This window comes from Roseovarius litoreus (genome assembly GCF_900142765.1).
Taxonomy (GTDB): domain Bacteria; phylum Pseudomonadota; class Alphaproteobacteria; order Rhodobacterales; family Rhodobacteraceae; genus Roseovarius; species Roseovarius litoreus.
The window spans coordinates 400,779-458,449 of the sequence record NZ_FRCB01000003.1 but is presented as its reverse complement, the minus strand read 5'-3'; the positions used below and the strand labels follow the sequence as shown (position 1 = coordinate 458,449).

General features: G+C 64.1%; 42 protein-coding genes and 1 pseudogene (2 of these 43 cut by a window edge). 17 read left to right on the top strand and 26 right to left on the bottom strand.

Going from position 1 to position 57,671, the window contains the following annotated elements; all coding sequences use genetic code 11:
- Window positions 1-94 carry the final stretch of a GntR family transcriptional regulator gene (locus F3H35_RS08505; RefSeq protein WP_149779176.1) on the top strand. The gene continues 620 nt to the left of window position 1, outside the view, so the window shows 94 of its 714 coding nt (coding positions 621-714); its start codon lies off the left edge, out of view; it ends in the stop codon at window positions 92-94.
- Between the two features lie 395 nt (window positions 95-489).
- The gene (locus F3H35_RS19120) at window positions 490-3,909 is read left to right on the top strand and encodes a Hint domain-containing protein (protein WP_149779175.1); all 3,420 of its coding nucleotides are present in this window, start codon (window positions 490-492) and stop codon (window positions 3,907-3,909) included.
- A gap of 130 nt (window positions 3,910-4,039) precedes the next feature.
- Here the strand turns inward: F3H35_RS19120 and F3H35_RS08495 are convergent, their stop codons facing one another.
- Both F3H35_RS08495 and F3H35_RS08490 read right to left on the bottom strand, forming a co-directional pair.
- On the bottom strand, window positions 4,040-4,339 hold the full coding sequence (locus F3H35_RS08495) for a hypothetical protein (RefSeq protein WP_223228359.1): 300 nt from the start codon (window positions 4,337-4,339) through the stop codon (window positions 4,040-4,042).
- Between the two features lie 81 nt (window positions 4,340-4,420).
- On the bottom strand, window positions 4,421-5,041 hold the full coding sequence (locus tag F3H35_RS08490; RefSeq protein WP_149779173.1) for an exopolysaccharide biosynthesis protein: 621 nt from the start codon (window positions 5,039-5,041) through the stop codon (window positions 4,421-4,423).
- 180 nt (window positions 5,042-5,221) lie between these two features.
- Here F3H35_RS08490 and F3H35_RS19020 point away from each other — a divergent pair.
- Window positions 5,222-5,617, top strand: a pseudogene (locus F3H35_RS19020) (sodium:calcium antiporter); the annotation flags it as partial.
- Window positions 5,618-5,694: 77 nt separating this feature from the next.
- Window positions 5,695-6,201: a sodium:calcium antiporter gene (locus F3H35_RS19015; RefSeq protein WP_223228358.1), complete on the top strand. Its 507-nt coding sequence runs from the start codon at window positions 5,695-5,697 to the stop codon at window positions 6,199-6,201.
- A gap of 45 nt (window positions 6,202-6,246) precedes the next feature.
- Here the strand turns inward: F3H35_RS19015 and F3H35_RS08480 are convergent, their stop codons facing one another.
- Both F3H35_RS08480 and F3H35_RS08475 read right to left on the bottom strand, forming a co-directional pair.
- A complete protein-coding gene (locus tag F3H35_RS08480; protein ID WP_188129923.1) occupies window positions 6,247-8,058 on the bottom strand; it encodes a sensor histidine kinase in 1,812 nt (603 codons plus the stop codon).
- On the bottom strand, window positions 8,055-8,699 hold the full coding sequence (locus F3H35_RS08475; RefSeq protein WP_149779170.1) for a LuxR C-terminal-related transcriptional regulator: 645 nt from the start codon (window positions 8,697-8,699) through the stop codon (window positions 8,055-8,057). Before F3H35_RS08475 ends, F3H35_RS08480 begins: the two co-directional genes overlap by 4 nt.
- A gap of 1,143 nt (window positions 8,700-9,842) precedes the next feature.
- Here F3H35_RS08475 and F3H35_RS08470 point away from each other — a divergent pair.
- Window positions 9,843-13,070, top strand: coding sequence for a Hint domain-containing protein (locus F3H35_RS08470; RefSeq protein WP_149779169.1), 3,228 nt, complete (start codon window positions 9,843-9,845; stop codon window positions 13,068-13,070).
- A gap of 29 nt (window positions 13,071-13,099) precedes the next feature.
- Here the strand turns inward: F3H35_RS08470 and F3H35_RS08465 are convergent, their stop codons facing one another.
- The 10 genes from F3H35_RS08465 to F3H35_RS08420 all read right to left on the bottom strand — a co-directional run bounded on the left by F3H35_RS08465 (window position 13,100) and on the right by F3H35_RS08420 (window position 26,010).
- On the bottom strand, window positions 13,100-15,133 hold the full coding sequence (locus tag F3H35_RS08465) for a TRAP transporter permease (RefSeq protein WP_149779167.1): 2,034 nt from the start codon (window positions 15,131-15,133) through the stop codon (window positions 13,100-13,102).
- Window positions 15,134-15,227: 94 nt separating this feature from the next.
- A complete protein-coding gene (locus F3H35_RS08460; RefSeq protein ID WP_149779165.1) occupies window positions 15,228-16,232 on the bottom strand; it encodes a TAXI family TRAP transporter solute-binding subunit in 1,005 nt (334 codons plus the stop codon).
- Window positions 16,233-16,363: 131 nt separating this feature from the next.
- Entirely contained in the window at window positions 16,364-17,449 is a 1,086-nt protein-coding gene (locus F3H35_RS08455; RefSeq protein WP_149779164.1) for an AbrB family transcriptional regulator, read from the bottom strand.
- Between the two features lie 128 nt (window positions 17,450-17,577).
- The gene (locus F3H35_RS08450) at window positions 17,578-18,963 is read right to left on the bottom strand and encodes a M20 family metallopeptidase (protein WP_149779163.1); all 1,386 of its coding nucleotides are present in this window, start codon (window positions 18,961-18,963) and stop codon (window positions 17,578-17,580) included.
- Window positions 18,960-20,546: a gamma-glutamyltransferase family protein gene (locus tag F3H35_RS08445; RefSeq protein ID WP_149779162.1), complete on the bottom strand. Its 1,587-nt coding sequence runs from the start codon at window positions 20,544-20,546 to the stop codon at window positions 18,960-18,962. The genes F3H35_RS08450 and F3H35_RS08445 overlap by 4 nt, the downstream gene beginning before the upstream one ends.
- Window position 20,547: 1 nt before the next feature.
- On the bottom strand, window positions 20,548-21,546 hold the full coding sequence (locus F3H35_RS08440; protein ID WP_149779161.1) for an ABC transporter ATP-binding protein: 999 nt from the start codon (window positions 21,544-21,546) through the stop codon (window positions 20,548-20,550).
- Window positions 21,543-22,541, bottom strand: coding sequence for an ABC transporter ATP-binding protein (locus F3H35_RS08435; RefSeq protein WP_149779160.1), 999 nt, complete (start codon window positions 22,539-22,541; stop codon window positions 21,543-21,545). The genes F3H35_RS08440 and F3H35_RS08435 overlap by 4 nt, the downstream gene beginning before the upstream one ends.
- Window positions 22,542-22,545: 4 nt before the next feature.
- Complete coding sequence (locus tag F3H35_RS08430) at window positions 22,546-23,442, bottom strand: ABC transporter permease (protein WP_149779213.1); 897 nt, start codon at window positions 23,440-23,442, stop codon at window positions 22,546-22,548.
- Window positions 23,443-23,449: 7 nt separating this feature from the next.
- On the bottom strand, window positions 23,450-24,367 hold the full coding sequence (locus F3H35_RS08425; RefSeq protein ID WP_149779159.1) for an ABC transporter permease: 918 nt from the start codon (window positions 24,365-24,367) through the stop codon (window positions 23,450-23,452).
- 125 nt (window positions 24,368-24,492) lie between these two features.
- Window positions 24,493-26,010, bottom strand: a complete 1,518-nt coding sequence (locus F3H35_RS08420; RefSeq protein ID WP_188129922.1) for an ABC transporter substrate-binding protein — start codon at window positions 26,008-26,010, stop codon at window positions 24,493-24,495.
- Between the two features lie 171 nt (window positions 26,011-26,181).
- Here F3H35_RS08420 and F3H35_RS08415 point away from each other — a divergent pair, with 171 nt between their 5' ends.
- Window positions 26,182-26,991 carry an IclR family transcriptional regulator gene (locus tag F3H35_RS08415; RefSeq protein WP_149779157.1) on the top strand — a complete coding sequence of 270 codons (810 nt, stop codon included), beginning with the start codon at window positions 26,182-26,184 and terminating at the stop codon, window positions 26,989-26,991.
- A gap of 51 nt (window positions 26,992-27,042) precedes the next feature.
- Here F3H35_RS08415 and F3H35_RS08410 read toward each other — a convergent pair whose 3' ends face one another.
- A complete protein-coding gene (locus F3H35_RS08410) occupies window positions 27,043-29,208 on the bottom strand; it encodes a hypothetical protein (protein WP_149779156.1) in 2,166 nt (721 codons plus the stop codon).
- Window positions 29,209-29,683: 475 nt separating this feature from the next.
- Here F3H35_RS08410 and F3H35_RS08405 point away from each other — a divergent pair, with 475 nt between their 5' ends.
- On the top strand, window positions 29,684-31,024 hold the full coding sequence (locus tag F3H35_RS08405; RefSeq protein WP_149779155.1) for a serine hydrolase domain-containing protein: 1,341 nt from the start codon (window positions 29,684-29,686) through the stop codon (window positions 31,022-31,024).
- A 104-nt stretch (window positions 31,025-31,128) separates the two neighbouring features.
- Here the strand turns inward: F3H35_RS08405 and F3H35_RS08400 are convergent, their stop codons facing one another.
- The gene (locus tag F3H35_RS08400; RefSeq protein ID WP_149779154.1) at window positions 31,129-33,408 is read right to left on the bottom strand and encodes an adenosylcobalamin-dependent ribonucleoside-diphosphate reductase; all 2,280 of its coding nucleotides are present in this window, start codon (window positions 33,406-33,408) and stop codon (window positions 31,129-31,131) included.
- Between the two features lie 97 nt (window positions 33,409-33,505).
- Here F3H35_RS08400 and F3H35_RS08395 point away from each other — a divergent pair, with 97 nt between their 5' ends.
- Window positions 33,506-33,934: a DUF1489 family protein gene (locus tag F3H35_RS08395; protein ID WP_149779153.1), complete on the top strand. Its 429-nt coding sequence runs from the start codon at window positions 33,506-33,508 to the stop codon at window positions 33,932-33,934.
- Window positions 33,935-34,211: 277 nt separating this feature from the next.
- Window positions 34,212-34,805, top strand: coding sequence for an outer membrane protein (locus tag F3H35_RS08390; protein ID WP_149779152.1), 594 nt, complete (start codon window positions 34,212-34,214; stop codon window positions 34,803-34,805).
- 190 nt (window positions 34,806-34,995) lie between these two features.
- Here the strand turns inward: F3H35_RS08390 and hisG are convergent, their stop codons facing one another.
- Genes hisG through hisS form a run of 3 tightly spaced genes read right to left on the bottom strand, consistent with a single transcriptional unit; the run spans window position 34,996 to window position 38,245 of the window.
- Window positions 34,996-35,691 (bottom strand): ATP phosphoribosyltransferase, encoded by a 696-nt coding sequence (gene hisG, locus F3H35_RS08385; protein WP_149779151.1) that lies wholly within the window; start codon window positions 35,689-35,691, stop codon window positions 34,996-34,998.
- On the bottom strand, window positions 35,688-36,773 hold the full coding sequence (locus tag F3H35_RS08380) for an ATP phosphoribosyltransferase regulatory subunit (RefSeq protein WP_149779150.1): 1,086 nt from the start codon (window positions 36,771-36,773) through the stop codon (window positions 35,688-35,690). The genes hisG and F3H35_RS08380 overlap by 4 nt, the downstream gene beginning before the upstream one ends.
- Window positions 36,770-38,245 (bottom strand): histidine--tRNA ligase, encoded by a 1,476-nt coding sequence (hisS, locus tag F3H35_RS08375; RefSeq protein ID WP_149779149.1) that lies wholly within the window; start codon window positions 38,243-38,245, stop codon window positions 36,770-36,772. Before hisS ends, F3H35_RS08380 begins: the two co-directional genes overlap by 4 nt.
- A gap of 117 nt (window positions 38,246-38,362) precedes the next feature.
- On the opposite strand from hisS, the gene F3H35_RS08370 reads away from it, so the two are divergent.
- Window positions 38,363-38,557, top strand: coding sequence for a SlyX family protein (locus F3H35_RS08370; RefSeq protein ID WP_149779148.1), 195 nt, complete (start codon window positions 38,363-38,365; stop codon window positions 38,555-38,557).
- 26 nt (window positions 38,558-38,583) lie between these two features.
- Here the strand turns inward: F3H35_RS08370 and dnaE are convergent, their stop codons facing one another.
- On the bottom strand, window positions 38,584-42,087 hold the full coding sequence (dnaE, locus tag F3H35_RS08365; protein WP_149779147.1) for a DNA polymerase III subunit alpha: 3,504 nt from the start codon (window positions 42,085-42,087) through the stop codon (window positions 38,584-38,586).
- Window positions 42,088-42,273: 186 nt separating this feature from the next.
- On the opposite strand from dnaE, the gene F3H35_RS08360 reads away from it, so the two are divergent.
- The 4 genes from F3H35_RS08360 to F3H35_RS08345 all read left to right on the top strand — a co-directional run bounded on the left by F3H35_RS08360 (window position 42,274) and on the right by F3H35_RS08345 (window position 47,050).
- On the top strand, window positions 42,274-43,791 hold the full coding sequence (locus F3H35_RS08360) for an ABC transporter ATP-binding protein (RefSeq protein WP_149779146.1): 1,518 nt from the start codon (window positions 42,274-42,276) through the stop codon (window positions 43,789-43,791).
- 117 nt (window positions 43,792-43,908) lie between these two features.
- Complete coding sequence (locus F3H35_RS08355) at window positions 43,909-45,009, top strand: ABC transporter permease (protein WP_149779145.1); 1,101 nt, start codon at window positions 43,909-43,911, stop codon at window positions 45,007-45,009.
- Entirely contained in the window at window positions 45,009-45,929 is a 921-nt protein-coding gene (locus F3H35_RS08350; protein WP_007813874.1) for an ABC transporter permease, read from the top strand. The genes F3H35_RS08355 and F3H35_RS08350 overlap by 1 nt, the downstream gene beginning before the upstream one ends.
- Before the next feature lie 41 nt (window positions 45,930-45,970).
- Window positions 45,971-47,050: a BMP family ABC transporter substrate-binding protein gene (locus tag F3H35_RS08345; protein WP_149779144.1), complete on the top strand. Its 1,080-nt coding sequence runs from the start codon at window positions 45,971-45,973 to the stop codon at window positions 47,048-47,050.
- Window positions 47,051-47,137: 87 nt separating this feature from the next.
- Here F3H35_RS08345 and rsgA read toward each other — a convergent pair whose 3' ends face one another.
- Complete coding sequence (gene rsgA / locus F3H35_RS08340; RefSeq protein WP_223228357.1) at window positions 47,138-48,214, bottom strand: ribosome small subunit-dependent GTPase A; 1,077 nt, start codon at window positions 48,212-48,214, stop codon at window positions 47,138-47,140.
- A gap of 8 nt (window positions 48,215-48,222) precedes the next feature.
- Entirely contained in the window at window positions 48,223-48,762 is a 540-nt protein-coding gene (locus tag F3H35_RS08335; RefSeq protein ID WP_149779143.1) for a GNAT family N-acetyltransferase, read from the bottom strand.
- Between the two features lie 218 nt (window positions 48,763-48,980).
- Between F3H35_RS08335 and F3H35_RS08330 the strand changes: the two genes are divergently transcribed.
- A complete protein-coding gene (locus F3H35_RS08330) occupies window positions 48,981-49,913 on the top strand; it encodes an aldo/keto reductase (protein ID WP_149779142.1) in 933 nt (310 codons plus the stop codon).
- A gap of 1 nt (window position 49,914) precedes the next feature.
- Window positions 49,915-50,574 carry a DUF938 domain-containing protein gene (locus F3H35_RS08325; protein WP_149779141.1) on the top strand — a complete coding sequence of 220 codons (660 nt, stop codon included), beginning with the start codon at window positions 49,915-49,917 and terminating at the stop codon, window positions 50,572-50,574.
- A gap of 146 nt (window positions 50,575-50,720) precedes the next feature.
- Here the strand turns inward: F3H35_RS08325 and F3H35_RS08320 are convergent, their stop codons facing one another.
- Complete coding sequence (locus F3H35_RS08320) at window positions 50,721-51,743, bottom strand: D-cysteate sulfo-lyase (protein ID WP_149779140.1); 1,023 nt, start codon at window positions 51,741-51,743, stop codon at window positions 50,721-50,723.
- 126 nt (window positions 51,744-51,869) lie between these two features.
- On the opposite strand from F3H35_RS08320, the gene F3H35_RS08315 reads away from it, so the two are divergent.
- Window positions 51,870-52,754: a LysR family transcriptional regulator gene (locus F3H35_RS08315; RefSeq protein WP_149779139.1), complete on the top strand. Its 885-nt coding sequence runs from the start codon at window positions 51,870-51,872 to the stop codon at window positions 52,752-52,754.
- Window positions 52,755-52,784: 30 nt separating this feature from the next.
- Here F3H35_RS08315 and F3H35_RS08310 read toward each other — a convergent pair whose 3' ends face one another.
- The 3 genes from F3H35_RS08310 to F3H35_RS08300 form a co-directional block, all read right to left on the bottom strand.
- Window positions 52,785-55,283, bottom strand: coding sequence for a GcvT family protein (locus tag F3H35_RS08310; RefSeq protein WP_149779138.1), 2,499 nt, complete (start codon window positions 55,281-55,283; stop codon window positions 52,785-52,787).
- A gap of 217 nt (window positions 55,284-55,500) precedes the next feature.
- A complete protein-coding gene (gene ggt, locus F3H35_RS08305; protein ID WP_149779137.1) occupies window positions 55,501-57,282 on the bottom strand; it encodes a gamma-glutamyltransferase in 1,782 nt (593 codons plus the stop codon).
- A gap of 61 nt (window positions 57,283-57,343) precedes the next feature.
- Window positions 57,344-57,671, bottom strand: partial view of a 2-hydroxyacid dehydrogenase gene (locus F3H35_RS08300; RefSeq protein ID WP_149779136.1) — the end only. 659 nt of this gene lie beyond the right edge of the window; 328 of the gene's 987 nt are visible here — the last part of the coding sequence; the start codon falls outside the window, past its right edge; it ends in the stop codon at window positions 57,344-57,346.

Here is a 57,671-nt window from a genome sequence, read left to right as displayed (position 1 = left end):
GATGCGCAGCCATCTTGTCGAACTGCACTCCGCCCTGCGTTTCGACGTGACCGACACCTCAAATCTCACGCTCAAGGACATGCTGAGCCAATAAGGCGTTTCGCGAAAAACCGAGGCACGGATTTTCGCGACACGCAGTGCTCCGTTCCATCGTTGCGCGCGGCCTTCACCGATCGCGCGGACCCCAGGCTTTGAGTATGCCCAGCCCGAAGTCTCCCTGTTTTGCACTCAAGGCGCCACCCCACACGCTCTGGTTGCCCCTCCCCTCTTCGACTTTACTATTTTCAGACCTCGCCACAATGTCACCACATTTTCCTGCGACATTGTTTTCAATTCGAGAAGAAAACCCCATGATACGGGGTGACTATCCGGAAACCGGGAACGTGACGCGGCAGAGGCCAGACCGGGCTCATCCCGCAGCGACATGAAAGAGCGGCGCATTAAGATCGCTTGACCCGTCCGGCATTGAGTATGAGTGGGCAGTAGGCAATGGCGACGAGTTTTGAAGTCATCTCTCTGGGAATCAGCCCGACCGAGATCGACACGACAGAATCGGACAACATCTCGGACGCGGCAGCCGCCCTGGTCGGCACGACCTATGGCAGCGCGGGATCACCCCTCTTCAACGCGGTCGGCTCCCTCGCCCTGGTCTTCGGCGCGACGCAGTACGACACCGACAACAACACCGTCAACGACCAGTTCTCGGTCGACGGCACCACCTTCACGATCGACGGCGCCGCCACCTATCTGGCCACCCTCACCTATGCCGACGGCACCACCGCCACGCTCGAGGTGACGCTGGCGCAGGCCACCACCGGCGATCTTTTCCTGTTCCCCCCGGTGAACGGCGCCACCGGTCAACAAGCCATCCTCGAAGCCGGCCCGATCCAGTCCCTGACCCTCGACAGCCTGATCTCCAACACGGTCGAGCCGGCAACCGACCGGCTCGCCACCGACTTCGCCGAACCCGTCGACGGCGCGGCCAGCGGCGAAGAGATGGCGCCGGGCTACACCGACACCGACGGCGACATCATCGGCGCCGGCAATGACGTCATCTTCGGCAATGCCGGCGCGGACACGATCTTTGCCGGCGCGGGCAACGATCTCGTCGATGGCGGCGCGGACAGTGACATCCTCTCGGGCAACAGCGGCAACGATTCCCTTCTTGGCGGCACCGGCAACGACACCGTTTACGGCGACAATGCCGGGCGCTCCACCGTCAGCGTCTCCAACGGCGATTTCGGCACCAATACCAACGCAGGCTGGACGATCAGCGGCGGCGGCAACACCTTTGTCTATTCTCAGGCAATGGCCTTCAACGCCAACAACACCGGCTTCGGCGGCGTGGTCCAGCAGACCGTCGTCACCCAGCCCGGCCTGAGCTTCCAGCTTTCGGTCGATGCGTTCGAAGTCGGTGGTGGAACCGCGAACCACACGCTCGTGGTCGAGGTGCTCGACAGCGCCGGTCAGGTGATCGGCACCCAGACGGCCGTGATCCAGAACGCCACCAGCCAGACGATCACCGTCGATTTCACCGCGACCACCGGCACCACGACCCTGCGCTTCACGAACCCGACCTCCACCGGCACCAACTCCACCGATCTGCAGATCGACAACGTGACCGTCACCGCCCTGCCCGGCGATGATATCGACGGCAACGACACGCTCGATGGTGGCGCGGGCGACGACGCCCTCTTTGGCGGGGGCGGCAACGATTCCGTCCTGGGCGGCGATGGCAACGACACCCTTTTCGGCGACACCGCCCCCTTCACCGATCCCGATGTGGTCAACGGCGATTTCGCCACGAACACGACCGCTGGCTGGACGATCAGCGGCGGTGGCAGCACCTTTGTCTATAACGAGTTTCTGGCCTTCAATGCCGCCAACACCGTCACCGGCGGCGTCGCCCAACAGACCATCACCACCCAGGCAGGCGTTGATTACCAGCTTTCGGTCGATGCCGCCGAATTCGGCCCCGCCGTTGCCTCTCACACCCTCGTGGTCGATATCATCGACGCAAGCGGGCTGGTGCTCGGCACCCAGACGGTCGTTGTCGCCAACGGCACCAGCCAGACGATCACGATTGATTTCACCGCGACCGGCACCGCCACGACCCTGCGTTTCTCGAACCCCTCCTCCACCGGCGTCGTGAACAGCGATCTGGTGATCGACAACATCACCGTCAGCGTGACCAGCCAGCCGGACAATACAAACGACGGCAATGACACCCTTGATGGCGGCACCGGCGACGACCAGATCTTCGCAGGCGGCGGCAGCGACCGCATCCTGCTGTCCAATGCCTTCGGCGACGATGTCATTTTCGGCGGCGAAGATACCGACGGCCTCGACGTGGACGTGCTCGACGCCTCCGGCATCACCGGCAGCGGCATCACCGTCACCCTGACGGGCGGCGAAAGCGGCACCGCGATCCTCGGAGCGGAGTCCGCCAGTTTCAGCGAGATAGAAGAGATCGTCTTCACCGATCAGGGCGATATCTTCAACGGCAATTTCATCACCGACGATATCGACATCGACACCGGCGATGGCAACGACACCCTGACCGAAGGCAACGGCAACAACACGCTGTCGGGCGGCGCGGGCGACGACCTGTTCAATGTCGGCTTCGGCGACAGCACCATCGACGGCGGCAGCGGCACCGATACCCTCTCGGCCGCCAGCGCCGATGACCCGTTGAACGTGCTCTTCACCGGCACCGCCTCCGGCACCCATACCGATCTCGACGCCAATCCCGATCAGGGCATCTTTTCAAGCATCGAAGCCATCGAAGGCTCGTCAGGGTCCGACACGATCAACGCCTCCGGCGATCTGGTCGGGGTAGAGCTCTCGGGGCGCGCGGGCGCCGATACCATCACCGGCGGCCAGGGCACCGACACGATCAGCGGCGGCACGGGCAATGACAGCCTGACCGGCGGCGCAGGCGCTGACCTGTTCATCTACACGCCGGGCGATGGGCTCGACACGATCTCGGATTTCAACACCGGCAATACCGGCCCCATCAATGACGGGGATAGCACCAACAATGATTTCATCGACCTGTCCGGCTTTTACGACCACCTGTTCGAACTCTGGGAAGACCAGGCAGATGACGGCATCCTGAACCAGTCGAACACCACCGACACCCAGGGCAACGCGGTCGATTATTCGGACAACACCCGCTTCGACACCGATGGCATCCCCGGCAACGAAGGCCTCGTCTTTACCGGGGCCTCCCCCTCGCCCACGTTTTTCAACGCCGACAATACCGGCGTGATCTGCTTTGCCGATGGCACGCTGATCGAAACGCCGCGCGGTCTCGTGCCGGTCGAAAAGCTGGCGGCGGGCGATCTGGTCCGCACCATTGACCACGGCTTCCGCCCCCTGGTCTGGGCCTCGCATACAAAAATGTCCTGGGATGCCTCGCCTCATTCCGACAAGCCGATCCTCATCAAGGCGGGCGCTTTGGGCCACGGTCTGCCCGCGACCGATCTCAAGGTATCCCCGCAGCATCGCATCCTGCTGCCCGACACCGATCATCACTCCGGCGTTTTCGCCCCCGCCATTGCCCTTTCAGGCCTGCCCGGCGTGCGTCAGATGGACGGATGCCGCAAAGTCACCTATCACCACATCATGTTCGCAGCACATGAGGTGATCGTCGCCAATGGCCTGCCCTGCGAAAGCTTCTTTCCCGGACGCATGGCGCTGCGCGCACTGTCCGCCGAAAACCGGCGCTCGCTGCGGCACTGTCTGCTCAAGGCGACCGCCGGCTCACTGGAGAGTTTCACATTGGCCCGTCCGCTCCTCAAGACCCGCGCCGCAAGAAAACGTGTCCACCGCGAACAGGTCAGCTGGATCGACCGCACACTGGCCGATGCCGGTCTCAAAATGCCGGCGCTCTGCGCGTTCGGCTGAGTGTGTCTTTCGGCGCCCGCTCGGGCAGTTGCGTACCAAAGGGACACAAATGCGCCGGGCAGCCCCCGATTTTGTACGAAACCCGCGTAGGATTGGTACGAACCCTACACATCCCGCACCCGCGCGCCCGTCAGGTGACACTCAATATCGCCATCAGGGCCACCGTCCCCCCGCGCGCCAGATCCGCATGCAGCGTCGGCCCCTCATATCGCGCCGCCGCGCGCCAGACCCCCACCACCGCAACCATGTTGTAAGGCAATGAAATCCCATAGCCGACAAGCAATGCCGGGATTGGATAATCAAATGAAATCAACGCCATGAATGCTAGACTTGTGACAGCATTGACAGCAAGTCCCAGCATCAGCGCCCAGGTCCAGAACGCCTCGGACAGCGATAAATCCCCTCGCCAAAGGGCGCGAATCCCGGACATGACCCCCACCTCACTCCCCATAGGGCATCTCATTTTCCCTATATTACAAAGATATTTATCTGGCGAAGCTAAAGCGTCACATCAATGAAGCATCGCATCCGCCTCAATAACAATCGAAATCAGGATCACCGCCGTCAGCATCACCGAGGCCACACCCAGCACAAGCCCCAACATGCTGATCAGCCCATCCCGCTCCACCAGCCCAACCCCCACAACAAACAAGGAAATCGCGGGAAACCAACCACTTAGCGGCAAGGGCAGAAACAAAGCAAAGGCGATCACGAACAGCAAAAGCCCCATCGGCCGCTCATTGCGCCGCGCAAAAAGCGCCGAGTAGCGCGGCGTCAGCACCCTCTCCAACCGCCGCGTCACCGGCCTCAGACGCAACACCGTGCGCCGAAGTTTCGCTTGCTCGATGGTCAGCCGCGCCAGTCGCCCGGGCAGCTTAACATGCGGATATCCCAGCATCATTTGCCCCGTCGTGACCAGCAGCGGCAGCGCCGTAATCAGCGTGGCCCCCGGCGGAAGCGGCAAAAGTGTCAGCAAAGAAAACACAACGATCGCCCATCCGAACGACGCCTCCCCAAGCTCCGACAGCAGATTCCCAAGCGTCAGCGTCCCCGCCAGATGCTGACTCCGCGATGTCCGCAGGATCGGCAGCGACAGCGAAGGCCTGCGTTTTCTTCCATCCCCGCGCTGCATGTGTTCCCTTTCAAGGTCCTGGCCGGGATATCATGCTCCACGCGTCCAATTGCAACCCAAACGTGCTTGGTCAGATCGCCCTATTACCAGCGCCTTGCGACAAATTTCTGATGGCCGTGTTTATTTTCGCCAACCTTCATCTTACGTGCACCGGTGCGGCGTTTGAACATCACTGCCGATATGCAGCGAACCGGAACTTGCATGCTTGACGATCTCCTTCTCGTGGCCGGTGGCCTTGGCCTTTTGTTTGTCGGCGGCGAGGCTCTGGTGCGTGGCTCGGTCGCCTTGGCGGAACGCATGGGTATCTCCAAGCTCTTGATCGGGCTGGTTATTGTCGGCTTCGGCACCTCGACACCGGAACTGTTGGTATCGGTCAATGCGGCTCTCGACGGCGCGTCGGAGATCGCCCTCGGCAATGTCGTCGGCTCGAACATCGCCAACATCCTGCTCATCATCGGCCTAGCGGCGCTGATCGCTCCGATCATCGGGTGGGACCGCACGGCGCTGCGCGAGGCACTGATCGCAACCCTCGTGTCGCTTGTCGCCCTTGGGCTGATGCAAGCCGCCGTCATCACCCAGACCCAGGGCATCGCGATGCTGGTGGTTCTGGCGGGCTATCTTTTTGCAAGCTACTGGCTGGAACGGCAGGACCGTTGGCCAGGACATTCCAGCACGAGGCCGCAGAATTCGAGGATATCCCCCTCTCGCGCCCATGGCTGCCGCCCGTTCTTGCACTGGGCGGTATCGCGGCGCTGGTGTTCGGGGCCGATCTGCTGGTCGAGGGGGCGGTCAACATCGCCCGCGATGTCGGCGTTCCGGACGCGGTCATCGGCCTGTCGCTGGTTGCGATCGGCACATCCCTGCCCGAGCTTGCCACCGCCATCGTCGCCGCCATCCGCCGTCATTCAGATGTCGTTCTGGGCAATGTCATCGGCTCGAATATCTTTAATATCCTTGCAGTTCTTGGGGTTACGGTTGTCATTCAACCCATCGAAGTCACGGCCCGGTTCCGCGATATCGATGCGCCGGTCATGCTTGCGGCCAGCATCCTGCTGCTGGCACTGCTTTTCGCGACCAAATCGATCGGGCGGATCTGGGGCGCCCTAATGCTTGCCCTCTATGCAGGATACATGGCGTTTCTTTTTTCGAGCGGCATGTGATCGCGACCACGAGCCAATCGCCCGATCACGACAAACGGCTTGCGATCATGCGAAGTCAAGCATGACATCCGTGCCCTTGGGCGAGCTTGAAATAGAGAACCGCGCCCCAAGCAACTGGCTGCGGCGCTTCATGTTGGCCAACCCGTGCGACGGGTTTTCGGCGATCCCCGGATCGTCCGCCACGAAACCCACGCCATTGTCGGAAATCCGGATCCTGTTTTCGTCCACGTAAATCGTGATCGTATCCGCCTGCGCATGCTTGATGACGTTTGTAATGGCCTCCTGCACGATCCGCGACAGGTTCAGGGCCTGCGACGGCCCAGTGTTACGCGGCCGCGGTTCGCCTTGCACCTGCCAGTCGAATTCGATGCCATTCTCGCTCAGCAAGCCCTCCAGCCGGGTGCGCAGCATCCCCAGAAGGGTCACCAGACTGTCGTGGTTCTCCATGCTGTCCAGCATCAGCGCCAGATCGCGCAGCGCATCCTCCAGCGCAAGACGGCATTTGTCATCGCCCACGTCATTGCGGCGCATATAGGACAGCGTGCTGACAAGCTGCCCCCCGATCCCGTCATGCAGGTCCAGCATGATGCGGCCGCGTTCTGCTGCAATCGCCTCGCGCTGCCGGATTTCCGCCAGTTCGGCAAAACTGGCCTCCAGCTCGGCGGATTTCTCGATGATGCGATTATTGAGCGAAGCCGTAAGATCCTCGTAGTCGCGCAAGGAATGGATCAGCCGCGACAGGATCAGCCAGATACCCGCCAGCGACATCACAAGCGGCATGAAATGAAACAGATGCATGGTCCGCGTCGGAGCCTCATGCAGCATCATGTAAAGCTCATAAGCGCCCATGACTGTTGAAATATTCAGGCAGGGAAAGAAAACTCCGAAATCCAGCGGGGTCATCAGGCGCCGATTGCACCAGATCACCAACAGACCGAAATACGCCGCAGGCACGGTGATCAGCACATTGCCCCACATCGACACCGCAAACGTATATTCCAGCGGAAGCACGAGGACCAAACTGACATAGAGTATCAGCGCGACGGCAATTGTCCGCTCTGGCCAACGCGATGCGAAGCCCAGAAAGCGAAACAGGAATTTCAACAAAAACAGCGTATAAAGTGCCGGAGACAAGATCCAGGACAGGGTCCAGATCCGGTATTCTGCGGACACCACCCCATAGCCGAAATGCACAAGCGTGATCATCGCGGTGGCACAGGACAGCCCCAGCCACAGATACTCGTGATCCTTGCGCCGGAACATCCACACCACCAGCAACGCCACCGCCAGGATACACATCAACCCAAGTGCGAACCTCGCCAGCCCCTGACTGAAGAAGGACCGCAACGCCTCGTATGGCTGCAGAATGTCCTTCGGCCCATAGAAGAACGGATGAAGATCCAGCCCCTCGGACGGCATACCGTACAGGGCCAGCTCGATCTGTACCTCTCCTGCCGCCACCAAAAGCCCCGGCACAGTCACCAAAAGGGGTGTGTTCCACAACCGATACGGCAGCGTGTTGGGGTGGAGAAGCAGTCCATTGACGCGCACATCGACATTATCGGCCAGCTTGGGAAAATAAACCGCGTTCACACCTTCGGCCGGTGCCGCCTGCTCAAGCGTGACGCGCATATGCAGGGTCGTGGGCTCGGGATCAAAACGGATGGGCGACGAAAACGGCAGATCCACCATGTCAGCGCTGGCACAGGCCGGTCCGTCGCACAGCATCACCTGCTTAACCATCACCGCACCCGGAATGTCGCGGATCTTGCCGAAGTTCAGCGCGAACAAGATGGACAGCAACACGGCAACCAACAGCCCCACGCCGACAAGGGCGCCAATGCTCCACCGGATCACAGGAAGCCTTTCTTCGACGCCCGCGCCACGGCTTCCATATTGGTGCTGACCTCGAGCTTGCGATAGATCGACGTGATGTGATTGCCCACCGTCCCGGCACTGATGCCCAATTGCTGCGCGATCTCGTGCCGCTTGTATCCCCTTGCCACCGCCTGCAAAATCTCGGCCTCGCGCTCGGTCAGGGGGGACAAACCCGGTTCCACAGAGCTCGTGCCCCCATCCTTGACCACCGCCAGAAGGTGCCGGGCGATACCGGGGCTGATCGGGCTGCCACCGTCCAGAACGGACAGGATATCGGTCCCGATCTGGCCCAGATCAGCGCCCTTGAGAAGATATCCCTTCGCGCCCGCCTGAATCGCCTCCAGAACGCGGGCCTCGTCCCCGAAAATCGACACGACCACCGCATCGACCTGCCAATCGGCGGCGGCGCAGGCGCGCACAGCCTCGATCCCCGACCCGTCGGGCAATCCGATATCCACCAGCAGGATACGCGGCTTGAGATCGAACAGCAGGTTGAGCCCATGATCCAGCGTCGAGGCACAGCCCACAAGGGTCAGCCCGTCCGTCACGTTGATCGCATCGCTCAGACGGGCGACGATATCGGCCCGATCCTCGATAATAAGAACGGAATGGTCGGTCACGGACAACTCTTGCACACCACTACCCAAATCACTCTAAATAAGCCGCTCATTTCTCATATGTGTGAATCCACACATTCCTTCAAGGAAATCATGATTCTAAGGTTCATGTGGGACGAAGGTGAGATCAGGTATTTCAATAGCAGTTTATTTTAACGGATGCCGCAAGTGAGTGGCGCGGCTGAGGTCAAGCAAATTGCAGTGTATTGGTAGTTTGCCGGGCTTCTCGTCACCTTCGTCCCACCTGCATCGCAGATGACAGGCGCAGCCGGACCCACAACCGGACCCGAGGCCGAGGTCGATACCAATGGCGTGCCTCACGATGCGCATGGGTGGGATATGGGCGGGATCCAGATACGCCGATGCGCGCCCCGCGACGTCCGAACTCCCATCCCGGTACCCCCGACAGACCCGGACCTGCCACAGGGCAAGTGATTCGGATGGTGTCCATTTTGTGTCAACATATTGGTGCGATCCGGCCAATTGTGACCACAGGAAATCACTCGAATGTTGGGAGTGCGGCCGGATTGTGATGACGGAATTTCGACCCGTCGGAACGCCGTGTCGTTCGCGCCACATCTCAAATTTGACATGTTTTGCCCCGCATGGCACCTGCGCCTTCAAAGCCACCAAGGCATCACTTTTTATCACTTAAAAACATATATTTAAACTATCATACTACTTTTGCATAGGCCCTCTGAATCGCGCTGAAATCTCCCTTGAATTTAGCTACATCCGGCTTGGTCTTTCGAAAATCGAAACCCCTTGGATGGACTATCGAAGCACTTGGGAGCATCCATTTGGTGTGATGTGGCGACAGGCCGCCGGCCCGATCCGGACTGCCTGAAGCAAACGCTAAATGTTGTGTGCAGGTGACCGTTGCAGCTCTGTGAAGGGCTGTCCGGCGCCTTCGGAGGAATGGTATGGCGTTCGCAACGTGCGATACGGAACTCGTCTGTCAAGGCCAAAATCGGTGCCATTGGCGCCTGCGTAGCTGTGCGCCCGGCAAAGGCAGTCTCCCGGACAATTCCCGCCACGCGTCCCTGTCACGGCTCTCGGCCGCACACAGGCTGGCTCATGCCCGCGCCCTGGCCCTGCTTGGCCTGACGACAGCGGTGCGCCCGTCCTTGCGCGGGGAGATCTGACATGGCGACAATCAATGGCCGCATCGTCTCTGACAGCAATCTCGACAAGACCGAAGCCGATGGCAGCGGCGGCTTTGAGGCGGGGATCCTCGGACAGACCGTCCAGCTTCTGGATTCCGGCGGCAACGTCATTGCGACAACCACCACTGACGCCTTCGGATTATATACGTTCACGGGTCTTGCCGCCGGCCAGTACCGGGTGGCGTTTCCGACCACCGCCGATGGTCTGCGCCTGGCTCAGGCCGATGTCGGCAGTTTCCAGAGCGACAGTGACGCAGACCCCAACACCGGGATCACCCCGCTCGTAACGGTCACGGACACTCAGGACCTGTTCGACATCGACGCCGTTTATGGCAACTACGTGGTTGATGGCACAGCCGGCGACGCCACGATCAGCGCGGGCTTCGTTGACGCTCAGGGTGACGCGCGCGACGGGGCCGATGGCAATGTCGATCTGATCGATGCGGGCGCAGGCAACGATTTCGTCGGTGCGGGCATCGGCAACGACACCGTTTTCGGCGGCGACGGCAACGACGCGCTCTATGGCGACGAAGACGATGACGAACTCTCGGGCGGTGTTGGCGATGACACGCTGGTGGGGGGCTTTGGCGCCGACACGATTTTCGGCGGCGCCGGCAATGATGTCATTACCTTCGACAACCCGTTTCGGACCGATGAGGCTCCGGCCACCGATGGTGGCGGTGACGTGGTGTTCGGCGGCGCCGAGGGCGCGCTCGACAATGATATCCTCGACCTGCGCGGCGCGGGCAATGTCACCATCGAACAGGAAATCGACCCCAACGACGAAGGCGCAACCCGCGGGATCGTCACCTTCCAGAACGGGTCGACTCTCACCTTCGAAGGGATCGAGACGATCCTGACCGATAATGTCGATGGTGCCGATACAGGCCAATTCATGCCCGTGGGCTTTGCCGATGGCGATGGCGACGCGATCACCGAAGGTGCTGACACGGTCTTTGGCAATGGCGGCGCTGACGACATCCGCGCAGGCGGCGGCAATGACCTCGTCTATGGCGGCGAAGACAATGACTTCGTCGATGCCGGAACCGGGGACGATACCGTGTTCGGCAACGAAGGCAATGACGACCTGCGCGGTGGCGGCGGGAATGATCGTCTCGATGGCGGCGTGGGCAACGAGTTCATCGACGGCGGCGCGGGCAACGATGTCATCTTCGGCGGCGAGGGCAACGACGATCTGCGCGGCGGCACCGAAAACGACGCGCTCTTCGGCGGCACAGGCAACGACCAGCTGCTCGCCGGTGACGGTGACGACACGCTGCGCGGCGGCGATGGCGTCGACGTCATGCGCGGTGAAGCCGGCAATGACAACATGCTTGGCGGCGGCGACGGCGACCAGATGTTCGGCGGCGTCGGTGACGACTTCATGGGCGGCCAGGACGGCAACGATACGCTCGATGGCGGCGACGGTGCGGATTTCGTCGCGGGCGACAACGGCAACGACCTTGTCCAGGGTGGCGCAGGCAGCGACACGCTGGTCGGCGGTGCCGGGGCGGATACGCTCGATGGCGGCCTTGGCAATGATTTCTTCACCGCGGACAACCAGTTCGTCACGACCGACGATCCCACCGCCGATGCGGCGGGCGATGTGGTCTTCGGCGGCGCCGAAGGGACAACGGACCTCGACACGCTCGATTTGCGCGGCGCCGATGTGGTGCAGATCGAAAAAGAAGACGACCCGAACGATCCCGGAGCTGCGCGCGGTGTCGTGACCTTCTCCACGGGAGAAACCCTGACCTTCGAAGGCATCGAACTGATCCTGACCGATGCGGTCGACGGCACCGAAGCCGGTCAGTTCATGCCGGTTGGTTTCACCGACGTCGACGGCGAAGTGATCACCGAAGGGGCCGATACGATCCTCGGCAATGGCGGCAACGATGACATCCGCGCAGGCGGCGGCAACGATATCGTCGATGGTGGCTCGGGCAATGATTTCATCGATGCCGGGTCAGGGGATGACACGGTTACCGGCGGCACCGGCAATGACGATCTGCGAGGCGGCGACGGCATCGACAGCATCGACGGCGGTACCGGCGTTGACTTCATCGATGGCGGCGCCGGCAATGACACGCTGATCGGCGGCGAGGGCGCCGACGACCTGCGCGGCGGCACCGAAGACGACCTGATGTTCGGCGGCGCGGGCAATGACCAGTTGCTCGCCGGCGACGGCGAGGACACGCTGCTCGGCGAGGACGGCGACGATCTGATGCGCGGCGAAGCGGGCAATGACACGCTCGACGGTGCCGCGGGCGCCGACCAGTTGTTCGGCGGCGCCGGTAACGACAGCCTGATCGTGTCGGCCAATGACACCGTCTCGGGCGGCGACGGCGACGACATTTTCACCATCGATCAATCGATCACCGATGGCCCCGGCACCATCACCATCACCGGCGGCGAAGGCGCCGAGACCGCAGGCGACACCCTTGTCCTGACCGGGCTGGGTCCGGTGGACATCACCTATACCGGCGACGATCCTGCCAGCGAAAGCGGCACAGCCACCTATTTCGACGCCAATGGCGACCTCGTCACCATCAATTTCTCCGAGATCGAGAATTTCGTCGTCTGCTTCACGCGCGGCACCTTGATCGCGACCGACCGCGGCGAAGTTCCCGTCGAAGAGCTGACCACCTCGGATCGTGCCATCACGATGGATGACGGCTATCAGCCCATTCGCTGGATCGGCTCGCGCAAGCTCAGCGGGGCGGAACTGGCCGCCAATCCCAAGCTCCGGCCGATCCGCATTCGCGCAGGTGCGCTGAGCCCGAACTTGCCGGTCCGCGATCTGGTGGTCTCACCTCAGCACCGGGTGCTCGTGCGCTCCAAGGTGACGCGCCGCATGTTCCAGACCGACGAGGTGCTGGTGCCAGCCAAGGCGCTTGTGGCGCTGCATGGCGTCGAGATCGACGAGGCCCCGGATGGTGTCGAATACTGGCATATCCTGTTCGACCGCCATCAGGTGATCTTCTCCGAAGGTGCCCCGACCGAGTCGCTGTTCACCGGCCCCGAGGCGCTCAAGTCCGTATCTGCCGCCGCGCGCGAGGAAATCTTCACGCTGTTCCCCGAACTGGCCGATCCGGACACCTACGGCGCGCCCCTGCCCGCGCGGCCCCTGATCCCCGTGCGCCGTGGTCTCAAATTGGCCGAACGCCTGTCGATGAACGGCAAGATGCCCCTGGAAAACCGGGTCTGACCGCCTGGCTGCCGTTTGGATGCCAGCGGCTACACGGACTTGGCGCGTTTCGTCATCTGAACGAAGACAACCGGCGCCCATAGCAGAAGGCCCACCGCCATCGTGGTCAGGCCCGGCGCGATGAACAGCAGCGACACCAGCCCGACCCACCACCGCTCCAGCCGCGACATATGCGTCAGAAAAAAGCCCGAGAACGCCACGCCGAGCCCGGCAATCCCGATCATCGCCCCCGCCAGCGTCACCGTGAACGCAGCCCAGGTGAACCCGTCCGTGACGATCAACAGCGCCGGGGAATAGACGAAGACGAACGGCACCAGCGCCTTTGCGATGCCCAGCCGGAACGCGGTGTTTCCGGTCTTGAACGGGTTGGCCCCCGCGATCCCCGCCGCCGCATAGGCCGCAAGGGCCACGGGCGGCGTGATATCGGCCAGCACGCCGTAATAGAACACGAAGAAATGCGCGACGATCGGCTCCACCTGCAGCAGGCCAAGCGCCGGGGCCGCCACCGCCACAAGGATGATATAAGTGGCCGTGGTCGGGATGCCCGCGCCCATGATGATGCAGGCCACCGCAATCAGGATCAGCGAAAAGAACAGCGTCCACTGACCGATCGTGAACAAGCTCAGCGGCCAGACGCTCCCGGCGATATTGCCGATATCGGTCGCCGTCTGCACCACCACATAGCCCAGCCTGAAGCCCACACCGGTCAGCGTGACGACACCCACGACGATGCCGACCGTCGCCGCCGCCGCCCCCACGGCCAGCGTGTTGCGCGCGCCATCCGCCAGCGCCGTCCACAGATCATGCAGGGTCAGCCGGTTGACCGGGTTCAGAAACCCGATCACGACACAGGCGATGATGCCATAGACCGCCGCGAAATCCGGGGTCTTGCCGCTCAGGATCATGTAGACCAGAACGATCAGCGGAATGACCGACAGCCAATGCTGGCGCAGCACGATCCCCATCTTGGGCAGCTCATCCGCCCTCAGCCCGCGCAGGCCCAGCTTGCGGGCCTCCAGATGCACCATGATGAAGATGCCGAAATAATGCAGCAAGGCCGGGAAGAGCGCGGCTGCCAGAACATCGCGCAGCGGAATTTCCAGGTATTCCACCATGATGAAGGCTGCAGCCCCCAGGATGGGCGGCGTGATCTGACCCCCGGTGGACGAAGTCGCCTCGACCGCGCCCGAGAAATGCGGCGGATATCCCACCTTTTTCATCGCCGGGATGGTCAGCGCTCCGGTCGTCACCGTGTTGGCGATGCTCGAGCCGGATATGGTGCCCATGAAGGCCGACGAGAAGATCGCCACCTTGGCCGGTCCGCCCGCATAGCGCCCCGCCACCACCATGGCCAGATCGATGAACAGCTGCCCCAGCCCGATCCGCGTGGCCAGCACGCCGAACAGGATGAACAGGAATACATATTGCGCCATCACCCCGATGGCGATGCCATAGATCCCCTGATTGGTCATGTAGAGATGGTTGATCAGCCCCTCCCAGGCCACCCCCCCATGCTTGAGCGCCCCCGGCGCCCATGGCCCGAAAAGCGCGAAGGCCACGAAGACCAGCGCGATCAGAGGCAGCGTCGAGCCGACCGAGCGCCGCGTGGCCTCGAGCGTCAGCAGCAGCAGGGCCGTGCCCATCACCACATCGAAGGACGACGGATTGCCAACCCGCACCGATACGATCTCGGGCGGCAGCAGCGGCAGGTAAAGCGACGCCCCCACCGCCAGACAGGCCAGCAGGATATCCACGACGGGCACCCCGTTGATCCTGTACCATGCCGGTTTCGGCAGATCAGTGCTCAGCGATCTGCGCCATGCAAACAGCAGGAACACCAGCCCCAGCACGAAAGACAAATGGATCCCGCGATGCAGCAACTCGCGCACCAACGCAAAGCCCGACGCGTAGAAATGATAGACCGACATCGCCACAAGCACGGCGCTGATGACGATCCCGATGACCTTCCCCGTGGGTCTGAAGGCCAGTTCGGGATCGAATTTGCGCTCGATCTCGTGAAGCTCTTCGGGCGTCAATTCATGGTCGGGATCATACTGAGACATGGTCGGGTCCGTCAGGGCTTGAGGTCATCGCGATATCAAAGACAAAACCCGGCCGCCCTTGGGCGACCGGGTCGGGAACGTGCCGTGTGACGGCTTATTCCAGCAGGCCGGCCTCACGATAGAAGCGCTCTGCGCCTGCGTGCAGCGGAACGCCGACGCCGCTCAGGGCGGTATCGGGCGTGATCGTCTTGCCCTTGGCGTGGCCCACATCCAGCAGCTTGCGCGAGTTGTCGTTCCAAAGCGCCTTGGTGATCTGGTAGATCAGCTCGTCATCCTCTTCCGCCGAGGTGAACCACTGCGCCCCGACCGCCACGGTCGGCGTCGTATCGACACCCTCATAGGTGCCCGCGGGGATCTCGCTCTGCGCGAAGAAGCCGTATTTGTCGGTCAGCGCCGCGGCACCCGCTCCATCGATCGGAACAAGCTTGATATCCTCTGCCGAGGCCAGCTCGACCAGCGATCCTGTCGGATAACCCGCCACCACGAAAAACGCGTCGATCCGCCCGTTGCGCAGCGCATCGGAGGCCGCATTACCCTTCAGCGCCTCAGCGGTGAGATTGTCGACGCCCAGACCGTTGGCCTCGAGGATCAGCAGCGCATCGACATAGGTGCCCGAGCCCGGCTCATCCAGCGACACGCGCTTGCCCGCCAGATCGGCGACACTGTTGATCCCGCTGTCGGCCTTGGCGACAAGGTGGATATGCTCTTCGAAGAGCGCCGCGATCGTGCGCAGGTTCTCGGCGGGGGGCTGGCCCTCCATCGTGCCGGTGCCGGTATAGGCCCAATAGGCCACGTCCGACTGGGCAAAGCCCGAATTGCGCAAGCCCGAGACGATGGCATTGATGTTGTCGACCGACCCGCGCGACGACACCGCCGACGCGATCAGACCGTCCACACCACAGCTGCCGCCCTCTTCGCAGGGGCGCGATCCGGGCGGTTTCGAGATGGCATTGGCGATCACGCCGCCGACCGGATAATAGGTATACGCCGTTCCACCGGTACCGATGGTGAAGAACTTCAACTCCTGTGCAACAGACGCACCTGCCAGACCAAGGCTCAGAACGGCCCCCGCGACAAATGTCCGTGCGATTTTTACCATAGTATTCACTGGGTTCTCCCTGCAGTTTTGTGAGACATTTTCGGCCACTCTACCGGGCCGGTACTGCGCTTACAACGCATCTCTTGGGCTCTTGCGCTCTGGCGCGCATTGCATGTCGGGCTTTCCTTCGGTCAGTCATGCGATTGCAGCCCCCATCGCTGCGCCAGCCGCGCGGTGACGCCGATGATCGAACTGGCAAAGGGCAGGATGATGAAAATACGCACCACGTGAAAGGCCGTGACCACCGCCAGACCGTCCTCGAGGATCTTCGCCGTCAGGGCCATTTCCGTGACACTGCCCGGCGCCGTCGAGAGCATCATCACCTGCCATTTCTCATCCGTGATCCATGTCAGAGCCATTCCCATGCAGATGCAAAGCGCGATCAGCAGAAGCGACGCCATGATCGCCCCCGGGATGAACCCGCGCGCATGTCGCACCAGATCACGGTCGAACACCGCCCCCAGCCAGACGCCCAGAAACACCTGCGCCAGCACCAGCACCGGATAGGGATAGGCGGTGATCGGCAGGCTGAACGCCGCCGCCAGCGCCGCCCCGCCAAGCGATCCCACGAAAAACGGATTGGCCAGCCGCACCGCGCGCGCCGCATAGGCCCCCGCCACGCCCGCAAGCGCCAGAAGCAGCGCCCCCGATGCCGTCCACTCCATCCGGCTCAGCGCCGCGACCGGGTCTTTCACCGTGCCGTCAAGCGCCACGATGGCCGGCGGAATCAGAAGCACCAGCAACATGATCCGCAACGTCTGCGCAAAAACCACCGGGCCGGGCCGCACATTGTGCTTGACCGCCAGCGTGGCGCTTTCCACCGGCCCCATCGGGATCGAGGCCAGAACCGCCGTGATGATATCGGCCCGCGTGACCCGCATCAGGAATGCCGCCACCACGAAGCCAAGCCCGATCGTCAGGATCGCCGCCCCCACCATCGGAATGAGCAACGACACCATCGCCCCCACCGCCTCGGGGGTGAACGACAGCCCCACGGATGTCGCGACAAGAACCTGCCCGATCTGGCGGGTCTGCCCCGGCACCGGCAGCGGTCGGTCAAGCATCCGCACGCTCGAGGCAAAGACCATCGCCCCGATCATCCAGGGCAGCGGAAAATGCAGCCAATGCGCCACCAGCCCGAAAAGCAGCGCCCCCGCATAGATCGCCACCAGATGCACAAGGCGCCTGAGCGACCAGTCCGGTGTCATCTCGGGCATCTTCCGGTCGCCTCAGTCCAGCGGCACAAGGCCGGGACCAGAACACTGCGCAGCGCCGGGGCGGATCGCACCACCCTGCCATCTCTGCCGTGTCTGCCGCTCCCGCTGCCGCGCCATGCGCCTGCGCCTCACTTCGGGCACTCCCCCTCGCCGATGTCCCAGAACAGGCCCGCCATCAAGCGCAGCGCATCCCGGCAGACCGGCTTGAGAACATGCTCATCCGGCGCATGTTGCGAACAACCCCGATAGGAATGCGGCACCCAGACGGTGGGCAATCCAAGAATATCCGTGAAGGCGTCATTGGGCAACGAGCCTGCCAGATTGGGCAGGATATGCGGCGCCTGCCCCGCGGTGCGTTCCAGCGACGCCGCGACAAAGGTGACCCACGGGTGATCCGGCGACAGCCGGGTGGCACGGAAAAAGCCGCGCTCATGCGGCACGATCTGCACCTTTTCGAACCCCTGTGCATCCAGATGCCGGCGCAGCGCGGGCACGATATCCTCGGGGGTCGTGCCCACCACGTAGCGCAGCTGGCATGTGGCGCGTGCATGGGCCGAAATCGCGTTGACCGGCGCCTCTGGCACGCCGCTCTTCATCGCCAGCACCGCAAAACTGTTCCAGCCATAGGCGCGCTCGGCCGGGGTCAGGCTTTCCTCGCCCCAATCCTCGTCGATCGACGGCCCGTCGCCCCCTGCGATCGGCAGATCGCGCAGCGCCGCGCGCACGTCATCGCTCAGGCTGTCGGGCCGCCATTCGGGGATCCGGATCTGGCCGCGCACATCGGTGATCGTGGACAGCGCCTGCGCAAGGATCATCGCGGGATCCGCCAGCAGCCCGCCCCAATTGCCCGAATGATGCGCACCTTCGCGCAGATCCACCACCAGATCGAAGGTCACGCCCCCGCGCGAGCCCATGAACATCGTCGGTGTCTCGGGCTGCAGGCGCGGCCCGTCCGAGGCGATCAGCACATCCGCCGACAAATCCGCCTTGTGCGCCTCGAAAAACTCCGCCAGCCCCGGCGAGCCGGTCTCTTCGCCGGTCTCGATCACCATGCGGCAGTTGAAACCAAGCTGCCCGCGCGTCTGCAGCACCGCCTCCAGCGCCGCGATATTGATCAGATGCTGGCCCTTGTTGTCCGCACTGCCCCGCCCATAAAGCCGCTCGCCCTCTTCAATCAGGCGAAAGGGATGCAGCCCCTCGCGCCACTGGTCGGCCTGGGCGCGGATCACATCGCCATGCCCATAGCTCAGCACGGTGGGCAGATCGTCGCCCTCGTGGCGCTCGGCCACAAGGATCGGCCCCGCGCCCTGCACCGGATTGGGATGGATCTTGCAGCGAAACCCCATGCCGGTCAGCCGCTCGGTCATCGCCTCTTCAAGATAGCGCGCCAGTTCGGCCGCCTGTGCGGGGTTCTGGCTTTCGGTCTCATAGGCCACGAGATCGGACAGTTCGGCCTGAAAGCGGCCCTCGTCGAAAAAACTGGATACGGTTTCGATTGCGGAATTGCGTGTCATTTTGTGCCTGTCAGGTTGTCTTCGCAAATGGCGTCGCCCCAGGGCGACATGATCTCGGTGCAGCCGCTGTTGCAACCGTCACGGCGCATCACGCCCGCCGGACAGGCGAACGCATAGGGAAACGGGCTGCGGCGGGTGGTGATGACGGGATGATCCGCGGCCAGCGCCTCGATCACGGGGGCTGGCAGGGTCTCGTCGGCGACGATGGTCCTGCCCCCCGAGACATCGATGCGCGGCTGGTGAAAGGCCTGCCCCACATCCATCCCGAAATCGACGACGAAAGACGCCATCTGCGCCATCGCCGACACGATCTTGCGCCCCCCCGAGGCCCCGAAGGCAAAGCGCGTCTCGCCGCTCTCGCCAAGGATCGGGCAGACATTCATCAGGCATCTCTTGCCCGCGCCAAGCGAATTGGGCCGCCCCGGCACCGGGTCGAACCACATGATCCCGTTGTTCATCAGCAACCCCGTCGAGGGCGACACGACCCTTGAGCCGAAAATCGACAAAAGCGTCTGTGTCTGAGCGACCATGTTGCCATGCCGGTCGACCACCGAGAAATGCGTGGTGCAGCCCGGATGGGTCTCGGCCTCGCCGGTATCTCCCATGGTCTGCAGCCGCTCGGCATAGGCGTCGAACAGCCCGCCCGCGGTGGCGCGAAACGACGTGGCATCCGGCTCCGGGCCAAAGCCTGTCTGCGCCATCGCTTGAAATGCGTGCCGCAAGGTCGGCCCCGCCGTCAGGCCCGGCACCGCATGAATCTGCCCGCCGCGATACCCGAAACTCAGCGCCTCGCTGAACTGTGCGCGGTAGCTGCGCAAATCCTCGTGGCTCAGGCTGCCTCCCTTGGCCTGCATGTCCGCCGCCAGCGCCGCCCCCAGGTCGCCGTCATAAAACGCGCGGGCACCCTCGCGCGCCAGCGTCTGCAGCGTGTCGGCCATGCGCGACTGATCGAGCCGCTGTTCGGCCAGCGCCGTCCAGCCGCTGATCTTCGGCCATTGCCCATCCTCCAGAAACAGCGCCGCCGCATCCGCGTCCTTGGCCAGCTCCCGTGTCGTCGAGGCGATGACCAGCGCGGCATACCAGTCCACCAAAAGCCCCTCTCGGGCGAACCCGATGGCCGGCGCCAGCAGATCGGCCCAGGGCATCCTGCCATAGCGCGCATGCATCTGGCCCATGCCATCCACGACACCCGGCACCGCCACGGCCGTGGCACCCTGCACGTTGCGATTGTCCACCACCTCTTCCCAAGGGAAGAGATCACCGGCAAGCCCCTTGCCGCTCAGAGGATAGTCTGCAGGGTCCAACGCCCCCGGCGCGCGCATCCCGAAATTCAGCGCCTCGGCGCGCGCCTCGTCCGCGCGCCACAGCATCAGCGCGCCGCCGCCCGCCGGGCCACTCATCCACGGCTCCAGAACACCAATGGCGAACGAAGTGGCGATCGCGGCATCCACCGCATCGCCGCCCGCCTCCAGAACATCCGCCCCCGCCTGTGCCGCCAGCCTGTGCTGGGCCGCGACAACGCCCTTGTCGGTCTCGATCACGGTCTTCGTGGTGCGCGCCGTGCGCGACAGGTTCACCGACATCTCAGGCCACCTTCGCGTCATATATCGGGCTTTGCGGATCGTGCAGATGGCATTCCACCCGGCCATGCCCGGTATCCACGGGCCTCGGCGCCACTGCCTTGCAATGCGAAGTGGCCATCGGACAGCGCGGATGGAACTGGCACCCCGAAGGCGGGTCGATCGGATTGGGATAGGCCATGCCAAGTTGCGTGTCCGGCACGCCAAGCCCCGGCTCGGGCGTCAGCACCGATTTCAACAATGCCTGCGTATACGGATGCCCCGCCCTGTCGAACAGGCCCGCCACATCCGATTCCTCGACGATCCGACCCAGATACATCACCGCCACGCGCGTCGCCAGATGCTCGACCACCGCCAGATCGTGACTGATGAACAGATAGGTCAGCCCGAATTCGCGCCGCAGATCCCCCAGCAGGTTCAGGATCTGGCTCTGCACCGACACATCCAGTGCCGATGTCGGCTCGTCGCAGATCACGATCTCGGGCTTCATGATGAGCGCTCGGGCAATCGCCACGCGCTGCCGCTGACCACCCGACATCTGGCTGGGATAGGTGTTCATCACCCGCGCCGGCAGCCCCACGATATCGAGGATGTCGCGCACCTTGCGCTCCCACTCCTCGGGGCCGCCCACCTTGTGCACCCGTAGCGGCAACGAGACGATGTCGAAAATGCTCTTGCGCGGATTGAGCGAGGAATAGGGATCCTGAAAGATCGGCTGGATGCGCCGCGCAAGGCTCAGCCGGTCTTGTGCGAGGATTTCCTTGCCGTCGATCATGACCTGCCCATGGGTCGGCGCCTCCAGCCCCAGCAGGATCTTGGCCAGCGTGGACTTGCCGCAGCCCGACTCGCCCACAAGGCCCAGCACCTCGCCGCGCGGCAGCGACAGCGACACGTCGTTGACCGCCGTCAGCGGCTTGGCCTTGCCGAAAATCCCCTGCTTGACGCGGTATGTCTTGGTGACGCCCCGCAATTCCAGCACGGCTTGGGATGTCTCTTGGCTCATGCGAGGGCCTCCTCTTCGGCGTGGCGCTTGCCGTCCTCGTGAACGCAGCGGAACTTGTGGCCCGCCTCGCCGCGCAGCGGGATCGCCTCGTGGCAGGCCGGCACCGCATGCGCACAGCGCGTGCGAAACGCGCAGCCCCGGATATCGCCGATCAGCGACGGCACGATGCCCGGGATCGTGCCAAGCCGGCTTCCGCGCTCGGTCTTGCCGGGCAGCGGGATGCAGCGCAAAAGCCCGCGCGTATAGGGATGGGTCGGCGTGTTGAACACCTCGGTCGCGGCCCCCGTCTCCACCAGCTCGCCCGCATACATCACCGCCACCTTGTCGGCCACGCGCGCCACCACGCCCAGATCATGGGTGATCAGGATCATCGCCATGTTCATCTCTCGGCCCAGATCATGCAGCAAGCGCAGGATCTGCGCCTGGATCGTCACGTCGAGCGCCGTGGTCGGCTCGTCCGCGATGATCAGCTCGGGCTCGCACATCAGCGCCATGGCGATCATCACCCGCTGGCGCAGCCCCCCCGACAACTGATGCGGATATTGCGACAACCGGCTTTCGGCGGCGGTGATCCCCACTTTTTCCAGCAGTTCCACCGCGCGGGCGCGCGCCGCCTCTCGCCCCACCTTGCGGTGCAGCAACAGCGCCTCGGTCAGCTGATCGCCGATCGTATAGGCCGGGTTGAGGCTCGTCATCGGCTCCTGAAAGATCATCGACATCCGCGCGCCCCGCAGACTGCGCATGGTGCGCGGGCTGGCGGTGGTCAGGTCGGTGCCGTCGAACTCCAGCCGGTCCGCGCCCCGGCGGATGGCCTTGCCCAGAAGGCCCATCACCGCCAGCGAGGTCAGCGACTTGCCCGACCCGCTCTCGCCCACGATACACAGGGTCTCGCCCCGGTTCAGATCGAAATCGATCCCCCGCACCGCGTGCAGCGTGCCACCCCCGACCGGAATGTCGATGGTAAGGTTTCGGACACTCAGCAAAGGTTTGTCCATTCTCTCAGCTCCGGTTTTCCGGGGCGGTCACGTCGCGCAGACCGTCCCCCATCAGATTGATCGCCAGCACCAGCAGGAACAGCACCGCGCCGGGAATAAGCACCAGCCACGGCTCGAACAGCATCATGTTCTTGCCCTCCGACACCATCAGCCCCCAGCTCGGGGTCGGCGGCTGGACGCCCAGACCCAGAAAGGACAGCGCCGCCTCCAGCAAGATGGCATGCGCCATTTCCAGCGTGACCACCACGATGAGGTTGTTGGCGATATTGGGCATGATCTCGGACAGGATCACACGCGGGGTCGACGCGCCGATCGCGCGTGCGGCGGCCACGTATTCGCGCCCCCTCACCTGCAATGTCGAGGCGCGCATGACCACCGCGAAGCGGTCCCACAGCAAAAGCCCCAGCACCACGATCACCACCTGCAACGAGCCGCCCAGAATGGCCACCACCGCCAGCGCCACCAGCACCACCGGCATCGCAAGGCGCACATTGATGAGGAACGTGACAACCATGTCCACGCGCCCCCCGAAATAGCCCGCGGCCACCCCCATCGCCGTGCCGATCACACCCGAGATCAGCGCGGCAATCGCCCCGATCATCAGCGACACCCGCGCGCCATAGATCAGGCGCGACAGGTAATCGCGGCCCAGATGGTCGGTGCCAAGCGGATGCTCCCAGCTGCCCCCCAGAAACACCGGCGGCTCCATCCGGTTCATCAGGCTCTGGGCATAAGGATCATGCGGCGCCAGCAGCGGCGCAAAGATCGCCACGAACAGCAACAGCCCCAGCACGACGGCCCCGATCAGCAACCCCTGATGGCCGAAGATGCGCTTGCGCAGCATCTGTCCCGGGGTCGGGCCGATGATCTCCTGAAGAAGCGGGTCTTTGGTTTCGCTCATCGCCATGTCAGCTGCTCCGCATGCGCGGATCGAGCCATGCGTTCAGCACATCCGCGAGAAAAGTGAAAACGATGTAGAACATCGAAAAGACCAGGATCAGCGCCTGCACCGTGGGCAGATCGTTGCGCGCGATGCTTTCCCACGCCAGATAACCCGCGCCATGCAGCGCAAAGATCGACTCCACCACGATCGAGCCGCCCAGCATGAACCCCATCTGCACCGCCGCCAGCGACACCACCGGGATGATCGCATTGCGCAGCGCGTGCCGGAACAGCACCCGCCCCTCGGGCGCGCCCTTGGCGCGCGCCGTGCGGATGTAATCGGATGCCAGCACATCCAGCATCCCCGCCCGCGTCAGGCGCATGATCGCGGGCATCGCGTAATAGCCCAACACGATGGTCGGCATGATGAAATGCGCCGGGCTCGACGCGCCCGAGGGCGGCAACCAGCCCAGCTTGATCGCGAAAACCACGATCAGGATCAGACCGAACCAGAAGCTCGGCATCGCCTGCCCCGCCACCGACAGAAACAGCGCCACCCGGTCGATGATCGAATTCGGCCGGATCGCGGCCGCCACGCCAAGCGGCACGGCGGTCGCCAGCGCAAAGGTGATCCCGCAGACCCCAAGCGTCATCGTCACGCTCAGCCGCTCGGCGATGAGCGACGCCACCGGCAGCCGGAAATAATAGCTCTCCCCGAAATCGCCCTGCACCGCCGACAGCAGCCAGTCGAAATACTGCACCAGCATCGGCCGATCGAAGCCATACAGCTTGCGGATCGCTTCGATATCCTCGCCGCTGCCGGTCTCCCCGGCCAGCGCAGCCGCAGGATCGCCGGCCATGAACAGCAACGTGAAACTGATGAACGAGACGGTAAAGGCCACCAGAACGGCAAGCCCCAATCGTTTCAGAATAAAGATAAGCACGGGCAAAACCCTTTTCTCGTCGCGCGCACGGGCGCGAGACCACGGTCAATGTCGGGCGGACCCTCTCGGGGCACCGGGCAAACCGGCGGGCGGCGCATCACGCACCGCCCGCAGCTTTTCAGCGATCAGTTCCAGGACATGGTCGTGAAGCGCAGCACCTCATCGGCGGTGGGCGTGTACGCGACCTCGTCGGTATAGACGTAATTCGTGTTGTACGAGAACATCGGCGCCCAATAGGCCTGATCGGTGATCCGCTCGATGGCCTTGGTGTAATGCTCGATGCGCACCTCCGGATCGGTCGAACTGTCGGCCACGTTCAGATCCGCCAGAACCTGGTCGTCGCGCGCATCGTCCAGCGAGCCATGCTTGAAGAACTGACTCACCATCGCCGAGGCATCGTTGATCGAGAAGCTGCCCCAGGTCAGGAAGGCCAGCGGCACCTCGCCTTTCATGTTCTGCTCGCGCAGGGCGGAATATTGCAGGAACTTGAAATCGGTCTTGATGCCGACCGCGTTCAGATAGCTCATGATCGCTTCGGCATATTCGCGGTCGCGATAGGCATAGAACTCGATGGTGAACCCGTCGGGATAGCCCGCCTCGGCCAGAAGCGCGCGCGCCTTCTCGGGATCGTAGTCATAGGTCTTGGCCGCCTCTTCGACACAGCCGAACTGGCTGGGGAAGCAGGGCGTATAGACGACGCGCGACTTGCCCTTCAGCAGCGCATTCACCAGCTCTTCGCGGTTGATCGCGTGATTGATCGCCCGCCGCACCCGCAGATCGGTGACCGGCGTATCGCCCGACCGGCCCGCCGCATCCATGTTCAGGTATCCCACCCGCATCGTGGATTCGTTCTGCACCGTGAAGCGGCCCATCTCGGCCAGCTTTTCGGCCTGATCGGCAGGCACCTGCCAGATCATGTCCAGCGATCCGCTGAACAGCTCGGCCATCTGGGTGTTCACATCCGGGATCGTGCGGATATCCACATTGCCGATCTCAGGCTGACCCTTGGGGCTGTCGTGATAATTCTCGTTCTTCTCGAGCACGAAATGCTGGCCCGGAACGACCGACACGACCTTGTAAGGCCCGGTCCCCACCGGATTGAGCCCCATGCCGCTGGGTCCTGCCTCGGCGTAATACTGATCGGGATACATCGACACCGGACCCGACAGGAATTCGATCGCCGCCGGGAATTTTTCCTTCAGCAGGATGCGCACCGTGTAATCATCGACCTTCTCGGCCGATTTCATCCAGTTGACATTGCGCTGCGTCTTGACGCCGTTTTCTTCCTTGGCGACGAAATTGACCGTGTAGACCACGTCATCGGCGTTGAACGGCTCGCCATTGTGGAAGGTCACACCCTCGCGCAGCTTCAACTCCAGCGTCGTGTCGTCGATCCATTCCCACGACGTGGCCAGATTGCCCGAATACTCGTTGGTCACCGGATCGCGATAGATCAGACCATCCCAGATCGCACGCTGCAGGACCACGCCCTCGCGCGACGAGTTGAAATAGCTGTCCACGTTTTCCAGCTCCTTGGTGAAGGCCACGCGCAGCGTGTCATTCGCCTTGTCGGCCAGCGCAGCCCCCGCCGACGCCGCCAGCGCCAGCCCCGCGATCGAGGATTTCAACCATGTTTTCCGCATCACTGTCTCCCTTGCGTGAAAGGACGATCCGTCATGTTCCGTTCGCCCGGTTTATATCTTGACGCCGTATCATATTATGATACTTAAAACTTATATATGATCCATAATGCGAAACCGGGGCTGAGCGTCAACCCCTTTCCTCCGCCGCGCGCGCAAACACAGGGCACGTCCATGGACTCGAAACAGAACACGCTCTATGTCGCATCGCTTGCCAAAGGGCTGCGCCTCCTGCGCGCCTTTGACGAAGGCAATACCGAGCTGTCACTGGGCGAACTGGCCCAGCGCAGCGGGCTCGACAAAAGCGCGACCCAGCGTCTGGCCAACACGCTTCACATGGAGGGGATGCTCGACAAGGATCCCGACACGCGCCGCTTCCGCCCCTCTCACGCCTGGCTGCAGCTGGCCTATGCCTATTACTGGTCCGATCCTCTGGTCGGACAGGCGATCCCCAAGCTGATCGACCTCGCGCAGGAGCTGGGCGAGACGGTGAACCTCGCCGAGATGTCCGGCGATCATATCGTCTATGTCAGCCGCCTGCCCTGCAAACGCACCTATTTCGCGGCAACGATCATCGGGCGTCGTCTGCCTGCGCTCTCGACATCAGCGGGCCGGGCGATTCTCTCCACCTATCCCGAACAAGAACGCAACGCCGCGATCGACAACTGGCCGATCAAGGTATTCACCCCCGGCACCACCACCGACCGCGCCGAGATCCGGCGCAGCGTCGAAGAGGCGGTGCATGACGGGTTCGCGATCTCCACGGGTCAGATGATCCTCAACGAAATCGGCGTCGCCTCTCCGATCATCGGCCATGACGGGCGCGCGCATGCCGCCGTCCAATGCTCGGTTTCCGCCCATACCTGGAGCCGCGAAAAGATCGAGCAGCACATTCTGCCCGCGCTTCAGGACACCGCCAACGCGATCTCGCCGTCGTTCCAGCCCTACCGCTCAGGCGGCCTGGGCGCGTCCGATCCGGCCTGATCTCCTGCCGTAGAGTCGCGCCGAACACGTCGCGCGCGCCGCCTTCCCCGCTCAGGGCCGCCGCATCCGGCGCAGCCCGAAGATAAGCCCGATCCCCGCCGCCAGCATCGGCAAGCCCGCCGGAAGCGGCACCGGCGCGATGAAGGCCTCGCGCAGCTCCGCACCGCTCCGCGCCGTGCCGGCAATCACGAAACGCTCGAAATTCCGGAACTCCCCGAACAAGGACGCGCCGTCCTGCGCCCGAACGGTGATCCCGAAGGCGGTCTCATCCAGCAGATCGACCTTCAGGATATCCTCCCAATCATAGCTCGTCGCGAATGTCAGCGTATCGCGCCCCGCGCCGCCGTCGAAAATGCCGTTCCGGATCAACGTCCCCGAGGCGATATCGAAGATATTCAGGAAATCGTCCGACGCCCCGAACAGCACATCCCCCACGATCTCGCTGTCATCGAGCAGGCTCACGGTGCTGCGCATATGCCCCTGCCCGAAGCGGATCGCCGTGCCGCCCGTGCCCTCGATCCGGCCCGCATTCTCGATCTGCTGATGCGCGCTGTTGCGCTCATCAAGAACGATCCCGGCATATCCCCGGATTTCCCCGCCATTGCCCAGAAAAAGATCCCTCCCCGAGGCCGCGACATGCAGGGCGGCACTGCCGCTCCGCTCCGCCCGCGCCTCGATGCGCCCGTCATTCCGCACCCGCCCGCTGGCGATGCTCACCCCGAAGGTCCAGCCCGAGATATCGCTGTTGCGCTCGGTCTCCACCTGCCCCTCGATCACCTCGAGCGCCGTGCCCGACGCGCTCGCGATGCGCCCCCCGGCCCGGTTGACCACATCGAGCCGGACGCCGCCGCTTTGCCGGATCCCGCCGGCCTCGCCCCGGATGATCCCCTCATTCTCGACACGCGCCGCATTCGCATCGATCACGATCCCGGTTCCGGTCACGCTGCGGATCTCCCCGGTGATCCCGTTCTCGACGCGGATCGCATCAAGACCCTCGATATCCACCGCATCGCCCGACCGGCCTTCGATCAGCCCCTCGTTGCGCAGCCTCGAGCCGGTCGCGGCCTGCAACGCCACGGCCGGCGCGCTTGCGCTGGCGATGATCCCGGCCCCCGCCGCGTTGCCGATCTCCACCGCGCCCCGCCCCGACACCGCAGGCCCCCCGGCGCTCCGGATCGACCCGATGCCCTCGTTGCGCAGCCTCGAGCCTGCACCCAGCGCAACACCGCCCATCCCCCCTGAGATGGTGCCGGAATTCGTCACGACACCCGATAGTCCCGCATCCACCCCAAGTCCGAACTGGCTCTCGATCACCGATAGCGGCCCATTGCTCAGCGACAGCCCGACACCCGCCTCGATCGCGGAGCCGCTCAGCGCGGTGATCCGTCCCTCGCCCGTATTGCGCACCGTTAAACGGCTCAATCCCCTGATCGTCGAGGCCGGTCCCGTCGCCCGGATCGTGGCCGCGGTATTGGCGACAAGCGCCCCATCCGCCGCGCGGATGGCCGAGCCTTGCAGCGACGAGATCCGCGCCCCCGCCTGATTGGTGATCACCCCCTCGCCACGCAGCGAAATCGCATCGCCGGCGACCGCGCTGATCTCGGCGCCCACATCGTTGCGGATCGCATAGCCGGCGTCGGCGGTGACGGCATCGCCATTGGCCCCGGCACTGATGCGCGCGCCGGAATTGGTCAACTCAAGACCCAGCCCCGCCTTGAGCGCGGTCCCGTCCACCGACAGGATCTCGCCGCCCGCCATGTTCATCACCTTGGCCGACACACCGCCCGCCACCGTCGCCGCGCGCCCGGCAGAGGACAAACTGCCCTGATTGCTCAGGGTCAGCCCCGTGCCCGCGACAATCGCCTGCCCCGACAGGCTCCGGATCGTCGCGCCGGACATGTTGGTGATCGTGGCGCCTTGCGCCACATCGATCGCCGCCGCACTCTGGCCGATGATGGTGCCGGCATTCCGGATGACCGCCTGCAGCGGCGCCACCACGCCCCTTTGCACGCCATTGACCTCGCCCTGATTGAGGATCGTCGGCGCGACCCCGGTCAGCCACAGCGCATCCGTCGTCGATATCACCGTTCCCAAAATACTCACGGTGACATGGCCCAGCCCAGAGGCGAACCCGTCGATATCGACCCCGGAGCACAGGACCGCGCTTGGATCGAACGGGATGGGGGCGCAATCGGCCCACGCCGCTGCCGGGATCATGCCGATGGAAAGTGCACATGCGAAAGAAGGGCCGCGTAAATTCATGTCTTGCCTTGAATATCTTGTCTGAATATCCCCCCAGCCTTCTCGCCCAGCGCTCTCATGTCAAGCCCGCGGCGGGTCAAGATCACCGCCGCACCGCTGGCGCAGCTGCAGGGGAAAGCGGGTGCAGCCCACGCGAGCCACGGGTCAACCCCTGCCAAAATCCGGCTTGATCAAGACGCCTTCTTCGCCATCGCATGCCTGCATGAAAACCGGCGCCTGATGCTTTGCGCATTTTGTGCAAGGACAGTCTTGAGCTACAATGCCATCCAGTTACGCATTTTTGAAAGTCATCAGCCAGGATCGCGTGTCCCCTCACAGACTATGCCGTTTCCTGATCAATCGCTTGAAAGCCCACTCAAGGAAGACCGCCTGATGGGATTAGGTCGCCGAAGCATCCGGAACGCTTCCCCTTGCACAGGAGATTTCGTCAATGTCGCCTTCACCCACCAATCTGATCGCAGCGGCTGCCTGTGTTGCCATGGCGCTGAGCATATCACCCGAGGCAAAGGCGCAATCCGCCCCTTTGTCGGCGCAGGAGTCCGACCCGAATGTCATGGGCTGGATGCAGGGCTTTCCGCCGCCTGCCGACAAGATGATCACGCAGCCCGACAGCGTCTATTTCAGCTTCCCGAAGCTTCGCTGGTCCGTCTGTCACCTGCGGGAGTTTCTGCCCACCGAAGAGATCAGCCGCGGCCTCGGCGCGCCGGTGCCCTTGAGCTATCCTTCGCCGTCCGATTTCGCCGACATGCGGGCAGCGATCGACGCCGTCACCTTCACGCCGCAGAACAGCGACAAAGAGATGACGTGGGAAGCCTCGCTCCATGCCAACTACACAGACGGCATGCTGATCCTGCACAGGGGTGAGGTCGTTTACGAACGCTACTTCGGCTGCCTCGAAGAAGACGGCAAGCACGCCATCATGTCGATGACAAAATCGGTCACCGGCCTTCTGGCCGAGATCATGGTGGTCGAGGGCATGCTGGACGACACCAAGCTGGTGCGCGAGATCATTCCCGAAATCGGCGACAGCGCCTTTGCGGCGGCCACCGTGCGGCAGGTCATGGATATGACCACGGGCGTGAAATACTCCGAGGACTACTCGGACCCCGACGCCGATATCTGGCTCTATTCACGCGCGGCCAGCCCCCTGCCCAAGCCCGACGACTATGTGGGGCCGGACGGCTACTGGGAATACCTCCAGCAGGTCGAACCCGAGGGCAATCACGGTGACGCGTTCCACTACAAGACGATCAACTCCGACATGCTGGGCTGGATCATCAGCCGTGTGTCGGGCAAGGCGGTGACAGAGCTGGCCTCGGAGCGTCTGTGGCGGCGCCTCGGGACCGAGCAGGACGCCTATCAGACGGTCGACGGCAAAGGCGTGCCTTTCGCCGGGGGCGGGATCACCGCCGGGCTGCGCGACCTGGGGCGTCTGGGCCAACTGATGCTCAACGAGGGCGCGCTCAACGGTGAGCGTTTGTTCCCCGCCGAGGTGGTCGAAAAGATCCGCTCCGGCGGTGACCCGTCAAAGTTCAGCGGCTTTCCGACGATCCCGGACGGAAGCTACACCAGCCAGTGGTGGGTCCTGCATAACGATCACGGCGCCTTTGCGGCGCGCGGCGTGCACGGGCAGACGATCTATGTCGATCCCACCGCCCAGATGGTTCTGGTGCGGCTCGCGTCCTACCCGCGCGCACAGAACGGCTTCATCGATCCCACCTCGCTGCCAGCCTATCAGGCGGTGGCCGAGTTCCTGATGTCGAGGACCTGATGAGCTGACGACGAAAGGAAGCCTATGGATCGGGCGCCACGACGCCTCGTGAGCTGGCGTTGCGCGCGCCTCTGTCCGATCACAGCCCCGGCCTCAGCCCTGCCTTACCCGCATTTCGAATGTCCGCAGCTGGCGCAGGTCATGCAGCCTTCGATCATCCGCATGTCATATCCGCCGCAGGACGGGCAGCTTGGTCCGCGCGGCGCGTCGAAATTCACCACCGTCTGCGTCGGGTCCGACTTCAGCCCAAGCCCCTCGCCCTCCAGGAATCCGATCGAGATCATGTGCTGCTCGAGAATCCCCCCGATCGCCGCAAGGATCGACGGGATGTACTTGCCCTGCATCCACGCGCCGCCGCGCGGATCGAACACCGCCTTCAGCTCCTCGACCACGAAACTCACATCGCCGCCGCGCCGGAACACCGCCGAGATCATCCGCGTCAGCGCCACGGTCCAGGCGAAATGCTCCATGTTCTTCGAGTTGATGAACACCTCGAAGGGCCGCCGGTGCCCATGCAGCACGATATCGTTCACCGTGATATAGATCGCATGGTTGCTGTCGGGCCATTTCAGCTTGTAGGTCGCCCCCTCCAGCTCCGTGGGCCGGTCCAGCGGCTCTGACATATAGACGATCTCGCCGCCCTCATGGGGCATCTGCGCACCGGCCTCTCCGGGGGCCGCGTCGCTGGCCTCCGACACGCTCAGCACGCTGCCCGTCACATCGTTGGGCCGATAGGTGGTGCAGCCCTTGCAGCCCGTCTCATAGGCCTGCATGTAGACATCCTTGAACGCCTCGAACCCGATATCGGCGGGGCAATTGATCGTCTTGGAGATACTGCTGTCCACCCAGCGTTGTGCGGCGGCCTGCATCTTGACGTGATCCTCGGGCGCCAGCGTCTGCGCGTTCACGAAATAGTCGGGCAATTCGGCATCGCCGAACTTTTCGCGCCACATCTGCACGGCGTAATCCACCACCTCTTCCTCGGTGCGGCTGCCGTCCTTCTGCAACACCTTGCGGGTGTAGGAATAGGCGAAGACCGGCTCGATCCCCGAACTCACATTGCCCGCGTAAAGGCTGATGGTTCCCGTCGGCGCGATCGAGGTCAACAGAGCGTTGCGAATGCCGTGCTCGGCGATCGCCTCGCGCACATCCGCATCCATCCCGCGCATATTCCCCGACGCCAGAAACGCCCCCGCATCGAACAGCGGAAACGGCCCCTTCTCACGCGCCAGATCCACACTCGCCAGATAGGCCGCGCGCGCGATCTGATGCAGCCACGCCTCGGTCTGCGCCACCGCCTCGTCGCTGCCATAGCGCAGCCCCACCATCAACAGCGCATCCGCAAGCCCGGTGACCCCCAGCCCGATCCGCCGCTTGGCCTCGGCCTCGCGGGCCTGCGCCTCCAGCGGAAAGCGGCTGGCATCCACCACATTGTCCATCATCCGCACCGCCACGGCCACCAGATCGTCCAGCGCATCCTCATCCAGCGCGGCCTCCGGCCCGAACGGGTCCGTCACCAGCCGCGCCATGTTGATCGACCCCAGCAGACAGGCGCCATAAGGCGGCAGGGGCTGCTCGCCGCACGGGTTGGTGGCCGAAATCGTCTCGCAGTAATTGAGGTTGTTGGCCGCATTGATCCGGTCGATGAAGATCACCCCCGGTTCGGCGTAATCATAGGTCGCCTGCATGATCCGGTTCCACAGGTCGCGCGCTTCTACAGTGCGATAGACCTTGCCGCCGAACTCCAGCTCCCACGGCCCGTCCGCCTTGACCGCCTCCATGAAATCATCCGTCACCAGCACCGACAGGTTGAACATCCGCAGCCGTGCGGCATCCGCCTTGGCGGCGATGAAATCCTCGATATCGGGATGGTCGCAGCGCATCGTCGCCATCATCGCGCCGCGCCGGCTGCCCGCGCTCATGATGGTGCGGCACATCGCATCCCATACATCCATGAAGCTGAGCGGCCCGCTGGCATCGGCGGCCACGCTTTTCACCTCGGCGCCCTTGGGCCGGATCGTGCTGAAATCATAGCCGATCCCGCCACCCTGCTGCATGGTCAGCGCGGCCTCCTTCAGCATCTCGAAGATCCCGCCCATATCGTCCGGGATCGTGCCCATCACGAAACAGTTGAACAACGTCACGCCGCGCCCGGTGCCCGCCCCCGCGGTGATCCGCCCCGCCGGCAGGTATTTGAAATCCTCCAGCGCCGCATAGAATTTCTGCTCCCAATGCGCAGGCTCATCCTCGACCGCCGCCAGCGACCTCGCGATTCGCCGCCATGTATCCTCGACGCTCTTGTCTATGGGCGTGCCATCCGCCTCTTTCAGGCGATACTTCATGTCCCAGATGGATTGGGCGATGGGGGCGGTGAAACAGGACATGGTGCGACTCCTCGGCAGCTCGGGAAGACACACAATAGCTTGAAGCCCTCCGCATTTCCACTACCCTATGTGGCCTGTTCGGGGGGAATCGCACCACATGGCCAAACTGCATCTCATCAAGCTCAGCGTCGGTTCCGACAGCGTCGAAAGCCTGATGCGCTGGCAGTCCTCGGCGCAGGCGCGCGGCCCCGACGGCCAGCCGCGCCACATCACCCGCATGTGGCCCAAACGCGCCGACGAGGTGCTGGACGGCGGCTCGATCTATTGGGTGGTGCAGGGCCTCGTGCAATGCCGCCAGCGCATCCTGCGGTTCGACGAGGTCACCGGCGCCGACGGCATTCGCCGCTGCGCCTTTGTCCTCGACCCCGAAATCATCCGCACAACCACCGCGCCCAAGCGTCCCTTTCAGGGCTGGCGCTACCTGCAGCCCTCCGATGCGCCCGCCGATCTGGCCGCCCACCGCCAGAACGAAGACAGCCTCCCGCCCGAGCTTTCGGCGGCCTTGGCCGATATCGGCGTCATCTGACGCGCGCCTCACGGGGTTTTGACCGCTCGCCCGGCTTTTGGGCTAATTTCCTCTGAAAACCGGCATTTTTCAGCGCATCACCCGGCGTCAACGGGCAGGAACATGCTGCCTGCGCGCGCATCGGTTGATCGTGCCGCACAACCGGCCCACCTCTGTCACACCCAAGCAGGCACATCCTGCATCCGGGCATCTTCGGCCCTTCCCGACCCGAAGGTTTCGACAAGGTAAATCCGCATCACCGCGCGGAGATCGACATGACAAGAAAGAGGTTTGAGCGATGTTGAAACAAGGTTCCACTCTATTGGCCGCACTGGCCCTCGCCACGGGTCCGGCCCTTGCCGGCTCGGCGACGCCCCCAGAACCCGATCCGGTCATCGCCACACCGGCACCACCGCCTGTCCCCTCCAGCCCCGACTGGACCGGGCCGTATGTGGGCGGTCAGATCGGCTGGGGCAATGTCGACACCAATCTGCCCGGCGTCAGCGGCGACGATGTGATCGGCGGCCTGATCGCGGGCTATGATTACGATTTCGGCCAATGGGTCGTCGGCGGCGGTCTGGATTACGACTGGGCCGATATCGGTCTTGGCGCGGGCAATCCCACGCTCGAGAACGTGTTCCGCGTCAAGGCGCGCGGCGGCTACAAGATCGGCAATGGCTTGCTCTATGGCACAGGTGGCTGGGCGCAGGCCGACACCAGCACGCTCGGTGACGATGACGGCTATTTCATCGGCGCGGGCTATGAGCACATGGTCACCCAGAATATCTCGCTCGGTGGCGAAGTGCTCTATCACGAGTTCGACAATTTCAACTCGACCACGACCGATGTGGATGCCACCACCGTTCAGCTGCGTGGTGCGTTCCGCTTCTGATCCGGGTCCCTGACCCGCGATGGTCCCTCCCTCCGGACCCTGACGGGCGTGCCCTCCCCGGCACGCCCGTTTTGCCGTCGTCTTCCGTTATACCGCAACGATTGCGTACAGGATGGACACAAATCCCGCGATCGGGTCCCGGTTTCGTCCCAAAGGCGCGTAGGTTTCGTACGGATCGTACGACAGGATGTCAGTCGAGCGACAGGCTCTTGAGCAACTCCGCGAGGGTGCTGCGATCCATGTCGCTCAACGGCACGCGCCGGGCCCGAAACAACGTCGCCTGACTGCGCAGGATCAGCCCATCTTCCAATATTTTCAAATGGTTGGCGCGCAAGGTGTCACCGGTCGAGGTGATATCGGCAATCGCCTCGGCGGTCTCGTTCTTCACCGTGCCTTCCGTGGCGCCCTGACTGTCCACAAGCTGGTAATCCGCCACCCCGTTCTCGCGCAGAAACTCCCGCACAAGTCGGTGATACTTCGTGGCAATTCTCAAACGAAATCCGTGGGTTGCGCGGAATGCTGAAGCCACTGCATCAAGATCGTCCAGCGTGTTCACATCGACCCATGCGCCCGGCACCGCCAGCACCAGATCGGCCTGACCAAAGCCCAGCTCAGCGATTTCCTCGACCCGATTGTCCCATTGGCCCAGTTTCTCGCGCACCAGATCGGTGCCCGTCACCCCAAGATGGATGCGCCCAGCGGCCAGCTCTCTTGGGATTTCCCCGGCAGACAAGAGAACAAGGTCAACATTATCAATACCTTGGACATAGCCCGCATATTCGCGATCCGATCCCGCACGGCCCAGTTCGATGCCGCGCTTGCCGAACCATTCAAAGGTTTTTTCCATCAGCCGCCCCTTGGACGGCACCCCCAGCTTGAGGCTCATGACAGCCCCCCCAGATCCACCACCAGCCCCGGCCGCACCACTCCGCCGACCGCCGGTATCTCTCGTCCACGACCCAGCTGTCGGGTCAGCGCGTCATAGCGCCCGCCGGTCGCCACAGGCGGCAGGTCAGGCCGTTTTTCTGCATAGAATCCAAAGACAAAGCCGTCATAGTATTCCATGTTGGTGCGCCCGTAACTGGCCTCGAAATCAAGCTTGGTGATGTCCAGACCGCGTCCCGCCATCGCCTCCAGACGCCGCGCCAGCCGGTCCACCGCAGGTTGGATCGCGCCCATGTCCACTGCAATATCTCGCAATCTTTCCAAGGCGTTATCGGACGTTTCTCGCACGGCCAGAATGGCATCGATCAGCGCCACCTCGTCATCCGAGATCGGCGCAACCTGAGCATCCTCTTGCAAGGCTTTGATCCGGCTCAGTATTTCCGCTTCGCTGCGCAATCCGATCATCGGCCCCGCCTCGGCCATCGGCTCCGCCTTGGCCAGCAGCGCCGCCCGGCTCTCCGGCACCGGCACCCGGCCAGAATAGCGATCCATCAATGCCCGAAACCGTCTCGGCCTCCAGATATGCCGCAACAACGCCTTCTTGCGCGCCTCGGTGGTCCGCAAGCCGCCCACCGCCGCCATCAAGAGGCCGATATCACCGGTCGCTGCGCGCAGGCCCAGAGGCTCCAAGGCATTGAAAATAATGCAGAAAACACGTGCATCCGCCGCCTCTGGCGCCGCGCGGTCAAACAGTTCGAAGCCGACCTGCATATATTCGTTGGCCCGGTCGGGATCGTCCTCCTGCCGCCGAAAAACCTCCCCGGAATAGGTGTAACAGGCCGGTTCCGCCCCATGCGCCATATGCATCTGCACCACCGGCACCGTGAAATCCGGCCTGAGCATCTGCTCCCCGCGCAACGCATCCGAGGTCACATAGGCCCGCGCCCGCATATCCTCGCCATAGAGATCAAGCAGGACCTCGGCGGGTTGCAGCACCGTCGTTTCCACCGGCTGCGCCCCCTCGGCCTCGAAGACCGCGCGCAGCCGCGCCGCCTCGGCCCGGATCGCGGCGCGGTCGGTCATTGCCCCTGCCCGTCCAGAATTTTACGCACCTTTTCAACAAGTTGCGCGCGCGGAACCTCGAACTGGCTGGGTCGTTCCTTCCACTCTTCGAGGGTCGCATTCTCGGCCATCTGCGCCCCGAGGATCAGGTCCTTGATCTGGATGACGCCGCGCTCTTTCTCGTCGCCGCCCTCGATCACCGCGATGGGCGCACCGCGCCGGTCGGCGTATTTCATCTGGTTTCCGAAGTTCTTCGGATTGCCCAGATACACCTCCGCCCGGATACCCGCGCGCCGCAATTCACCCACCATATGTTGATAATCGGCCATCCGGTCGCGGTCCATCACGGTCACCACCACCGGACCTTCCACCGTCCCGCCGATCCGGCCCTTTTCGCGCAGCGCCGCCAGCAGCCGGTCCACCCCGATGGACACACCCGTCGCCGGCACCGCCTGCCCGGTAAAGCGCTTGACCAGATCGTCATAACGCCCGCCCCCCGCAACCGAGCCGAATTGCCGCTTGCGGCCTTTTTCATCAAGGATTTCAAAGGTCAACTCGGCTTCGAACACAGGCCCGGTGTAATATCCAAGCCCCCGCACGACCGATGGATCGATCACGATCCGGTCCGGCCCATAGCCTTGGGCCTCCAGAAGATCGGCAATGGTTTCAAGCTCTTGCACACCCTCAAGACCAATCGCGCTCTCCCCCACGGCGGCACGCAGATTGTCCAGCGTCCGCGCCGCAGTCTCAGCCTTTGACGTGAGGAACGCCAGCACCGGCCCCGCCTGATCGTCGCTCAGCCCGACCCCGTCGATATAGGCGCCCGAGGCGTCCAGCCGCCCCTTGCCCAGCAACTCGCGCACACCGCTTTCGCCTACCTTGTCGAACTTGTCGATGGTGCGCAGGACGGCATCGCGCTGCGCGCCCTCGTCCAGCCCCATGACCTCGAGCACACCATTGAGAACCTTGCGGTTGTTCACCCGCACGATGTAGTCGCCGCGCGGGATGCCCACCTGTTCCAGGGTGTCGGCCAGCATCGCGCAGATCTCGGCGTCAGCCGCCACCGAAGGCGCGCCAACCGTATCCGCATCGCATTGATAAAACTGACGAAACCGCCCCGGCCCCGGCTTTTCATTACGCCAGACAGGCCCCATTGCATAGCGCCTGTAGGGCGTCGGCAGATCGTTGCGGTGCTGCGCATAGACCCGCGCCAGCGGTGCCGTGAGATCATAGCGCAGCGCCAGCCAGTCGCCCTCGTCCTCCTGCCAGGCAAACACGCCTTCATTCGGCCGGTCCACATCCGGCAGGAACTTGCCCAACGCCTCGACGGTTTCCACCGCGCTCGATTCAAGCGCCTCGAACCCATAAAGATGATACACGCCCGCAATCTTGCGCAACATCTCGGCGCGCTCGGTCACTTCGGTGCCGAAGTAATCGCGAAAGCCCTTGGGCGTCTCGGCCTTGGGGCGGGGCTGTTTCTTTTCCTTGGCCATCTGGGGGATCCACCGGGGTTTGCTGCTTGTCGCAGCGTCTAGCCGAAGGGGCACGCGGGGGCAAGCCGGGGCAACAAGGCGATTGACGTCGACAGCCCAAAACCGCTAGCTCGACGCATGGATACGCTTGAAGAACAAATCGCCCATCTGACCCGCGCGCTTGACGATCTGTCGGATGTCGTGACCCGGCAGGAACGCGAGATCGCCCTGTTGACGCGCCGGGTGCAACTGCTGCTCGAGCGCGAGGCGGAACGCGAAAGCGATCTGGGCGGCGGTATCACGCTTGGCGATGAACGCCCGCCGCACTGGTAAGGCGTGGCCCTGCGATCACCGGCGCGCTACATCTCTTCCACAGCCAGAACGCCGCTCAGGCTTTTGATTGCGCCCTTGATTTGCGGGGTAACAGGGTAGTCCTGCCCTGTGTCGATCTCGATCTCACCCGGAAGGCTCGGCCCCATCAGGCAGAACCGGATCGGCCCGCGCCCCCCGGATTTGACCGATGTGACCGCGTTCTGCAGCACCGAGGCCACCGAGGGAATCGCCTCTTCGGTTTCGACGAAGATACGCAGCCCCATGGCGCCCGCATCCGCCACGACCCCGTCGATTGGTGACACAGCCCGGCCAAGCAGTTTCAGCTGATCGCTTTCCATCGTCGCCTCGACCGTGACCACGACCTGCGCACCGGTCTCCAGATGATCGCGGGATTTCTCCAGCGTTTCGGAAAACAGCGTCACCTCGAAGCCGCCGGTCGTGTCCGACAATTGCACAAAGGCAAACCGGTTGCCGCGCGCCGATTTGCGCTCCTGCCTGCCTGACACGACACCGGCCATCTTGGCCACCAGCGCGCCCTTTTGCTCGGCCATTGCAGTGACCTCGTCGAGGGTCTTGACGTCCTTGCGCCGCAGCGCGCCCATGTAGTCGTCGAGTGGATGGCCCGACAGGTAAAAGCCGATCGCCTTGAATTCCTCGGTCAGGCGCTCGGCGGGCAGCCAATCCTCCACCGGGCTGAGGCGCGGCTCGGGCAGATCGTCGCCCGCCTCGCCAAAGAGCGACACCTGGCTCGAGGTCTTCTGATCGAAAATCGCCGCCGAATAGTTCATCAGCGGCTCGATGCTGTCGAACACGCGGCGCCGGTTGCGATCAAGCTCATCGAAGGCCCCGGCGCGCGCCAGCATCTCAAGCGGCCGCTTGCCGATCCGTTTCAGATCGACGCGCCGCGCGACATCGTAAAGCGTCGCAAAGGGCTTGTCGCCGCGCCCCTCCACGATCAGGCGCATCGCCTCGACGCCGACGTTCTTGAGCGCACCAAGCGCGTAATGCAGCACGCCGCCGCGCACCTGAAAGACCGCATCCGACCGGTTCACGCAAGGCGGCGCATAGGGCAGTTGCAGCCCCTTCTTCACTTCCTGGAAATAGACCGCCAGCTTGTCGGTCAGGTGGATATCGCAATTCATCACCCCGGCCATGAATTCGACCGGGTGGTTGGCCTTGAGCCACGCCGTCTGATAGCTGACCACCGCATAGGCCGCCGCGTGCGATTTGTTGAAGCCGTAATTGGCGAACTTGTCGAGCAGGTTCCACACTTCCAGCGCCTTGGCGTCATCCACCCCGTTGGCCTTGGCCCCGGCGATGAACTTGGGGCGTTCGGCATCCATCGCGGCCTGGATCTTCTTGCCCATGGCGCGGCGCAAAAGGTCAGCACCGCCAAGCGTATAGCCCGCCATCTCCTGCGCGATCTGCATCACCTGTTCCTGATAGACGATGATGCCCTGCGTCTCGTCGAGGATATGGTCGATCAGCGGATGCAGCCTGTCACGCTCGCTCAGCGCGTTCTTGACCTCGCAATATTTGGGGATGTTCTCCATCGGGCCGGGACGATAGAGCGCCACAAGCGCCACGATGTCCTCGATGCAGGTGGGTTTCATCCGCTTGAGCGCATCCATCATGCCCGAGCTTTCCACCTGGAACACCGCCACCGTCCTTGCGCGCGCGTAAAGCTCATAGGTCTTGGCGTCATCCAGCGGGATCTGGCCGATATCGTTCTCGGCGCCCTCGAACGGCTCATAGATGGTGCTGCCATCGGCAGCGATATGCAGGTCGCGCCCCTCGGCATGGATCTGCCCGATCGCGTTCTGGATCACCGTCAGCGTCTTGAGACCCAGAAAGTCGAACTTGACCAGCCCTGCCTGCTCGACCCATTTCATGTTGAATTGCGTGGCCGGCATGTCCGAGCGCGGATCCTGATAGAGCGGAACCAGCGCATCCAGCGGCCTGTCCCCGATCACCACCCCCGCCGCATGGGTCGAGGCATTGCGCAACAGCCCCTCGACCTTCATGCCGTAATTCAGCAGCCGGTCCACGACCTCTTCGCTGCGCGCCGCCTCTCGCAGGCGATCCTCCTGTGCCAAGGCCTGCTGGATCGACACCGGCTTGACCCCTTCCACGGGGATCATCTTCGACAGCTTGTCGACCTGGCCATAGGGCATCTGCAGCACCCGGCCGATATCGCGCACGGCAGCCTTGGACAGAAGCGCACCGAAGGTGATGATCTGCCCCACCTTGTCGCGCCCGTATTTGCGCTGCACATACTGGATCACCTCCTCTCGGCGATCCATGCAGAAATCGATGTCGAAATCCGGCATACTGACCCGCTCGGGGTTCAGGAAGCGTTCGAACAGCAGGCTGTAGCGCAGCGGATCGAGATCGGTGATGGTCAAGGCATAGGCCACCAGACTGCCCGCCCCCGAGCCGCGCCCCGGCCCCACCGGAATATCCTGTTCCTTGGCCCATTTGATGAAATCAGCAACGATCAGGAAATAGCCCGGAAAGCCCATTCCCTCGATGATGCCCAGTTCGAACTCCAGCCGCTTGTGATACTCCTCCACCGAGGCGGCATGCGGGATCACCGCCAGCCGCGCCTCCAGCCCCTCCTTGGCCTGACGGCGCAGCTCGTCCACCTCGTCATCGGCAAAGCGCGGCAGGATCGGATCGCGCCTGTAGGCGCCAAAGGCACAGCGCCGCGCGATCTCGACGGTATTCTCCAGCGCCTCGGGCAGATCGGCGAAAAGCGTCGCCATCTCCTGCGGCGTCTTGAAGTAATGCTGCGCGGTCAGCCTCCGGCGCGGCTCGGCCTGATCGACATAGGTGCCCTCGGCCACACACAAGAGCGCATCATGCGCCTCGTACATGCCCGCATCGGGGAAATAGACGTCATTCGTGGCCACCAGCGGAATACCCATCGCATAGGCCATCTCGACAAAGCCCCGCTCGGTCAGCCGTTCGGCCTCGGGCGCGCCATCCTCGCCCGGGTGACGCTGCAGCTCGACATAAAGCCGGTCTGCGAACGCCTCCAGCAACTGGCCCATCAACGCCTCGGCCGCCGGGCGCTGCCCGGCCTGCAACAAGCGCCCCACCGGCCCGTCCGGCCCACCCGTCAGACAGATCACCCCCTCCGCATGCGCTTCGAGCTCAGCCAGCGTGACATGCGGCAATTGCCCGTCGCCGCGCAGATAGAGACACGAGTTGAGCTTCATCAGGTTCTCGTAGCCCGCCTCGTTCTGGGCCAGCAGAACCAGCGGCGCAGGCGGCTTGGCCCGCTCACCCGGCTGGGTCTCGAGATAGTCCAGATCGACCTGACAGCCCATGATCGGCTGGATGCCCGCCCCGCTCGCGGTGACGGAAAACTCCAGTGCGGCGAACATGTTGTTGGTGTCGGTCACCGCCACCGCCGGCATCCCCGCCTTCTCGCACAGGCCCGCCAGCGACTTGAGCCGCACAGCACCTTCCAGCAGGGAATATTCGGTATGGACGCGAAGATGAATGAATCGGGGGGAACTGCTCATGCCCCGCAGATTAGCCGCCCGCGCGCCCCGGCAAAAGCCACGATCCCGCAAGGCGCGCGTTTTTTGCCCAAGCCGCAGTCAAAGCTGCCGGCTTTGGCCCGGAAAAGCGCCCCGGACCATTGCCCATCCCGCCACGCCTGCGCTAGTCATCGGTCAGCCGCCCATCACAACGCATCAGGGGACCGCGTGACAGCCAGCCTTCTTGCCATCTCGGGACTGACCAAGGCCTATCCCGGCGCCGTCGCAAATGACGACGTGTCCTTCGACATAGGCCGCGGCGAGGTGCATGCGCTTCTGGGCGAAAACGGCGCCGGCAAATCCACGCTGGTCAAGATGATCTACGGGCTGGTCAAGCCTGACAGCGGCACCATGACATTGCACGGCGCGCCCTATGCCCCCGCCGAGCCGCGCGCTGCCCGGGCCTGCGGCGTGGCCATGGTGTTTCAGCACTTCTCGCTCTTCGACGCGCTCAGCGTCGCCGAGAATATCGCCCTCGGGATGGAAACCCCGCCGCCTATGGGGGATCTGGCGCGCCGCATCCGCGCGGTCAGCGAAACCTACGGCCTGCCGCTCGATCCCGACCGGGTGGTGGGCGATCTGTCGGCCGGCGAACGCCAGCGGGTCGAGATCCTGCGCTGCCTGCTGCAGGACCCCCGGCTTCTGATCATGGACGAGCCCACCTCGGTGCTGACCCCGCAAGAGGTCGAGATCCTCTTTTCGACCCTGCGCAAACTGACCGCCGAAGGCGTGGCCATCCTCTACATTTCCCACAAGCTCGAGGAAATCCGCGCGCTGTGCGACCGCGCCACGATCCTGCGGCAGGGGCGCAATGTCGGCACCTGCCTGCCCGCCGAGACCACCGCCCGCGAGATGGCGCAGATGATGGTCGGCACGGCGATCACCCCGCCGACCCGCGCAGCCCGCCCGCTTGGGGACGTCGCGCTCGAGGTCACCGGCCTCTCGCTCCACTCGCCCAGCCCTTTCGGCACCGCTCTGAAAGATATCCGCTTCTCCCTCCGCTCAGGGGAAATCATCGGCATCGGCGGTGTCGCCGGCAACGGTCAGGACGAACTCCTCGCCGCCCTTTCGGGCGAACTGCGCAGCCCCTCGGACGCGATCCGCCTGCATGGCACGCCCATCGGCCGGCTGCGCCCCGATGCACGGCGCCGCCTGGGCCTTCTCGCCGCCCCCGAGGAACGGCTGGGCCATGCCGCGGCCCCGGACATGAGCCTCACGGAAAACGCCTTTCTCACCGGCGCGGGCCGCGAGGGGCTGGTGACGCGCGGCTTCATCCGCTGGCCCGAGACCGAAGGTTTCGCGCGCCGCATCATCGCGCGTTTCGACGTGCGCACCCCCGGCCCCGGCACTGCTGCGCGCGCGCTGTCAGGCGGCAACCTGCAGAAATTCGTGATCGGCCGCGAGGTGCTGCAACGCCCCGAGGTGCTGATCGTCAACCAGCCCACATGGGGCGTCGATGCCGCCGCCGCGGCCGCGATCCGTCAGGCTCTGCTCGATCTCGCAGCCGAAGGCGCCGCGATCCTGTGCATCAGCCAGGATCTCGACGAACTGATGGAAATCGCCGACCGTTTCGGCGCGCTCAACGAAGGCCGCCTGTCCGAGATCCGACCCACCGCCCAACTCGGCCTCGACCAGATCGGGCTGATGATGGGCGGCGCGCATGACATGGAGGTGGCCCATGTCTGAGCGCCCCCCTGTTTCTTCTGGCCTCAAATATCCCGGGGGAGGCGTTGAAAATCCCCGGATTTTCAATGTCGGGGGCAGAGCCCCCCGCACCGCTCCCACAAATAAGGCCGCCCGCCCATGAGGCTCCGGCTGGAAAAGCGCCCGCAGCCCGCGCGGCACTGGATCTACCTCTCGCCGGTCCTCGCGGTGCTGGTCACCATGCTGGCGGGTGGCGCACTCTTCGCCGCCTTGGGCAAGAACCCGGTCGCGGCCATCTCCACCATCTTCTGGGAGCCGCTTTTCGGTGAATTCGCCTTCTACTACCGTCCCCAGCTTCTGGTGAAGGGCGCACCGCTCGTGCTGATCGCCATCGGCCTCGCACTCGGCTTCCGGGCGGGGATCTGGAATATCGGCGCCGAGGGGCAATATATTGTCGGCGCGCTCACCGGCGCAGGCGTGGCGCTGGCCTTCTACCCTCTCGATGCGTGGTTTCTCTTCGGGCTGATGATCCTTGCGGGCGCGCTTGGCGGGCTGGCCTGGGGGATGATCCCGGCGCTTCTCAAATTGCGCTTCGGCACCAATGAAATCCTCGTGTCGCTGATGCTGGTCTACGTGGCCGAGCAATTGCTCGCCGCCATGGCCCTCGGGCCGATGCGCAACCCCGAGGGCATGGGCTTTCCCGGCAGCCGCAACCTGCAGAACTATCCTGCGGCCCATAATGCCGAGCTGATCGCGGGATCGGGGATGCATTGGGGTGTGGTTGCGGCGCTGATCGCGGTGATCTTCGCGCATATCCTGCTGGGCCGGCATATCCTGGGCTACCAGATCCGCCTGACCGGTCAGGCACCGCGCGCCGCGCGCTTCGCAGGCGTCAATCCGGCCCGGCTGATCCTTTTCTGCCTTGGCACATCCGGGGCCCTGGCGGGCATGGCGGGCCTTTTCGAAGTCTCCGGCCCCGCCGGACAGGTCAGCATCGATTTCAATGTGGGCTACGGCTTCACCGCGATCATCGTCGCCTTTCTGGGCCGGCTGCACCCGTTGGGCATTCTGGCCGCGGGCCTGCTGATGGCGCTGACCTATATCGGCGGCGAGATCGCCCAGTCCGAACTGGGCCTGCCCGCCGCCGCGATCCAGGTCTTTCAGGGGATGCTTCTGTTCTTCCTGCTGGCGGTGGATGTGCTGACCAACTACCGCTTGCGCCTGCTTTCGCGTGCCCCCGATCCCAGCCGGAGCCTGTGATGGATCTCTCCTCGATCAACCCCGTGCTTCTGCTGGCCTCGCTCATTGCGGCCTCCACACCGATCCTTCTTGCGGCCATCGGCGAGCTGGTGGTGGAACGCGCAGGCGTTCTCAACCTCGGGGTCGAGGGGATGATGATCACCGGCGCGATCTGCGGCTTCGCCATCGCTGTCAATACCGGCTCGCCTTTCGCGGGCTTCGTGATGGCGGCCCTGGGGGGTGCTGCGCTGTCGCTGCTCTTTGCCGCCCTGACCCAGATCGCGCTTGCCAATCACGTGGCCTCGGGTCTGGCGCTCACGCTGTTCGGCCTTGGGCTGAGCTCGCTGCTCGGACAAGGCTATGTCGGCATCAAGCCGCCGCCCACGCCCAAGCTCGACATCCCCCTGCTCAGCGATATCCCGATCCTCGGCCCGGTGCTCTTTTCGCATGACCTGATGGTGTATCTCGCGCTGGCGCTGGTGGCGGCGGTCTGGGGTATGCTCAAATACACCCGAGCCGGGCTGATCCTGCGGGCGGTGGGCGAAAATCACGACGCCGCCCATGCGCTTGGCTACAAGGTGGTGCGCGTCCGGGTGCTGGCCATCGCCTTCGGCGGCGCCTGTGCCGGTCTGGGCGGCGCCTATCTCAGCCTCGTGCGCGTGCCGCAATGGACCGAAGGCATGACCGCAGGCGTCGGCTGGATCGCACTGGCGCTGGTGGTCTTCGCCTCCTGGAAGGCCGGGCGCGTGCTGCTCGGCGCTTGGCTCTTCGGCGGTGTCAGCGTCCTGCAGCTCAACCTTCAGGCGGCAGGCGTCGCGGTGCCGGTCGAATACCTGTCGATGTCGCCCTATCTCGTGACCATATTGGTGCTGGTCATCATGTCCGCCGACAAATCCCGCGCGCCCGGCTCTTTGGGCCGCATCTTCCATGCCTCGCAATGAGGCGCTGCCATCCACTTTCAATCCAACAGGGAGTATTCCGCATGACCCTAAAGACCCTTCTCACAGGCGCGGTACTGGCGCTTGGCCTGACCAGCACGATCGCGCTGGCGCAGGACGACAAGACCAAGGTCGGCTTCATCTATGTCGGCCCGATCGGCGATGGTGGCTGGACCTATGAGCATGACAAGGGCCGGCTCGCCATCGAGGAGCATTTCGGCGACAAGGTCGAAACCATCTACCGCGAAAGCGTGTCCGAAGGCGCCGATGCCAGCCGGGCGATCACCCAGATGGCGCTCAGCGGCGCCGATCTGATCTTCACCACCTCCTTCGGCTTCATGGATGCCACCGTCAGCGTGGCCGAGAAATTCCCCGACGTGAAATTCGAACATGCCACCGGCTACAAGACCGCGCCGAACCTCGCGACCTATTCGGCCCGCTTCTACGAGGGCCGCGCGATCCAGGGCCACATCGCCGGCAAGATGACCAAATCCAACATCGTGGGCTACATCGCTTCCTATCCGATCCCCGAGGTCATCCGCGGCATCAACGCCGCCTTCATCCATGCCCGCAAGGTCAATCCCGATGTGCAGTTCAAGATCATCTGGGCCTATACCTGGTTCGACCCCGCAAAAGAGGCCGACGCCGCCACGGCACTGATCGAACAGGGCGCCGACGTGATCCTGCAGCACACCGACTCGACCGCACCTCAGGCGGCCGCCGAAAAGGCGGGCGGCGTGGTGACCTTCGGACAGGCCTCCGACATGGCCGAATACAAGCCCTTCCCGCGCGTCAGCTCCATCATCGACAATTGGGCGCCCTATTACATCGCCCGGACACAAGCGGTGATCGACGGTACATGGGAAACCCAGCAGGTCTGGCACGGCATCAAGGAAGGCATGGTCGAGATCGGCGAGATCACCGACGCCGTGCCCGCCGATGTCCGCGAAGAGGCACTGGCCATGAAAGCCGCCATCGCCTCGGGTGAATATCACCCCTTCACCGGCCCGCTGAAAAAGCAGGACGGCTCGGACTGGCTGGCCGAAGGCGAAACCGCCGATGACGGCACGCTTCTGGGCATGGATTTCTATGTCGAGGGGCTGGAAGGCGACATTCCGCAATAAGGCGGGCGCTGCCCTTCCGACCGATCCGGTCACACAAAGCCAAGGCGCGCGCCGGTCGCAGGATCGGCGCGCCGCCCCTCTCGCGCCCTACCGGTTGCGCGGTTTCTCCTTTGTCGCCTGACGCACCACCTTGCCAAAGGCGCGATCTTTTGAGCGCCGCTGGTTCAGGCTGAGGGAATTATGCGCGTCCTCCTCCTGCAGCTTGCGCCAGCGCGCCAGCCGCGCAGCGTCAAGCCTGCCCTCGGCAACCGCCTGTTGCACAGCACAGCCCGGCTCGGTGTCATGCGCGCAATCGCGGAACCGGCAGCCCGTGGTCAGCGCCTCGATATCCTCAAACACATCCGCGATCCCCGACGCCGCATCCGCCAATTGCAACTCGCGCATCCCCGGCGTGTCCAGCACGATGCTGCCACCGGGCACCATGTAAAGCTGGCGGCGCGTCGTGGTATGCCGGCCTCGTGCATCGGCCTCGCGCACCGCTTGCGTGGCGATATCCTCGGTGCCGGCAAGCGCATTTGTCAGGGTGGATTTCCCCACCCCGGACGAGCCGAGAAACGCCACCGTCCGCCCCGGCCTGCACCATTCGGCCAAAGCCTTTCCGGGCTCTTCGGCGCGGGCATCGAGCGCAACCACCGCCACCCGGTCCGAGACACCGCGCGCGGCCTCCACAAAACCCGCCGCATCCGTGGCAAGATCGGTCTTGGTCAACACGATCACCGGCTCGGCCCCGGACTCGAAGGTCAGCGCCACGTAGCGCTCCAGCCGGGCAATGTTGAAATCCTCGTTGCACGAGGTGACGATGAACACCGTGTCGATATTGGCCGCGATCAGCTGCACCTGCCGGTCATGGCCCGGCGCCCTGCGTTTGAGCAGACTGCTGCGCTCCAAGGTGCGGCTGGCCGCAGGAGTGTCGCGGTCCAAAAGCAGCCAGTCGCCCACGGTCACATCGGCGCGCGGCGGCACCTTGGCCTCGATCCCCTCGCCCAACACCTGAAAGCCGCTGCGATGCACGGTCACCACCCGCACAGGGGGCGTCGCGACCATCTCATCGACATCGACCTGCGCGGCAAAGAACGGACCCCAGCCCAATTGCTGCAGCGTCACGGGAATGGCCTTGGCATCGTCGTCATGGCCCCCTGGCCCACCTTCAGGATCGCGCCCCATCACCCCGCCTACCAGATCGACGGATCGGAGAGGGCGCTGACGCAGGTGCATGGCCCATGCAGCGGCATGATCTCGTCCCCGGTCAGGGATTGCCCGATCCAGCCTTCGGGCTGGCTGAGAGGCAGCGGCGCGGGCACCACATCCTGCGCCATGGGCTCAAAACCGACCTTGCCATAGAATGCCGGGTCGCCATAGGTCATCGCCACGTCGACACCCGCCGCGCGCAGCGTCGCGAGCGCCTCGGTCAAAAGGCGCTGGCCGATCCCCTGCCCCTGCCGGTCGCTGGCCACCGCCATCGGCGACAGGATCATCACATGGCGTGGGTCCGTGCCATAGCGCAGCCGCGAAAAGATCGCGGCCCCAACGATCCGACCCTCATCCTCGGCGACAAAGACCATGACATCGCCCTGCGCCATCTCGTCCAGAAGCGCGCGCACCAACCCGCCGACCATCGCGCCCTCCTCTGCTCCATCGGAGGCCGTGAAGGCCTGCACGAATAGCTCGGCAATCTGGGCCTGCCGTCCGTCAATATCCGATGTGACTATCAAAATCCGCTCCTGTCCGCGCTGCGTCAAAACCATATAAGACTGCACGCCGCAGGCAAAGCCAAGGGGGAGAGCGGGAAAATACGCCTCATGATCTTGGACAGGCCTTGCGGCGATGCGCAGAACCGACATGCGCGCAAACGTCTCCGGGCAAGCGGCACATCGCGCTCCCGCGCCGTACCCCCCTTCCCCCCGGCGCGAACACGTGCCATCTTCGCGCCATGACACAGATCGCATCCCCCGCCGGTATCCCGGCCAGCCGTTTCGCCTTTGGCACCATGCAATTCGGCGGCGCCGCCGATGAGGCCGCCAGCCGCGCCATGTTCGACGCCTGCATCGAGGCCGGCATCACCCATTTCGACACCGCCCATCTTTACACCGACGGCGCCTCCGAAGAGGTGCTCGGCCGCTTCGCAGCCCCCCTCCGCGACCGGCTGGTGATCGCCACCAAGGCGGGCTATGCGGGGGGTGCCGGGCGCGATAACATCCTGGCACAGTTCGACATATCGCGCCGCAGGCTCGGCATGGACCATGTCGAGATCCTCTATCTGCACCGCTTCGATCCCGACACCGACCTGCGCGAAACGCTTGAGACCTTCGCCAGCCTGCGTGACGCGGGAAAAATCGGCCATGTGGGCCTGTCGAACTTCGCCGCATGGCAGGTGATGAAGGCCGCCTGCATCGCGCAGGAGTTCGAGCTTTGCGTGTCGATCCTGCAACCGATGTACAACCTCGTGAAACGGCAGGCCGAGGTCGAGATCCTGCCCATGTGCCGCTCCGAAGGCATCGCCATCGCCCCCTATTCGCCGCTGGCGGGCGGGCTTCTGACCGGCAAATACGCGCAAGGCGGCACAGGCCGCCTGACCGATAACGACCGCTACGCCGCGCGCTACGGTCAGGACTGGATGCACCAGACCGCCCGTGACCTCACACTCACCGCCGACGAGCTTGGCATCCACCCCGCCACGCTCGCCGCCGCATGGGCCGCGCGCCATCCGGCTGGCCCCACACCAATCCTGTCGGGCCGCTCCGCCGAGCAGCTGAAGCCCTCGCTGGACGCGGTCTCCTTCCACATGGATGACGCGCTTTATGCCCGGCTTTGCGCCCTCAGCCCCACGCCACCCCCCGCAACGGACCGGCTGGAAGAGGCCTGACATGCCCCGCCGCGAAAGACTGCCCGACACAGCCTCGGTCGCCTCCCCGGGCGAGGACGGCCGCCTGCATGCCCCCTCCGCCGAACGCAACACCGGCCCGATCCTGTCGCTGATCCGCCATCACGGCCCCGCTGCGGGCAATGTGCTGGAACTCGCCTCGGGTACAGGCCAGCATGCCGCGGCCTTTGCCGCCGCCCTGCCCGGGCTTGACTGGCAACCGACCGAGATCGACCCCACCCGCCGCGCCAGCATCGACGCATGGGCCGCCAACGCACAGGCGCCCAAGCTGCGGCCCGCCATCGCCCTTGACGCCACCGCTCCCGGCTGGGGCGCGGCGCATCCCGGACAGGACATGATCCTGACGGTCAATCTCCTGCACCTCATCAGCACGCCCGAGGCCCGCATCCTGATCGCCGAGGCAGCACAAGCCCTGGCCCCGGATGGCCGCCTGATCGTCTACGGCCCCTTCCTGCGCGCGGGCGAGACGACATCCGAAGGCGATGCCAGCTTCGATGCCAGCCTGCGCGCCCAGGACCCCGAGATCGGCTACAAGGACGATTTCGACGTGATCGACTGGATGCACGAGGCCGGTCTGATCCTTGTCGACGTGGTCGAGATGCCCGCCAACAATCTCGGCATCGTGGCGCGGCGGCCAGCCTGATCGCTCAGCCCCTTGCAGCGATACGATCTTGGTGACGGTCTGATCCTCGCAGCAAGGACCGGACCCATATCGATCATGAACCGAAAAAAGGGCAGACGCTTCCGCCTGCCCTTTTTATTCTTACCAGATTGGCCTGACCGAGAGCCTCAGCCCGCGTTGCTCCAGCGGTCAGCGAAATCGAACGCGTGATCATAGCCGAACAGCGCCGCGGCACCCCCGGTATGCAGGAAGACAACCCGCTCGCCCTTCTTGAAATGACCCTTGCGGATCAGATCGATCAGGCCCGCGGCCCCCTTGGCCGAATAGACCGGATCAAGCAGGATCGCTTCCAGCTCGGCGAACATGCGGATCGCTTCCAGCCCGCTTTCCGTCGGAATGCCATAGCCTTCACCGACATAGTCGGTATTGGCGACCACATCCTCGCGCTGAACCACACCCGCGCAGCCCAGCTTTTCGGCAGTGGCGCAGGCCAGGTTATAGACATTCTCTTCCTGCTTGGGCTTGGGCGCGCGCACCCCGATCCCCAGAAGCGGGATCTGCGCATTCATCGCCTTGAGGCCTGTGATCAGACCTGCCTGCGTGCCCGCGCTGCCGGTGGCGTGCACGATATGGTCGATCTTGAGACCCGTGCCATTGACCTGGCTCAGCAGCTCGAAGGCACAGTTGACATAGCCAAGCGCCCCTGTCGGGTTCGATCCGCCGCCGGGGATGGTATAGACCTTCTTGCCATCTGCGCGCAGCTTGTCCGCCACGGCTTCCATCTCGGCATTCATGTCACCGCCGCCGGGGCGTTTTTCGGTGGTCGCGCCATGCAGGTGATCCAGCAGCACGTTGCCGTTGTAATTGTAGTTCGGATCGTTCGAGCCGGTGCGGTCTTCCAGCAGGATATGACACTTCATGCCCAGCTTGGCGGCAAAGGCGGCGGTCTGGCGAGCATGGTTCGACTGGGTGGCGCCTTGCGTCATCACCATCTCGGCGCCCTGCGCCTCGGCCTCGGCCATCAGGAATTCCAGCTTGCGGGTCTTGTTGCCCCCCGTGGACAGGCCGGTGCAATCGTCGCGCTTGATCCAGATTTCCGGACCGCCCAACTCGGCGCTCAGACGGTCCATGCGTTCCAGCGGGGTGGGCAGATGGGCCAGGAAATGACGTGGGAATCGGGCGAGATGCATGCGGATACCTCCTTATGATGCGATACCGAGCAGATAACGCGGGTTGCGCCCCCTCTGCAAATGCGAAACGCGCAAGCCATCTTGCATATCTTGCAAGTTATTGCGCCCTGCCCTATCCCATGAGCCATGCGACTGGATTGGCTCGAAGATATCCTCGCCGTGCTCGACACAGGCTCTTTCGCCCGCGCCGCCGAAGCGCGCAACCTGACGCAATCGGCCTTCACCCGCCGCATCCGCAGCATAGAGGACGGGATCGGAACGCCGCTTTTCGACCGCTCGCGCAAGCCGGTGCAACTTCTGGCGGCCGTCCGCGCCCATGAAGACGAGATGCGCCGCATGGCCGCCGATCTGCGCGCCCTGCGCGACGGGTTGCGCCGCTCCGCGGCCGGAGCCGGTCGCACGGTGGCCTTGGCCTGCCAACATGCGATCACCACCACCGTGTCGCCGCGCCTCGTGCAGATCCTTGCCCGTGACCGCGCCGTGCGCGTCCGCTCGGGCAATCGCGATGACTGCCTCGGTCAGCTCATCACCGGCGAGGTGGATATCGCGGTGATCTACGATTCCACCCATGGCCCGCCCCGCCCCGACAGCCGCGCCTTCGAAGAGGTCTCGATCGGGACCGAGCCGCTGGTCGCGGTCTGCGCCCCCGCCCTTGCGCCACTGTCCGGCACATCGCCCCTGCCGGTGATCACCTATCCCGGCGACGTGTTTCTTGGCCGGGTGGTGGAACGGGCGGTGTTCTCGCGCCTGCCCCCGGGCACCGAGCTTGACCGCAAGGCAGAAACCGCCCTGACCCTGGCCGCCTGCCAATATGCGCTCGACGGCATCGGCATCGCCTGGCTGCCCCTCTCGGTGGTCCACGACCCGCTGTCCCAGGGCCGACTTGTGCGCCTGCCACAGGACGGCCCGGATCACATGCTCGATCTGCGCATGATCCGGCTCGCCGAACCGATCCGCCACGCCGCACTCGAATGCTGGGACGCCCTTCGCGCCGCCTTGCCCCGGCAATGAAAAGGCCGGGCTTCAGGCCCGGCCAGTCCCTCAGCCATCCACGCGGATGGTCTTGTTTTCCGGATCATAAGGGCTGTCCTGCACCACCTCGGCTGGCCACAGCTCGCCCAGGATACGCACCTGCAGTTTCTGGCCAACCTCGGCCTTGTCGGGGCTCACATAGCCCATGCCGATCGACTTGCCGAACGCCACCGAATATCCCCCCGAAGTCAGGCGCCCGACGCGCTCATCGCCATCATAGAGCGCCTCGGCACCCCAAGGGTCGGCATCCTGCGGCCCGTCGATCAACACGGTCACGCATTTGAACCGCACGCCGATCGCGTTCATCGCGTCCTTGCCCTGAAACGCCTTGGACTGATCCACGAAGCGCGGCAAGTCGGCCTCGAGCGGGGTGGCATCCCGGCCCAGCTCATTGCCGAAGGCGCGATAGGATTTCTCCTGCCGCAGCCAGTTTTGCGCCCGTGCGCCCACCAGCTTCAGCCCATGCTTTTCTCCGGCCTTTTCCAGCAGGTCGAACAGGTAGTTCTGCATCTCGATCGGATGATGCAGCTCCCAGCCCAACTCCCCGGTATAGGCCACGCGGATCGCGCGCACCGGGCACATGCCCAGTTCGATGTCGCGCTGGCTCAGCCACGGGAACCGTTTGTTGGACAGAACCGTGTCCGGCTCGGCATCCTTGACCACCTCTTTCAGCACATCGCGCGATTTCGGCCCGGCGATGGCGAAGACACCCCATTGCGTGGTCACATCCTCGATCGCGATGTAACCGAACTCAGCCGCCTTGTCCTCGGCGCATTTGCGCAGGTAATCGCCGTCGTAGTCGGTCAGCGCGCCCGCCGAGACAAGGTAATAGCTGTCCTCGGCAAGCCGCACGATGGTGTATTCGGTGCGCGTCGTGCCAGCCGGCGTCAGTGCATAGGTCAGGTTGATCCGCCCGATCTTGGGCAGCTTGTTGCAGGTGAACCAATCCAGGAACGCCGTGGCGCCCGGTCCCTTCACCGTGTGCTTGGTAAAGGCCGACGCATCGATCAGGCCCACACCCTCGCGCACCGCCTTCGCCTCTTCCACCGCATAGGACCACCAGCCCCCACGGCGGAAGCTGCGCGCGTCGTGATCGAAGCTTTCGGGCGCATCCAGCGGACCATAGTAATTGGGCCGCTCGAACCCGTTGACGCAGCCGAACTGCGCGCCGCGCGCCTTGAGCCGGTCATAGCTCGGCGCGGTGCGCAGCGGGCGGCAGGCCTCGCGCTCTTCGTCGGGGTGATGCAGGATATAGACGTGGCTATAGGCTTCCTCGTCCTTGCGCGCGGCATATTCGGTGGTCATCCACGACCCGAACCGCTTGGGATCGAGCGACGCCATGTCGATCTCGGCCTCGCCCTCGACCATCATCTGCGCCATGTAATGCCCTGTGCCGCCCGCGGCGGTGATGCCAAAGCTGAAGCCCTCGGCCAGCCACATGTTGCGTAGCCCCGGCGCCGGACCGACCAGCGGGTTGCCATCCGGCGTGTAGCAGATCGGACCGTTGAAATCGTCCTTGAGACCCACCGTCTCCGAGCTGGGGATCCGGTGGATCATCGACATGTATTCTTCCTCGATCCGGTCAAGATCGAGCGGGAACAGATCGGCGCGGAAACTGTCGGGCACGCCATATTCGAACCGTGCCGGCGCGCCATGCTCATAGGGGCCAAGGATCCAGCCACCGCGCTCTTCGCGCACATACCATTTGGCATCGGCATCGCGCAGCACGGGATGCTCGGGGTTGGTCTTGCGATATTCCACCAGCGCGGGATCCGGCTCGGTGACGATGAACTGATGCTCCACCGGGATCGCGGGCGTCTTGATGCCCAGAAGTTTCGCGGTGCGTTGCGCGTGGTTGCCGGTGGCGGTGACCACATGCTCGGCGGTGACCACGACCTGCTCTTCGGAGGGCACAAGATTGCCGCCCTTCTCCACCATCTTGGTGCAGGTCACCTCCCAGGCCTCGCCGTTCCAGTGATAGGCATCCGCCTGCCACTTGCGCTCGATCGTGACGCCGCGCTGACGCGCGCCCTTGGCCATCGCCATCGTGACGTCCGCCGGGTTGATATAGCCGTCGGTCGGATGATAGATCGCGCCCTTCAGGTCGTCGCATTTGACCAGCGGCCAGCGCTCCTTGATCTGTGCAGGCGTCATCCACTCGAAGGGCACACCCACCGTCTCGGCGGTCGAGGCATAGACCCGGTATTCATCCATCCGCGCATCGGTCTGCGCCATGCGCAGGTTGCCCACCACCGAGAAGCCTGCATTCAGCCCGGTCTCTTCTTCCAGAGTCTTGTAGAACTTCACCGAATAGTCGTGGATATGCGTGACCGCGTAGGACATGTTGAACAGCGGCAAAAGCCCCGCCGCGTGCCAGGTCGATCCGCTGGTCAGCTCGTCGCGCTCCAGCAGCACCACATCGTCCCAACCGAACCGGGCCAGATGATAGGCGATCGACGTGCCGATGGCGCCGCCACCGACGATAAGGGCTTTGACGTGGGTCTTCATGAGCAGCGACTCCTTGGCTAGCGATTGCGCCCTGTTTAGCAGTCCTGTTGCGCCAAGGTGGGTCCAGCCGACACAAGAACGCGCAAAACCGACGCCTTCGCATTTCACGGACGACGATCCGGGGCGCCGCGCGCGCGGCCCCGGAATCACACCGATATCGCACCGACGTAATACCGACGTGATACCGATGCCCGGTTTTGGCGCTTTTGGGCCGGTCTCAATCGCCCAGGGCGATGCCTTCGCGGCGCGGATCGGCCCCGCCGCGCAACCCTTCGCCAAGCGATATCGCATGCAGCCCCGACACCATCGGCGCAATCCTGACCTCATAGCCCAACGCCTCGAGATCCGGCGCAAGATCCGCCGCCCATGTGCCGGCCTCCAGATCGAAAACGCCGAACCTGTTGACCATGTTGGGCATGCTAACCGCTTGTTGCACATCCATTTTCCAGTCCAGATGCGCGATGATCGCCTTGACCACATAGCCGATGATCCGGCTGCCTCCGGGACTGCCGACGATCATCACCGGCACGCCGTCTTTCAGCACGATGGTCGGCGCCATGGACGATCTGGGGCGCTTTCCCGGCTCGACCCGATTGGCGATCGGGACGCCCTCTTCATGAGATCGAAAGGAAAAATCGGTCAACTCGTTGTTCAGCAAAAACCCCCGCACCATCACCCGCGACCCGAACGCATTCTCGATGGTCGAGGTCATGGACAGTGCGTTGCCGTAACGATCCGTTATCGAAATATGCGTGGTCGACGGAAACTCAAACGAGATATCATCGGCCAGGTTCAGACTGTGATCGAACTCGGGCCGTCCCGGCGCGACCTCGGGCAGCGCGTCATCGCCCTGCAATAGCTGGCTGCGCTCCTCAATATATTCCTTTGCAATCAATCCCTTGACCGGAACGGGGACGAAATCCTCATCGGCCATGTAGCGGCCCCTGTCGGCAAAGGCCAGACGGCTCGCATCCCCGATCAGCCGCCAGGCCTGCGCGCTTTTTGGTCCCATCGCCGCCAGATCGAAGGGCTCCAGCAGTCCAAGAATCTGCCCCACCGTCAGCCCCCCCGACGAGGGCGGCCCCATCCCGCACACCTCCCAGACCCGGTAAGGCACGCAGACCGCCGCGCGCTCCCTGACCTGGTAGATCGCCAGATCGACCTCGGACAGCCGCCCCGGATTGCCCGCCGCACCCTGCACCGCCGCCACGATATCGCGCGCGATATCACCTGCGTAAAAGGCCCCGACCCCTTGGCTGGCAAGGGTCCGCAGCGTGTCGGCATAGGCCGGGTTGCGCAGCACCTCGCCCACTTCCAATAGACTGTTATCGCTCAGGAAATACTCCCGCGTCGCCTTGAAGCGCGACAGCCTCAGCGCATCCAGCGCCACCATCCCCGCGAGCCTCGGACTGACCTCGAACCCCTCTTCGGCCAGCCGGATCGCCTCGTCGAAAAGGCCCGCCCAGTCCGACCGTCCCCACCGCTCATGCGCCTCCTGCATCAGCGCCGGCGTCCCCGGCACCCCCACCGAAAGCCCACCCACAACCGCATCGTAGAAGTCCAGCGGCTCTCCGTTTTTATCCTGAAATAACCGTGGGTTCGCCGCCAAAGGCGCGGTCTCTCGCCCGTCCAGCGTTGTGATCTCGCCGGTCGCGCCGTCCTGCCAGACCAGAAAGGCACCGCCCCCCAACCCCGAGCTTTGCGGCTCCACCAGCCCAAGCACCGCCTGCACAGCCACCATCGCATCCGCCGCCGTGCCGCCCGCGCGCAACACCCTTGCCCCGGCACCGACCGCCACCGGATTGGCCGCCGCGATCATCCATTCTCGCGCCTCAGCAGGGCGCCCGGCATCCCGTGCCGCCTGCGCCGCCTCAAGCTCGGGCGTGGCCGCGACGCGCCCTGTACCTTCCCCTTCGGGCGCCACGGCATCCGCGGCCTGCTGCGCCAGCGCCGCTCCGGAAAAAACGAACAGGATCAATCCTATGGCCGGCAGTCTCATGGCTGTCTCCTTGCCGTCTCTGGCGCGGCATCACCCGGCATGCGGCGGGGGCGCTCAGCCGTCAAAGCATCGCCGGAACCACCTGATCGGGCGGGCGATGGCCGTCGTGAAACGTCTTGATGTTCAAGATCACCTTTTCGCCCATCTCGATCCGCCCCTCCAGCGTCGCCGATCCCATATGCGGCAGCAAAACCACATTCGGCAACGCGCGCAGCCGCGGGTTCACCTCGGGACCGTTCTCATAGACATCGAGGCCCGCCCCCGCGATCTCGCCCGCCCGCAGCATCCGCGTCAGCGCGTTCTCGTCGATCACCTCGCCGCGGCTGGTGTTGACGATCACCGCATCCGGCTTCATCAGCTTCAGCCGCCGCGCGTTCATCAGATGAAAG

Excerpts from the sequence above, each read along its gene's own strand:
- F3H35_RS08495 (WP_223228359.1), bottom strand. The coding sequence starts at position 4,339 with ATGTCCGGGATTCGCGCCCTTTGGCGAGGGGATTTATCGCTGTCCGAG.
- F3H35_RS08405 (WP_149779155.1), top strand. The coding sequence starts at position 29,684 with ATGTCGCCTTCACCCACCAATCTGATCGCAGCGGCTGCCTGTGTTGCC.
- F3H35_RS08355 (WP_149779145.1), top strand. The coding sequence starts at position 43,909 with ATGAGGCTCCGGCTGGAAAAGCGCCCGCAGCCCGCGCGGCACTGGATC.
- F3H35_RS08470 (WP_149779169.1), top strand. The coding sequence starts at position 9,843 with ATGGCGACAATCAATGGCCGCATCGTCTCTGACAGCAATCTCGACAAG.
- F3H35_RS08415 (WP_149779157.1), top strand. The coding sequence starts at position 26,182 with ATGGACTCGAAACAGAACACGCTCTATGTCGCATCGCTTGCCAAAGGG.
- F3H35_RS08325 (WP_149779141.1), top strand. The coding sequence starts at position 49,915 with ATGCCCCGCCGCGAAAGACTGCCCGACACAGCCTCGGTCGCCTCCCCG.
- dnaE (WP_149779147.1), bottom strand. The coding sequence starts at position 42,087 with ATGAGCAGTTCCCCCCGATTCATTCATCTTCGCGTCCATACCGAATAT.
- F3H35_RS08410 (WP_149779156.1), bottom strand. The coding sequence starts at position 29,208 with ATGATCCCGGCAGCGGCGTGGGCCGATTGCGCCCCCATCCCGTTCGAT.
- F3H35_RS08395 (WP_149779153.1), top strand. The coding sequence starts at position 33,506 with ATGGCCAAACTGCATCTCATCAAGCTCAGCGTCGGTTCCGACAGCGTC.
- F3H35_RS08320 (WP_149779140.1), bottom strand. The coding sequence starts at position 51,743 with ATGCATCTCGCCCGATTCCCACGTCATTTCCTGGCCCATCTGCCCACC.
- F3H35_RS08430 (WP_149779213.1), bottom strand. The coding sequence starts at position 23,442 with ATGAGCGAAACCAAAGACCCGCTTCTTCAGGAGATCATCGGCCCGACC.
- hisS (WP_149779149.1), bottom strand. The coding sequence starts at position 38,245 with ATGGCCAAGGAAAAGAAACAGCCCCGCCCCAAGGCCGAGACGCCCAAG.
- F3H35_RS08350 (WP_007813874.1), top strand. The coding sequence starts at position 45,009 with ATGGATCTCTCCTCGATCAACCCCGTGCTTCTGCTGGCCTCGCTCATT.
- F3H35_RS08465 (WP_149779167.1), bottom strand. The coding sequence starts at position 15,133 with ATGTCTCAGTATGATCCCGACCATGAATTGACGCCCGAAGAGCTTCAC.
- F3H35_RS08435 (WP_149779160.1), bottom strand. The coding sequence starts at position 22,541 with ATGGACAAACCTTTGCTGAGTGTCCGAAACCTTACCATCGACATTCCG.
- F3H35_RS08490 (WP_149779173.1), bottom strand. The coding sequence starts at position 5,041 with ATGCAGCGCGGGGATGGAAGAAAACGCAGGCCTTCGCTGTCGCTGCCG.
- ggt (WP_149779137.1), bottom strand. The coding sequence starts at position 57,282 with ATGAGACTGCCGGCCATAGGATTGATCCTGTTCGTTTTTTCCGGAGCG.
- F3H35_RS08380 (WP_149779150.1), bottom strand. The coding sequence starts at position 36,773 with ATGACCGACCGCGCCGCGATCCGGGCCGAGGCGGCGCGGCTGCGCGCG.
- hisG (WP_149779151.1), bottom strand. The coding sequence starts at position 35,691 with ATGAGCCTCAAGCTGGGGGTGCCGTCCAAGGGGCGGCTGATGGAAAAA.
- F3H35_RS08445 (WP_149779162.1), bottom strand. The coding sequence starts at position 20,546 with ATGTCGGTGAACCTGTCGCGCACGGCGCGCACCACGAAGACCGTGATC.
- F3H35_RS08330 (WP_149779142.1), top strand. The coding sequence starts at position 48,981 with ATGACACAGATCGCATCCCCCGCCGGTATCCCGGCCAGCCGTTTCGCC.
- F3H35_RS08370 (WP_149779148.1), top strand. The coding sequence starts at position 38,363 with ATGGATACGCTTGAAGAACAAATCGCCCATCTGACCCGCGCGCTTGAC.
- F3H35_RS08315 (WP_149779139.1), top strand. The coding sequence starts at position 51,870 with ATGCGACTGGATTGGCTCGAAGATATCCTCGCCGTGCTCGACACAGGC.
- F3H35_RS08420 (WP_188129922.1), bottom strand. The coding sequence starts at position 26,010 with ATGCGGAAAACATGGTTGAAATCCTCGATCGCGGGGCTGGCGCTGGCG.
- F3H35_RS08400 (WP_149779154.1), bottom strand. The coding sequence starts at position 33,408 with ATGTCCTGTTTCACCGCCCCCATCGCCCAATCCATCTGGGACATGAAG.
- F3H35_RS08390 (WP_149779152.1), top strand. The coding sequence starts at position 34,212 with ATGTTGAAACAAGGTTCCACTCTATTGGCCGCACTGGCCCTCGCCACG.
- F3H35_RS08460 (WP_149779165.1), bottom strand. The coding sequence starts at position 16,232 with ATGGTAAAAATCGCACGGACATTTGTCGCGGGGGCCGTTCTGAGCCTT.
- F3H35_RS08440 (WP_149779161.1), bottom strand. The coding sequence starts at position 21,546 with ATGAGCCAAGAGACATCCCAAGCCGTGCTGGAATTGCGGGGCGTCACC.
- F3H35_RS08450 (WP_149779163.1), bottom strand. The coding sequence starts at position 18,963 with ATGACACGCAATTCCGCAATCGAAACCGTATCCAGTTTTTTCGACGAG.
- F3H35_RS08310 (WP_149779138.1), bottom strand. The coding sequence starts at position 55,283 with ATGAAGACCCACGTCAAAGCCCTTATCGTCGGTGGCGGCGCCATCGGC.
- F3H35_RS19120 (WP_149779175.1), top strand. The coding sequence starts at position 490 with ATGGCGACGAGTTTTGAAGTCATCTCTCTGGGAATCAGCCCGACCGAG.
- F3H35_RS08345 (WP_149779144.1), top strand. The coding sequence starts at position 45,971 with ATGACCCTAAAGACCCTTCTCACAGGCGCGGTACTGGCGCTTGGCCTG.
- rsgA (WP_223228357.1), bottom strand. The coding sequence starts at position 48,214 with ATGGGGCGCGATCCTGAAGGTGGGCCAGGGGGCCATGACGACGATGCC.
- F3H35_RS08455 (WP_149779164.1), bottom strand. The coding sequence starts at position 17,449 with ATGCCCGAGATGACACCGGACTGGTCGCTCAGGCGCCTTGTGCATCTG.